The sequence below is a fragment of the Rubritalea marina DSM 17716 genome (assembly GCF_000378105.1).
GTDB lineage: Bacteria > Verrucomicrobiota > Verrucomicrobiia > Verrucomicrobiales > Akkermansiaceae > Rubritalea > Rubritalea marina.
Genome location: NZ_KB899265.1, coordinates 1 through 57616, shown reverse-complemented (window position 1 = coordinate 57616; position 57616 = coordinate 1). Strand labels below are relative to the sequence as shown.

The following is a 57616-nucleotide window of genomic DNA, read 5'->3' as shown; positions in this document are numbered from 1 at the left end:
ACAAACTCGCGCCAAACAGCACGAGTCACACAATGGTAAATACCACCCTGAGTGTCTTGGTGGCACGATAACAAATACTTACGGGGAATTCGCATGGGAGGAGGAGGGGCTGGGAGTTAGATATCAGCAATCGCTGACATCAACTCACAGACTACTCCCACTCAATCAGTAACGCGATCTAATTCTCTGTATTGAGCCTGGCACTATGTGTGGCACCATGCATGATGTATGCGTGTATGCGAGGAAAGATCAAAATAAGTTATTTCTCAGTCTGACTTTGAGTCTGAGCTTTTAGGTTTTTCAACTTTATCCATGGGGATGCTAAATCTTATTGTGTTGCTGTTCCCTAGTGTATTCTTGTTGATTACCAATTCAATTGAAGAGGTTGCATCTAGTGGGACATTAACTGTTTTTATACTAAATCCTTGAGTTTCATTTGGCCGAAGCGGCTTTTCAGATCTGTGACCAATATAACTGGGATGAATGTTTTTGATCTTGAAAGAGTTTCCAAAGTTATCAGAAACACGAAAGCCATACGGTTTTCTACCTCCTCGATCAGAACCATCCGTGTAACCCCATACTCTATGTGTTCTAAAACTTATAAACTTAGTCTCTGTATTAGGTTTCACTTCTAAAAAAATTGAAAACGATTCAGAATATTTTGATTTGAAGATCCTGGCTGAAGAGAAAGATACTCGTACTTGTTCATCAGAGTAGGATAATGAAGAATTAGGTGTTGTCTCAGGTGTTTCTATAGTCCAGGTTCCATCGCTGAAAAGTTTTACCTTTTTACCACTTTTGGTAAAAGCATACTCTTTGAATGAAGCTGAAAGTTGAGTCGCTTCACTATCATCAACAATGATAGCCTTAGCTTCTTCAGGTGTAGCTTTAAGCTCATTATCAATCGCCCAGAAAACGAAGGTTGCTGTCAGTAAATGAATTTTCATGTGTAACTTAGAATGGAATATGCTCACTATCATCGTAGTTTGAAATACAAAAATAAACTAGAAAGACTAAAATTAGAACAATCGAGGATTTATCAGGAGTACAGCGTCTTTGATTGAGCTATAGAGCATTCGATTTCTTGATTATCTAGTACCCTGTATCTCGTTCAAGATTCTATGGAGACCCACACCGAATGACTCAGCCCCCTCTCGTTGACGCGTTCTGAAGAAACTTGCGATGACGACAAAAAAGGCCAGCTCACGGATGAGCTGGCCTTTCATGTATGTTGAGCCTGGCACCATGTATGATGTATGCATGTATGTCATAACAACTAGAATGCAGAATGAGGCACATAATCAGACTCATACTTAGAACCGCATTTATTACAAACAAACATTAAACTTCCATCAGAAGTTTTACGTTCCTCCATAACATCTAATGTACCACAACAATCAGGGCATGGAATTGCTTCTAGCTTCTTATTTATTAAATAAAAAAAGTAAACACTCACAATAAAAACCAAAATAAAAGCAATGAATACATATATATATGAATTAAAAAAATAACTAAAAAAACCACCGAAAGCCATCAATGTCACAACACACAAAGCATTCTTAACTCCCAACCTTGAAACATCTGAAGTATTTATTTTACCATTCATCACATCACAATATCTTATAACCAAATAAACTAGACAGACTAAAATTAGAACAATCGAGGATTTATGGGGAGTTCAGCGTCTTTGATTGAGCTATAGAGCATTCGATTTCTTGATTATCTAGTACCCTGTATCTCGTTCAAGGCTCTATGGAGACCCACACCGAATGACTCCGCCTCCTCTCGTTGACGCGTTCTGAAGAAACTTGCGATGACGACAAAAAAGGCCAGCTCACGGATGAGCTGGCCTTTTGTTTAAAGTGTCTTTCTTGGCTCGAGGTTAGCCCTTGGACTTTCGCTCCATGCGCTTGCGCTCGTTTGGATCGAGAACACGCTTACGAATGCGCAGGAAGTTTGGTGTCGCTTCTACGAGTTCATCTGCATTGATGTATTCGATTGAACGCTCAAGTCCCATCTTAATTGGTGGCGCGAGTGTGGTGGTGTTATCCTTACCAGCTGAGCGGTGGTTGGTGAGAGCTTTTTCCTTCACTGGATTCACAGCGAGATCCACCTTACGTGGGTTTTCACCAATAATCTGCCCCTCGTACACTTCATCACCTGGCTCGATGAAGAGCTTACCGCGATCTTCAAGAGGAAGAAGCGAGTACTGCATTGCTGTGCCTGTCGCCATAGAGATCAGAGTACCAGTTGAACGGGTGCTAATCTCGCCACAGTGTGGGGCGTATTCCTTGAAAAGGTGCGACATGATGCCGTGACCACTCGTGAGGTTGAGAAGTTCGAATTCGAAGCCAATGATACCGCGAGTAGAAACTGTTGCTTCAAGAGTCGCACCATGAGCATTTGTCCCCATGTTTTCCACGCGTGCCTTACGGTTTGCTAGAGTCTTCATCACGCCGCCAAGCGCATCATCTGGACACTCCACATAGAGGGTCTCAAATGGCTCCATGAGCTTGTCGTCGATCCGCTTGGTGATGACGCTTGGGCGTGAAACCAATAGTTCGAAACCTTCGCGGCGCATCGTCTCTACGAGAACGGCAATCTGCATCGCACCACGTGCGGACACATTGAAAACACCAGCTTGTTCGGCATCAGAAACTTCAATAGAAATGTTTGTCTTAATCTCGCGTTCGAGACGTTCGCGGATCGCACGGGATGTCACGTGCTTGCCATCACGGCCAGCAAAAGGTCCATTGTTGATGCTGAACTGCATGGTGATCGTTGGTGGATCAATATTCACGAATGGCAGTGTTTCTGCACCTTCTTCAAGTGAGAGAGTCTCACCAATATCGATGTCCTCGAAACCGGAAATCCCGACAATGTTACCTGCGGCAGCCAATGCTGATTCATCAGAGGCACTCGCACCGTATTCGAACACGCGAGTGATCTTACTACGCACCTTTGTGCCATCTTTGCGGTGCAGCCAGATGTTGTCACCCTTCTGCACTTGGCCAGAGAGAACTTTACCTAGGGCCACACGGCCCACGTAGTTGTCCCAATCAATGTTGGATACCAACATGCGGAAGGGTTCTTCAGCCTTCGCTTCAGGAGCTGGCACGCTATCGATGATTCCCTGGAGTAGTGGGAGCATGTCCTTTTGTTCGTCATTCTCGAGATCAGACACGAAGAAGCCATTCTTCGCAGAACCATAAAAGAATGGTGCTTCGAACTGCTCTTCAGAAGCATCCAAGTCGAGGAAAAGCTCCAATACCATGTCGCGCACTTCTGCCGGACGGGCAAAATCGCGGTCCACTTTATTGACCACCACAATTGGGTGCAAACCTTCAGCGAGCGCCTTCTTGAGAACAAAGCGGGTCTGAGCCTGTGGTCCTTCATAGGCATCTACTACCAAGAAAACACCATCCACCATTTTCATCACACGCTCTACCTCACCACCGAAGTCGGCGTGTCCAGGAGTGTCGATGATGTTGATCGTGTGATCATTCCAGTGAATCGAAGTGTTCTTGGACTTGATCGTGATTCCCTTTTCCTTTTCCAGGTCCATGGAATCCATCGCGCGTTCAGTCACCTCTTGGTGAGCACCGTATGCGCCACCGGCTTCCAATAGCTTATCAACTAGCGTGGTCTTCCCGTGGTCAACGTGCGCAATAATCGCAATGTTTCGAATCTTGTCAGTCATGGCTGTGTGTCTTTTCGTTGGTTGCTCAGAGCAAGAACGCACATTCTCCAGAATCTGACGAATTGCAACGCCAAACTCAGTTCAGCGCATAATTGGTCGAAATCACCCGAGCTTATTTGTAGAACTCGAGCGCCAAACCATTGTAGCTACAGAATTTACGGAAGTTTTCTTGTAGTTGAGCGTAGGTCCTCCCATTGAGCAATTTCTGGCGCGCCTCCTTCTTGCTACGACCCTGCTGAAGCGCCTTGATGTAGTCCTTGATCGCCAGCCCGTCGCGGCGGCCATCTTCATGGTAAAAGTAATACGCCAGCAACATGCCCATGGCGTAGTTCTTGTTGGCCTCGCGGCCGAAGCTCCCATACGACTGGGTCATAAATTGCTCCAACGGCTGCATTTTCACGCGCCCACCAAGCTTGCGCCCGGTGCCATCAGATAGGCCATCTTTGTCGCGCGCATAGTTGAACAATCGGTTCTTATTGCCAGCCACGTGGTAGGTGCCATTGGTGTACTTGGTTGCCGCCACATACTCGGCACTTCCCTCAATGTACCACGCATCAAAGTCAACGCCGGCGGTGAGCTGGTGCACAATCTCATGCGAAAGCGTGCGATTCGAAGCCGTCTTATCGAACACCCATTTCTTCCCTTGCTTGGTCACCCCTAGCGCAATCAATGGTACCATGATATTCCCCGTACGAGGGATAAAGACACCCGCCGAGCCATTCACCCCGCCAGCTCGCAAGTAATCAGAATAAGTGCCAAAAAGATAAATCGGGTACTTCTCATCACGCCCCATGTACTGGCAAGATGGATTCACCGGCATGCTCACTAGAAAATTACGTGTGCTCTCAAATAGCTTGGCAAACTTGTTCACCACCGTGACTTCTAACTTCGAGTCTGAGATAAAGCGGAAGTGCGTACTTTCATACACATAGTGACCCTTCTTAAACTTCTGGTAATCCGCACGCGCTCCGGAGCTCACTGGTGGATAGATTGTGCCTGGCCAAGATTTCCTGAAGGCCGAGTCAGGTGTCGCAATCCAACTAGCATAGTCGATGCTGCCGCCCTGGCGCTGTGCCCATTGCTGCACCTGCTGCTGGCTAGCACTACTCAGACTGCTGTAGCGTACTGGCCGCTTCCGTCCTGAGTTTTCAACGATCGTCACGACCTGCCCCTGAATCTTCGTCACCTTCCCTTCATAGCGCTGACCATTCTTATTTTCTAAGGTGAACGACGACGCCACGGCGCTAGCTCCCAGCCCAATAGCCAATACAATCGATGCTAAAATACGCATGCCCTTGTACTAACAATCACGGCCGAAATACTCAAAGGAAAAAATGTGGCACCAGTTCTCACTTCACATTTCCCCATTGCCCAGCTAAATAGCCGACATGGAATTTAACAATGTTACTGCACAAGCAAAAGCAAACGTCTACTTCGACGGTAAAGTCGTATCCCACGGCATCACACTCGCGGACGGCACCACCAAGACATTCGGCGTGATCTTCCCCGGATCCTACCACTTCGGCACCGAAAAGGCTGAACGCATGGAAATCATCGACGGCACCTGCAAAGTCACTCTCGACGGCACTGAAACTGTCGTAGAATACGCAGCGGGTTCACACTTTGACGTAGCTGCCAACTCAGGATTCACCATCGAAGTCCCCGAAGGCCTTGCTCAATACGTCTGCTCCTACATCGACTAGTCGAGATACCTGCAACAGAAAGCAAACTCACCAGAATGACGACCTAGGAGATCACTCTCCTAGGTTTTTTTGTGCCTCCACACCACCTATAAATACCAATATGTGAATAAAAATGAACCGACTTCAATTTGTTAGGTAGACGAATTACGCACAATTCAAACACTCCACTTTCCCACGCGCGCATTACACGCACACGGTAACATGCTCGCTCAAACACTCAAAAGTCGAGATATCTCCTAACACCAACAATTACATCATACGCATGTATGACAGTTTATGAAATATCATCTTCTTAAGTGACTAAATGCGGAGTACTTTACCTAGACCAGTACCCCGAATGTCTAATTCCCCTACCAACACAAGAATCAGACATCATGAGTATCAAAAATATACTACCGGCGCTGGCTATCTCCCCGGCCATCAGCCTAAGCGCCCAAACGCAAGAGCCTGCCATACCCATCGGCAAGCTACACATCCAGAATGAAATCGTCTACGTAGGCGATCATTCCACCCTCACATGGGATATCACCCATCCTCAAACAATCACCGACGTCATCGATATTGACGATGGTGGTGGCACCAGTTCTGAGGTGGTCGTTGTAAAGAAAGACCTTCTCGTCAAGGTCAGTATGATCGGAACAGGCATCACGGATTCCTCAGGCAAAGAGTATAGCTCCACGAGCGAAATTCGCTTCAATGGCGGCCCGTGGGAACACATCTTCACTGGCCCAGGAGCCGCCGTCGATGTGACCGAAGTCCTCATCGAACGCGTGGCCAAACCCGGCACCACGATCGAATTCCGATCACGCTACATTGGCTATGACCAATGGCGCTACCAGTACTCAGATGAGATCGAAATTTTTCTCGATGGAGACGAACCACCAAAGAATCCGAGCTCGGACACTCTAGCGACTTCAGCCGAAGAATACATGCTACCTTACACCAATGATGGCAAGCTCACCCTTGGCGCCTTAGACATGATTTACGCAGCTGAGCTAACCCACACCGATCAAAGTAGCCGCGGTTACGACATGCAGGACTCCATCGTTCTCGTCCGCTTCACCGACCTCGAAACCGGTGTCGGTTCTGCCAAAGGCGAAGTAGACGATCACATCAATGGTGGCTCTACCGAGCTCAATATTGATGCCCCAGAGTCAGACGAGGACAACAGCCAAAGCAACCGAGAATACAGTAAAGATGAGTCCATCGTGGATCACGACTACTCGGAATACGACACCAACTATGGCTGTGGTAATGCCGGTGGCGGCAAGCCGAAGGACAAGTCCCGAAAAAGTAGAAATAACGATTAGAAAGGACCAAAAAGCATGAACACACTTACCCAAGTACAAGGAGTAGGATTGGCGACTTTGGCCAGCGCTTTCTGCTACATCTACGCATCCGATTTGCTTGCTGCAGAGCCCAACAACACGGCGCAAAGCACGCTCAAGCTACGCCCTAAAGTACCCATCCACCAACGCATGGACTTCATTCAGGATCGAGGGCAACTCTTAATGATTCCCAAAAAAGCGCTCATTTACGTGCCAGACTCACTCCAGAATAAGGTGATCACAAACGGCGAAACAGATGGCAAACTAGTACGTCTCGATCAATTCATGGCTCAAAATAGCAACTGGCTGATCACGCACCCCGTCAGTTTCGACCTCGCATTAGGGAAGACGCAATTCACACCGGAAATGCTAGAGCACCTCCAGTCACTCAACAAAATCGTGATTGCCACCCATGGCAACAAGCCCATTGGCGTATCCGCTAAAGCGTGGCTGAGCGAAGTAACCGAGAACAACGAGGAGCTATGATTCGCGCCAGATTCCTATGCCACACCTTGCTCTGCTCACTCGCCACCCCCACGCTGGCAGAATACACAGACATGATTTACGAGACGCATTACACCGATACCGGCGACCAAGATGGAATCTCACTCACCCATGATGTCGACGATCGATTCTCGGTCACCAGTGAGCGCCCGATACAGCACAAAGCAGTGTTCGAGTTAGTCTCTATTAATATAGAAGATCCATCAGATAGCTACATCCTCGATACCAAGACAGTCTATGCCTCTGCACCCCAGGCTGAGATCGCCATCGTCAGCGACAGCACCGCCACTGGTATCCCGAGGACACGGGCCGACAAACCATTCTATGTCACCTACTCAGTGAAAAACCTACAGGCGGTCGAAGACACACGCCTCAACTCCGCGATCCTCGTTTACCAAACGACAGGGGGAAAGGTCTTCGATGAAAACATCACACAAAACACCTCAGCTAAGGAAAAGAGCTACTCACCCATGAGCCTCTTCTCCGGCGAGACAGCCGAGTCACTGCACGGCACCGTCACATTTAGCTTAGTGGAGAATAATGGAACTGAGAGCTACAACGACGAATTTGCCAACCAAGAGGTTCTTATTCTACCCAAGCACTCTGGAAGCATCAGCGGCATCGAAGAGGGGGAAACATACAGCAGTCTACCTAGCGTGCAGTTCGACGTGGCCAATGTCTACCCACAAGCCACCATGCAAGTGCGCCTCTTCAAATCCGACAATCCAAGCAACTACAAAGCGATCGAATGTGGCGCTACATTCATCAACCCAAAAGACGAATTGATGACACCTGAGTCGCTAGGAGCCACCTCACTCAATAATGGCTACCTGGACTCAGGAGGTGAATGGACCCTACAATGGGTCCACACATCCACAGCCTGGGGCGAGGAAGTCGTCGACCAAGTCAGCTTCAACTATCAAACCAGCATCAACGTAAGATCCAGAATCAGCACATCGAACTAACCACACTATAGAATATCCTACACATACCTGCTGAGCGCCTGTCCCTTTTTCGCTAGGCTGGTATCAGAGAAGAAATGGAAGCGCGGCGCGTGTGGTTTTAAAACCGCGATCCTCCAGGACTTCTCTGACACCACACGGACAGGCCTCAGCACTTCACTTCTTTTTCCCAGCCTGAGCTTGCACCCTCAGCTGGACTTGGCATCCTTAGTACATGCCTACCGCCTACACACTCAAAGCCATGGTCGCCATGACCCCACAGCGCATCATTGGAAAAGGCAATGACCTTCCCTGGCACCTCCCCGAAGACCTACAAGTCTTTAAACGAACCACCAGCGGCCACCCAATCGTCATGGGTCGTAAAACCTTCGAATCCATCGGCAGACCACTTCCAAAACGCCAAAACATCGTCATCACCCGCGACTCCAACTGGAGCGCCGAAGGCGTCGACGTCATCCACAGCCCCGAAGAGCTAGGCGCGCTTGAACTGCAACACCCCGAACTTTTCATCATCGGCGGCTCAGAGATCTACCAACTCTTCCTCCCACAGATCCAAGAGCTCTACGTCTCCGCCGTCTTCAAAGAATACGAGGGCGACACCCAGTTCCCCGAGTTCGAACACCACTTCAAGGGCTACGAAGTACTAGAAAGCTTCACCGACTTCGAACTCAGGCTCTATACCAAGTAGTTTACTGCTACCCTAGTTTACCTTTCTCAAGCCACTCAGGTCATCGCGCCTGAGTGGCTTTTTCGTGCATGAATGGGAATCATACTTAACAACCTAACACCCCATGAACTGAGATCATCTTGAGAATGCATGGAGGTAATCAAAAACATAACTAACATGAATCAAATTATAATAAATAAATGAATTATCTTTATATATGTTTTTAACAAAATTGGCACATGCAATGCTTAGCTCAAAACCACAGATGAAAAGTTTACATCATCTAATAACACAACACACGCTAATCATGAATAACATTAATAAACTATCCACACTCGCAGTTTCTGCGCTACTCACAAGCGGCGCACTTGCTGGTGAAGTAGAAACTCCAGTCGTAGCACCAGCTCCTGAGAGCCGAGTATCAGGCACACTTGATCTCGCCTACAACACACACTTCATCTCCTACGGTCTTGATGTGTGGGGCGCTGGTACCGACTTTGGCAGCGACGGCACATTCAACCCATCCATCAACCTCGACTACGCGATCACTGACGCACTCACATTCAGCATCGGCACATGGATGGACATCAATAACAACGCAACTGACACCATCGGCGGCGATCTCCAGGAAGTCGACTTCTGGGCAGGTCTTGGCTACACAGCAGGTTCCCACAGCTTCAGCTTAACTGGCCAGTCATGGGTCTATGGTAGCGAAGTGGAGCAGATCATCGACTTAGGCTACGGCTACGATCACTGGCTCAACCCATCGCTCCTTGCTCACTTTCGAGTATCCGAAGGTGCGAGTGGTGGCAACAACGGCGTGTTCTTCGTACTCGGCGTAGCCCCAGGCACAGACTACGGCAAGCTTTCCTTAAGCTTCCCAGTAGCAGTAGCAGCCACACCAGATGATTTCCACGGCGGCGACAGCGGCTTTGGTTACGCAAGTGCTGGCGTGCAGGCTAGTTACCCACTTCCTGGCGACTTCTCCCTCAACGCAGGCCTCACTGGTTACCTCACCAACGATGAAGTAACACTCAACGCAGACGAGAACTTCATCACTGGCAACGTGGGTGTTTCCATCGACTTCTAAGAACCGAACTCAGAGCATTATGGGGCTCTATTGGCCTATCTGTCTGATAGAGCCCCAAGCTCAACCAAGCATTTCCCAAAAATCCAACATCATGAAAAAGTTATCTTCCATCCTCAAGTCCACCCTCACCATGGGCGCCTGTACCATGCTCGCGGCTCAGCCGGCAGTGGCTGAGAGCACTGTGAAAGTGGGCGTCCTCCACTCACTAAGTGGCACCATGGCCATCTCCGAGACATCACTCCGAGACGTCCTTCTCTTCACCTTCGACGAAATCAATGCAAAGGGTGGCGTTCTCGGCAAAAAAATCGAGCCCGTAGTAGTAGACGGCGCTTCAGATTGGCCGTTATTCGCCGAGAAAGCGGAGCAACTCCTCGTGAAAGACAACGTGTCTGTGACCTTCGGGTGCTGGACTTCAGTGTCCCGAAAGTCCGTCCTTCCAGTCTACGAAAAGCACAAGGGTCTGCTCTTCTACCCAGTACAGTATGAAGGTGAAGAGATGTCACCCAACATTTTTTACACCGCCGAAGCAGTGAACCAGCAGGCGATCCCTGCCGTGGACTTCCTCCTCAAGGAAGGCTACAAGAAATTCTACCTCATCGGCACCGACTACGTTTACCCACAGACCACCAACCTCGTTCTCTTTGAATACCTTCAATCCAAAGGTATCCCAGTGGAGAACATCGGCGGTGGCCTTCGCAAGGATGCTGAGGGTAAGGTCATCAGCGCAGGCAACTACACACCATTTGGTCACAGCGACTTCCAGCAGATCGTTGCAGACATCCGCAAATTTGCCGCATCGGGCGAAGCTTGTGTGATCAACACCATCAATGGTGACGCCAACGTCCCATTCTTCAAAGAATTCGCAGCCTCCGGCCTCAAGTCTGAAGATTGCCCTGTGGTTTCCTTCTCACTCTCGGAGGACGAATTCCGCTCACTTCCAGCCAAAGACCTCGTCGGTCACCTTGGTTGCTGGACGTATTTCATGTCCATCGACAGCCCGGCCAACAAGAAGTTTAAAGCTGATTTCCAAGCGTGGCTCAAGCAAAGCAGCGTCCCAGGTGTGGTCAAAGAAAACCGCGTGACCTGCTCACCAATGGTTCTCTCCTACAATGGCGTCTACCTCTGGAAAGCCGCTGTCGAGAAAGCAGGCACCTTCGAGCCTGAGAAAGTCATGGAGGCACTCAAGTCCGGCGTGAGCTTCGACGGCCCAGGCGGCACTGTCACCTCGCAGGAAAACCACCACCTCACCAAGAACGTCTACATCGGTGAGACACTTGAGAATGGTCAGTTCGAAATCATCGAAACCCAAGAAAACGTCGTGGGTGAACCATTCCTCAAAGGCACCTTTCAGTAAACAAGTATCGATGTAGTTAAGTTATTCATAATACCTTACACTTTTCTATTCATACCATTACTGCCCCCACTGCATACCTGTGTATGTAGTGGGGAACTCCCAACTCACGCCAGTGTATGACCGCTCTGTTTTCACTTCCGAAATTCCAGAGTCTGGCACCCGGATGGCGTGTCGAGTACTTCGACGAAACCGACTCAACCAACACCCGGGCCATGGAGGCATTGAGCCACTCGAGCCCAACAATTCCAAGCCTCTTCCTCGCCGAACACCAGCACAGTGGACGCGGCAGACGCAGCAAGCACTGGCTGAACACCAAGGGAAAAGACCTGTTGTTCACCGCGCTAATCAAAGACCAAGGCTCAATCGAACAATGCCACCAAATCGCCACACGCTGCGCCCTCGCTCTCGCTCGTTCACTTCAGCACTTTGAATTACAGCCAAAGATCAAGCTCCCCAACGACATCTACCTCAATCAGAGAAAAGCATCAGGCATCCTGATCGAAAGACACAAGGGGCATCTACTCATCGGTATTGGCGTCAACGTCAATTCCACACCGTATATCGAAAACAGCACCTCCTTGCTCGCCGAGCTCGGGCACCCAGTTTCACGAGAATCCCTCCTGGCCAGAATCCTTCTTGAACTCAAGCAAACGCTCCAAGACCGCGACTACAACCACATCATCAAAGCCTTCCAACCACTCGATCTCCTGTTCAACCAAGCGCTTCGCTACACGCGGGACAATCAAAGCCACTTCGGCATCGCCAAAGGCATCAGCAACAATGGTTACATGCTAATCGACCACGGAGACGGCCCCATCGAGGTCACCGGAGGGCATGACTTCAGGCCCCTTGTAACCACATCCCACTAGATCCAGCACCACACACTTTCCAATCAACACCAACAAAACCGAACCATGAAATTCATCACTAAATTCAAAAAATCATTCGCCCTTCTCGCACTGATCGCCTCCAGCAGCCTAGGACAAGCTGAGGCACTCAAGATCGCATACTCCGACTGGCCAGGCTGGGTCGCCTGGGAAATCGCCATTCAAAAAGATTGGTTTAAAAAGGCCGGTGTTGAGGTCGAATTCTTATGGTTCGATTACGTGGCATCCATGGACGCCTATGCTGCAGGCAAAGTAGATGCTGTCTGCATGACCAATGGCGATGCCCTAGTCACAGGAGCTACAGGAAAACCATCAGTAGGTATCATCATTAACGACTACTCCAACGGCAATGACATGATCGTCGCCGCTCCTGGCATCAAGTCCGTGAAAGAGCTCAAAGGAAAGAAGGTCGGTGTCGAAGAAGGCTTTGTCTGCCACCTCCTCCTACTCAAGGCTCTATCAGAAAATGGTCTCAGTGCCGACGACATCACCTTGGTAAACACTCCTACCGATAAGACTGCTGAAGTCCTAAGCTCAGGAGCTGTAGACGCCATTGGAGCATGGCAACCCAACTCAGGAAATGCTCTCAAAGCCGTGAGCGGTTCTACCGCCATCTACACCTCAAAGAACGCCCCGGGCATCATCTACGACCTACTCAGCGTCGATGCCGAGAGCCTCGCCACGCGCAAGGACGATTGGGCTAAGGTCGTTTCCGTGTGGTACCAAGTTGTCGACTACCTCAAAGACGAAGACAACATGGACGAAGCTCTAAAAATCCTCGCAGCTCGCGTCGACGTGAAACCAGAAGAATACGAGCCATTCTTCCAAGGCACCTACATCCTCAGCCTCGATGAAGCGCTAGAAAAATGGAACAATGGGGACGGCCTCGATTCAGTCTACGGCTCTACCAAATTCGTCGACAGCTTCAACGTAAAATTTGAGGTCTACGAAAAACCACTTGAGATCGAAAACTACCTCGATCCATCACTCACCAAAGCACTCAAGAAATAAGCTAAAAAAGGCCTCATAACCCATCAGGATTGAGGCCTTTTTTTGAGCCCTCTGAGTAATACGAAACCTCAAAAAAGTGTGAACCCATGAACTCCACCACTGAGAGCAAGAATCGCCGTGAAGCTTGGTTCAGCATCGCAAAGCCGCTCAACAAACAACGCGCCACCTTACTCAGCACCTTATCCTTCCTGCTCCCACTCATCGTTTGGTGCCTGATTAGCTACACTCCCTTTCTCTGGCATCCAGATGTTAAGTTAGATCTCGGTGGAGTCTTTGGGTCGACGGTCTACACCTCAGGTGATCACGTGCGCAAAGGCTACCTGCCGGACCTAGTAGCCAGCACCCAAGCGCAAAACCTAGAAATACTCAAACAAAAGGCCACTGGTGAAGCGCGTAGCTCAAAGCGTGGCAACCTAAAGATCATTCGCCGACTGTCTGACATCCTCGTGGTGAATGAGGTGATCGCAGCCGAAGAACAGGACTCGGATAGCGCCGTCTATGCTGGCTGGGGGCTAGTCGCCAATAATCCAAACATCTTACGCAAGCGACCACTCACACCCGAAAACATTGCCATCGTTCGCGAGAACTGGGCCGAGCTTGCAGCACAATCCACACACTTCGAAAAAACCAAGCTCCCCACACAACCGTTACTCAACCTCCTCCCCCAAGGACGCCCCGCCAACCCAGTATTCCTACCAGCGCCACACGAAGTCATTCTGACCGGAATACACGACTGGAGAGCAGAACCCACTGGAGACAAACCTAGCATGCTAGGGCGCTACCTGACATCACTCAGAACCGTTTTTCTAGGTTTCCTCATCGCGGCCGCTATCGCTGTTCCAATTGGAGTTGTGGCGGGCACCTATGACGTATTCGCCAAGCTCTTCGAGCCGTTCTGGGATTTCTTCCGTTACATGCCCGCCCCCGCATTCGGCACCTTGCTAGTAGCCATCCTCGGTGCCCACCAATCCCCAAAAGTCGCTCTCGTCTTCATCGGCACCTTCCCCCACCTCTTACTCATGCTCACCAAAACCGTGCGCATGGTAGACACACCGCTGCTAGAAGCTGCTCAAACCTTGGGTGCCAAGGGCAATGGGCTGCTCACACGCGTCGTCGTGCCAGCCAGCCTACCATCCATCTACAACGATCTCCGCATCGCCCTCGGGTGGGCATGGACCTGGCTCGTCATAGCCGAACTCATCGGCGTCAAAGCCGGCCTCACCGAAATCATCGACACCCAAGGCGTGCGGCGTAATTTCGACCGCGTCTACCCCGTCATCATCCTCATCGGAATCACTGGATTCATGACAGACCAAGCTCTCGCCTACCTCAAAACCAAACTCTTTCCATGGCAAAGTAACGAAGGATAACACCGCGAACTCCAACACATCCTAAGCATGACAGCACTACAACTCCCAGACTATCGAGAGCAATCCACACAAGTCAAAGAACGCTTCGACGCTCTCAAAAATCGCCCCGTCGAACTCTCTGTGAATGCCCTAGGTAAGATATTCCACGGCAAAAAAGATGTCGAATCCTTACGCGATATCAACCTCGCTGTTCACAACCGAGAATTCCTTATCGTGCTGGGCGCCTCTGGCTGTGGCAAGTCGACCCTCATGAGAATCCTAGCCGGACTAGAGACACCTAGTGAAGGCGTCGCTCTGCTACAAGACCAAGAGATCCAGGGCCCAGGCCCCGATCGCGGCATGGTCTTCCAAAGCTACACCCTGTTCCCTTGGCTCAGCGCCAAACAAAATGTCATGTTCGGTTTAGAACAAACCGTCGGCAAAGGAAAGGAGACCGAGTCCGAAGCTCTTCAGTGGTTAGACTTTGTTGGGCTCGCCAAGTTTGCAGACTCATACCCGCATCAACTATCGGGAGGAATGAAACAACGCGTGGCCATTGCCCGAGCGCTAGCAAATCGCCCTCGCATCCTTCTCATGGACGAACCATTCGGCGCTCTCGACGCTCAATCAAGAGCTCAAATGCAAAGCCTCCTTCTACAAATCTGGAGCAAGATCGACATCACCATCATCTTCATCACCCACGACCTCGACGAAGCCGTCTACCTATCCGATCGCATCCTAGTTCTCAAACCTCATCCAGGCCGTATCGCTGAGTTGATTGAGAACCCAGTCGAGCGCCCGCGTAGCTCCGACCAGTTTCTAGAACCCAAGTTCCTCGCAATAAAACAACGCCTCGAAGAACTCATTCACCCGAAACTCTCAGAACCAGAAGCTCCAGTATTCAGGATGACCCAAGTCGGCAATGAGGTCGAATAAGCCAACCCACCATCATGCAGCACAGCAAAAACAAGGTTAAACGCGTTTCAATATCCCTCACCACAGAAGCATACGAGCAGCTCGATCGCTACACCTCCAGCAAAGGGTTCCAGAGCAGATCTCAAGCAATTGCAGACATGATCCATCAGTCACTGATCGCCACCCTCAATCCCTTCGAAGATGAGGTAGCCGCCGGCACGATCACCCTCGTCTACCAAGAATCGAAAACCGACCTACTCCATAAAATTGCAGAAATCGAGAGGCGCTACATCAACGAAGTGATTAGCTCTCAGCACATATTGTTAGAAAACAACCACACCATGGAGGTTCTTCTAGTTCAGGGCCCCACTTCGACTCTCCACAGTATCTGCAACCAACTCACCTCCTGCAAAGGAGTGCGCACCGGAAAGCTAGCACTTACCACCATCCTCATGCCACCGATCCACCCACGTATCACCAAACACTAGATCATCATGAACAGCCAAGCAATCTACCAATGGGAACTCCAAGCATCCAGCATGTGGTCCCAGCGCATCAAACGAGGCAAATCTCTGCGGCTCACCGACCTTGAAGGCGGTGCCAATGTGAGCATGTTGCTCTACAATGCAGACCACCCGCTGGAGCGCTACAACATGCCAGACACCCTCAAGGGACAACACATCTTCTACCTCCAGCACCCCTATTGCCTCCACTCGGATATGGGCCGCATCTTTGCCAGCATCACCAAAGATAGCGTCGGATGGCACGACACCGTCAGTGGCTGCACCAATGCCGCACTCATCGAAAACAAATATGGTAGCAGGACCTTCCAAGACGCCCGCAACGACTTCTTCCGTAATGGCCAAGAAACCTTCCTCATCGAACTCAGCAAATGGGGGCTAGGACTCCGGGACATCGTCCCAAATCTCAACTTCTTCAGCAAAGTAGCACCCAACGAACTGGGTGACCTCCAGTATGTGGATGGCCATTCACAAGCCGGCGACCATGTCGAACTGCGCTTTGAAATGGACACCTTAGTCGTACTCAACAACTGCCCACACCCGCTAGACCCTTCCCCGGAGTACTGCTCAAAGAAGGTGCTTCTAGAAGTCTTCGACGCACCGACCGTGCAACAGCAAGACCCCTGCATCAACTCTCGTCCTGAAAACGTAAGAGCGTTCCTCCACACCGCAAACTACTACCTCCTCAATTCCTAACCAAGCGATCAACCATGACTGAATCCACCATGAACCCCGCACTCGCAGCCTATCGCAAGGTCATCCTGGCTGGCGACCACTGGATGCATGAAATCAAGAAAGGTCAGACCTTCCGCATCCTTGACCTCGAAGGAAACCAAGCAGCCGACACGCTCTTCTATTGCTCGCACGATAGCTCAGAGCGCTACAGCGCCAGTGACACGATCCAACACCAACAAAACCTCTACATCACCACTGGCACCACCCTCATGAGTAACTTGGGCCACCCGATGCTCATGGTGACGGCCGACACCTGTGGCCGCCATGACACCCTTGGAGGAGCCTGCTCCCGTGAGTCTAACATTATGCGCTATGCCTTCGAAAAAGAACCCATGCACGCCTGCAGAGACATCTTCATCTCCGGGCTCGCACAATGGGGCCAAGGCATGGGGAAGCGCGACATCACCTGCAACATCAACTTCTTCATGAATGTCCCAGTCACCTCGGATGGAGAGCTCACCTTCGCCGACGGCATTTCAGCACCCGGCAGGTATGTCGAAATGGTCGCAAAGCAGGACATCCTAGCACTCATCTCGAATTGCCCACAGTTGAACAACCCGTGCAATGCATACAACCCGACCCCAGTGGAGGTCTTCATCTGGGACTAAAACCATGAAGAAAAAAGTTCTTATCGCCAACCGTGGCGCCATCAGCAGCCGTATTCTCAACACCCTCAAAAAACTCCAAATACCCTCGGTCGTCCTGTACTCGGATCCGGACAAGGAAGCTCCCTACGTACTCGAAGCCGATGAAGCCATTCACCTACCTGGAGACACCCCACAACACACCTACCTCAATGCCGACCGCATCATCTCCGAGGCCAAGAAGCTCGGCGTCACTGCCATCCATCCTGGTTATGGCTTCTTGAGTGAGAATGCTAAGTTTGCCCAACAATGTGCCACAGAGGGAATCACCTTCCTCGGACCCACGCCGGCCCAGCTCGAGACCTGTGGGCTCAAGCACCTTTGCCGCGACATCGCAAAGCAACAAGGGGTTCCGCTGCTAGAGGGCAGCGAGCTTCTCAGCTCGGCTCATGAAGCAATAGAAACAGCCAAGGCCATCGGTTATCCAGTCATCATTAAATCCTCCGCCGGTGGTGGAGGGATCGGCATGCAGGTCGCCTACAGCCCCGATGAAGTGGCCGACAAATTTGAGCAAGTCGTACGACTTTCAGATTCTAACTTCTCAGACTCCAGTGTCTTTATTGAAAAATACATCGAGCGCGCTCGCCACATCGAAGTTCAGTTATTTGGTGATGGCAAAGGCGAGGTTCTGACACTTGGCGAGCGCGATTGCTCGACCCAACGACGCAACCAAAAAGTCATTGAAGAAACTCCAGCTCCCGGACTCACAGACAACGAGCGTGAGGCACTTCACAGCGCCGCATCGGCGATCGCCAAGTCCGTCAATTACCAATCCGCAGGCACCGTCGAATTCCTCTGGGATGATATTGCTCGTACATTCTATTTTCTTGAAGTTAATGCCAGGCTTCAAGTCGAACACGGCGTCACCGAAGAAGTTTGGGGTGTTGACCTCGTTGGCTGGATGATCGCTCTCGGCCACGGCGAAATGCCAGCACTTTCCTCGATCATACTGCAGCCATCTGGGCACGCCATGCAAGTCCGCGTCTACGCCGAAGACCCCAAAAAAGACTTCCAGCCAAGCACCGGGTTTATCAGCCACTTCAGGCCACCTCATCGCAGCCGCTGCGACACATGGCTCCAGCCAGGTACCGAGGTCTCTCCATTCTATGACCCGATGTTGGCGAAAATCATCGTGCACCGAGCCAACCGCAAAGCTGCGCAACTCGCGCTCTCCGCCGCGGTGCTAGACACAGAGCTCTATGGGATCGAGTCAAACCTGCGCTTCCTCCACGCAGTACTGGAATCCGAAGCCTTCCAATCCGGCACCATCCACACGCGCTTCCTCAATGACTTCACTTACGCAGACAGGCGCATCGAGGTCCTCAAGCCAGGATTAGAAACCAGCATCCAAGACTACCCGGGCCGGGTCGGCATGTGGGACGTCGGCGTTCCCCCATCAGGCCCCTTTGACACCCTCCACTTCCGCATCGCAAACTCCATTCTTGGCAACTCAGCCGACGCTGCTGGCATGGAATGCTCAGTGCAAGGCCCTACCCTGCGCTTCGGCTGCGACACCTCGATCTGCATCACTGGAGCTGACATGTCACCAATGCTCAATGACCAGCACATCGCACGACACACAACCATCCAAGTTTCCGAAGGAGACACCCTCAAGCTAGGACTCGCTGAGGGTGCCGGTCAACGCTGCTATATCGCCTTCTCCGGTGGTCTAGATGCCGCCGACTACCTCGGTAGCAAGTCCACCTTCCGCCTCGGCAAGTTTGGCGGCCACGCCGGTAGAACCTTGCAGCATGGAGATATCCTACAAATCCAGAATCGTAAAAACACTCAAGCCGAAAACCCGCTTGAACCATGGGCTCTACCCACGCTCGATTCTCACTGGGAGATCCACGTCAACTACGGACCACACGCGGCCCCCGAGTTCTTCACTCCAGATGACATCGAAACCTTCTTCAAAAGCGATTGGGAAGTGCACTACAACTCAGACCGTACCGGCGTCCGCCTCATCGGACCGAAGCCCGATTGGGCACGAAGTGATGGTGGGGAGGCTGGACTCCACCCATCAAACATCCATGACAATGCCTACACTGTTGGCTCTATCGACTTCACTGGGGACATGCCAATCATCCTCGGACCAGACGGCCCAAGCCTCGGAGGTTTTGTCTGTCCCGCCGTGGTGATCAAGGCAGATTTATGGAAACTCGGGCAACTCAAGGCAGGCGACACCATACGATTCATCAACATCTCTAACGAAAACGCCGAGCAGCGCTTTGTCACCCAAGAAAAGCTCCTAGCAGGTCATAAGGAAATCTCCAAAGAAGATACAACAATACCATGGTCCACCACTCTCACAGCCGAGTCCCTGCACTCTCCCGTCCTGAGAGTCAACACACCCAATGAAGCCCCAGCATCCACCTACCGTCAGAGTGGTGATGGAGTACTCTTGGTCGAATTCGGCGACATGGAGCTCGACCTCGATCTGCGATTCAGAGTGCAGGCACTCTACCAAAACCTCAAGGACAGCCCATTCGATGGGCTTTTAGAGCTCGTTCCTGGCATCCGATCGCTACAAATCCAATACGATCCCCTGCACCTCAGCCTCGAGGCCGTATTGGAATATGTCTCGGCGATAGAACTCGCATTACCCCCCGTCGAGGCGATGGAATTCCCCAGCAGAATCATCCATCTCCCACTTTCTTGGGATGACCCCAGCACCCAACTGGCCATCGAAAAATACATGCAAATCGTGCGTGACGACGCACCGTGGTGCCCTTCGAATATCGAATTCATCCGACGCATCAATGGGCTAAAATCGATCGAAGATGTCAAAAAAATCGTCTTCGATGCCAGCTACTTTGTGATGGGCTTAGGCGATGTCTATCTAGGTGCCCCAGTCGCCACCCCACTCGACCCGCGCCACCGCCTCGTTACCACCAAATACAACCCAGCGCGCACCTGGACACCTGAGAATGCCGTGGGCATCGGCGGAGCCTACATGTGCATTTATGGCATGGAAGGCCCCGGCGGCTATCAATTTGTTGGTAGAACCCTACCGATTTGGAACCGCTACAATAAAACCGAGCAATTCCCTAAGCCATGGCTTTTGAGGTTCTTCGATCAGATCCGTTGGTACCCTGTAGGTGAAGAAGAACTCCTAGAAATGCGCGAAAAGTTCCTTACTGGAAGCTTCGAAGTCCGCATCGAAGAGAGCAGCTTTAAAGTCGCAGACTACCACCAATTCCTCGCAGAAAATGCGGAGCCAATTCAGCAATTCAAAGCCAAACAACAGGACGCCTTCGATAAAGAAAGGGAAGACTGGGAACGCACCGGTGCGATGAACTTTTCCTCCACAGAATCACACCTTCACACGGAGACCGATCCTCTCAACCTCGATGAAGCAGATGAACAAGTCCACGCCCCCATCGTCGGCAGCCTCTGGAAAATCCTCACCAAGCCCGGCAAACAAGTCGCTCAAGACGAAACTATCATGATCATCGAAAGCATGAAAACCGAGTTCCACGTCATTGCTCCCTGCTCCGGCACCATCACCAGCATCCATAAAGAGGAGGGCGCCGCAGTGACGGCTGGAGAAATCATCGCCTCCATCCGCCCCCAATAAGTCTAAAAGCAAGCTGCCCACACCATGAACACTATCGACGACCTGAGCATCCCTAGCCTCAGAGCTGCCTACCTCAACGGCTCATTGACCCCTCGGGGCTTGACCAATCTCCTCTCAGCGAAGATTGCCGCCATCGAGCCCAGCGCGATCTGGATTCACTTGCTCTCACAGGAGCAACTACTCCAGTACGCTGAGGCACTCGAATCCCAGGACCCCAGAGAGCTCCCGCTCTACGGCATACCATTCGCCATCAAAGACAATATTGACCTCGCTGGCACCCCCACCACCGCTGCCTGCCCGAGCTATGCCTACACTCCTGAAAAGTCGGCCTTCGTCGTGGAACGATTGATCGCAGCAGGTGCCATTCCTATCGGCAAAACAAACTTAGATCAATTTGCGACCGGCTTGGTCGGGCTGCGATCACCCTACGGCATTCCGGACAATGCCTACCGCTCTGAGTACATCCCAGGGGGATCCAGCTCTGGCTCAGCGGTCGCCTGCGCCAAGCAACTGGTGAGTTTCGCATTGGGTACCGACACTGCTGGCTCAGGCAGAGTACCAGCATCGCTCAACAACCTCGTGGGACACAAACCAAGCAAAGGCACGCTGAGCTGTCGCGGTGTGGTACCCGCCTGTAAATCACTGGACTGTGTCTCGATCTTTGCCAACACAGCAGAAGATGCCCAATGCATCTATTCCGTAGCTGCCCAGTTCGACCCCAAAGATCCATACGCGGTCCCGTCCCAGCATGTGCCAGAAGCAGCCCCGCTTGGCTCAGTTCAAAAGAACTTCACCTTTGGGGTTCCTGAAACAGCACAACTCAAGTTCTTCGGAGACATCGAGGCTGAGCAGCTCTACGCCAAAGCAATCCAAGGTATGGAAGCACTCGGTGGATTGAAGGTCACCATCGACTTCACCCCCTTCCTAGAAGCCGCTCTCCTTCTTTACGAAGGCCCTTGGGTCGCGGAACGCTTCGTCGCTATCGAAGAATTTATCAGAACTTCGCCAGACGCACTCCATCCCGTAACTCATAAAATCATTGCCCCAGGAGAACATTTAAAAGCATCCGACGCATTCAAAGCCGAGTACAAACTCAAGTCACTCAAACGCCTGGCCGACCAGACACTCGAAACTGTTGACTTCGTCCTCACCCCCACCAACGGCACCGTATATACCAAGAGCGAAGTTGCTGCAAAACCCATAGAGCTCAACTCGAACCTTGGCTACTACACCAACTTCATGAACCTGCTGGACTACGCTGCTACCGCATTCCCCGCTGGCTTCTACAAACACGGCCTGCCTTTTGGTGTCACCGCCTTCGCGCCAAAGTTCCACGATGCCAAATTACTCGACATCGCTGGGAGGTTTGCCACGGGAACGCCCCCCGTGGATGAGGACACAAACAATATCCCAGAGGGATGGAATGCTATCGTGGTCTGCGGAGCTCACCTTTCTGGAATGGCCCTCAATGGGCAACTCACCTCGCGCCAAGCACGACTCTGGAGAACCACTCGCACAGCCAAAACATACAAATTCTACGCCCTACCCGCCATTGGCGATAGCATCCCACCTCGACCTGGCGTGATCAAAGTATGCCCGCAGAGCCCAGAGGCAGTCTCCATCTATGTCGAAGTTTGGCTCATCCCTACGGCGCACTTTGGATCCTTCGTGACCAATATCCCAGCCCCACTAGGAATCGGCAAAGTCACACTAGAAAATGGTGACGAATGCCCTGGCTTCATTTGCGAACCTATCGCGATCCACTCACCCCAACAACCAGCTCAAGATATCTCCCACCTCGCAGACTGGCGTAAATTCATCAATCAAAACACCTCTGAATAGATTTATTAGTATATTTCCACCAAATTATATAAATGAACAATAAACACATTCAAGTCATCCATTAAACTCATTGATAGATAATTACACAATCTAATGGCACATATAATGCTAATTAGATTTCAGTCTAAAGATATGAGACCATGATATTATGATATTTTCATCCTCGAAAAAATGTCTCAGCACCTTCTGCATTCTATTCGCCATATTCATCACCATACCGTCGGCTTGGTGTGATGAGGTCAAAGCGAGACAAGTGCTAGTCGAGCTTGTCCAAACCGATGATCGCTCCACCCATCAAGCATCGCTCGATAAACTCTCAAAACTAGGCGAACCGATCATCCAAGAGATCGTAGCAGCATGGCGAGTCGGCAACATCAGTCGATCCGCTAGCACTCAAATCGTCTACTGGAAAGTCGCCGACAATACCTACCAAAACCTTGCAACGGGAGAACTCGCCATCCCCGCAGATGATCACAAAAAATCTAGGGCCAGCCGTAAGCTCAGAAAACAATTGAGCAAAATCGTCGATTTCTTGGACTTGCGCTCACCAGACATGAGCACGCGCGCCGAGGCCGCACGCAAGCTAGGCGCCACCCAAAAGCTAGAGCACCTCGAAATTCTCAGAAACCTTTCCCAGGAGCAAACATCTCATGAGGTCAAGCTGGCCTTCGAAGAAGCCATTGCCCTTTGCCTGATTGCCCACGGATCAGAAGATGAAAAAGTCACCGCGATCAAATTGCTAGGAGATCGCCATGTCCTCGCGGCTAATGGGTTCATCGAGAAAGCCAGAAAAATTGCCGTAGGCGCAGACGCAACAAACATCATCAGCGCTGCCGACATCGCCATGCGCCAGATCAAAGAACACCAACAATTTATCGACGTGATCGGCACCATCGTTCGAGGACTCAGCACTGGTTCAGTACTATTGTTAGTCTCCTATGGTCTCGCCATCACTTTTGGCCAAATGGGGGTAATCAACATGGCGCACGGTGAGTTCATTGCCATCGGAGGCTACTCCGTCTATCTCGTCCAGAACTTCATCATCACGACCTATGGGGAAAGCTCAGCAATGTACGATTGGTACTTCATCATCGCCATTCCGATTGCCTTTCTCATCTCCGCGATAGCTGGCGCAATCTTAGAAAAAGGTTTGATCCAATTTCTCTATTCACGCCCACTCGAGTCGCTCTTAGCAACCTGGGCGGTCTCCATGGTGATGCAACAAGCATTCCGACTCTACTTCGGCGCCGCCAACGTTTCAGTATCTTCACCTGACTGGCTCTCTGGCAGTGCCAACTTTGGTGGCGTGCTCATCTCGTTCAACCGCCTCAGTCTCATCATTTTTGCCATCTTTGTAGTCGTCGTCACCAAATTGCTCCTCTCAAAAACCAATTGGGGTCTCCACGTTCGCGCCACCATGCAAAACCGCCAAATGGCTTCGAGCCTCGGAGTGCCATCCAGCAGAGTGAATATGCTAACATTTGCCTTTGGTTCAGGCCTCGCAGGGCTGGCTGGCGCCTTCATCTCCCAGATCGGCAATGTAGGCCCCTCGATGGGGCAAACCTACATCGTCGACAGCTTTATGGTCGTCGTCGTCGGTGGAGTCGGTAATTTGTTGGGCGCCGCGATTTCATCACTGGGTATCGGCATGATTGATCAAGGGCTACAACCGATTCTGGGTCCAGTGATGGGCAAGATCACCGTGCTCTTCATGATCATCGCATTCCTACAATTTAAACCCGGCGGCATCTTCCCAGCACGCAGCCGTAGCCTAGACGACTAAGCAACGACTTCTCATTCAAAATGAATAAACTATCTTACTTTGATTCGGGTGCTGAAAAGACGCTCTTCGCTATCTTAGCATGCTTTGTGGCGATCTTCCCCGTGATGAACATGATCTTCCCCGAGGGTTCGCTACTTCACGTTAGCAGCTTCCAACTCAATGTCTGGGGCAAGTACCTGTGCTATGCGATTCTCGCAGTGAGCCTCAACTTCCTCTGGGGTTACACTGGGCTGTTGTGCCTGGGCCAGTGCCTTTTCTTTGCTCTCGGTGGCTATGCATTTGGAATGTACCTCATGCTCATGATTGGGGAATTAGGAGCCTATAAAAGTGTCCTGCCCGACTTCATGGTTTTCTTAGGCTACAATGAACTCCCCACCCACTGGAAACCATTCTATAGTCCAACATTTGCAATCTTCGCAGCGATGTGGGTGCCCGGCTTGGTAGCCTTCCTATTTGGATTATTAGCCTTCCGCTCACGAATCAAAGGCGTCTACTTTTCCATCCTCACCCAGGCGCTCACCTACGCAGCAGCCTTACTCTTCTTCCGCAACGACTTCACCTTCGGAGGGAACAATGGGTTCACCGACTTCAAGTTCATACTCGGAACCAACATCAATGACCCAGCTGCAGCACGTGGCCTCTTCTGGGCCTCTGGCGCCTTCCTCATCGGTGTCTATCTACTCATCGCCTGGCTGCTAAAAAGTAAGTTCGGATTGGTACAACGTGCGATTCGTGACTCAGAAAACCGTGTCCGATTTTCTGGCTATTCTACGACACACTACAAGGTCTTCATCTTTGTTTTGAGTGCCATGATCGCCGGCCTCGCTGGCGCACTCTATGTCCCCCAAGCAGGTATCATCAACCCCAGTGAAATGTGGCCCACCAAAGGGTTAGACATCGTCGTCTGGGTCGCGGTAGGCGGGCGTGGATCCAAATTCGGGCCAATCATCGGAGCCGTCTTAATCAATCTGCTCAAGAGCTTCACCACCCGCGCCTACCCGGAAAGTTGGCTGATCATCCTTGGCTTTGTCTTCCTCTTCGTGGTGCTCTTCATGCCCAATGGCGTCATGGGGCTCTGGGAACAAATCAAAGCCTATCTCGCAAAGAAAAAGTCCAAGCAAGTAACTGCCAGCGCCTAAGTCACCATCGCCATGTCACATCACCCACTTTACAAAGACACTGACTTGGTTCTCTCGATCGAATCAGTCACCAAAAGCTTTGATGGATTCAAAGCAATCAATGACCTCAACTTCTACCTTGGTGAAGGAGAACTCAGAACGATCATCGGACCAAATGGCGCCGGTAAGAGCACCTTCATGGACCTCATCACAGGACGCACGCGCCCAGACGAAGGCACCCTGAAGTACCACCAGGATGATGGCCATGACCTCGACCTAACCAAACTACGTGAGTATGAAATCAACCGCCTAGGCATCGCCAGAAAATTCCAGACTCCGAGCATCTATCAACACCACAGTGTCTACGATAACATCGTACTCTCGCTGGGACACAATCGCTCCGTACTCCACGCACTTTTCTACAAAGAAAGTAAACCCGATCGAGAAGCCATCGAAGAAGTACTTGAAACTATCAGGCTGCAAGACATGCGCCACCACCAAGCAGGCTTGCTATCGCACGGCCAAAAGCAATGGCTAGAAATTGGCATGCTCCTAGCGCAAAAGCCTCGCATCTTGCTCGTGGATGAACCTGCTGCAGGAATGAGTGATGAGGAAACCGAGCGAACTGGTGAGCTGCTGCTCAGTCTCGAGGGAAAGCACAGCATCATGGTGGTGGAGCACGACATGGAATTCATCCGCCAGATCGCACGCAAAGTCACGGTGCTCCATCAAGGACATGTGCTCAAAGAAGGAAAGTTTCTCGAAGTCGCTAACGACGCAAAAGTGAAGGAAGTCTATCTAGGTAGACAAAAGCATGAATAATCCAATGGCCCAATCAAACAAAGTCACCTTGCAAGGCATCAACGTCGCCTACGATGGATCTCGTATCCTCAGAGACGTTGACTTCAACATCCCAGAAAACTCAGTGGTTTCATTGCTTGGCCGCAATGGCGTTGGCAAGACCACCACCCTCAAAACCATCATGGGCATTGCCCCCGCAAGCTCAGGCACCATCACTCTCGATGGCAATGAAATCCAAGGTCTTTCGACAGAAAAACGAGCGCGCTCAGGCATCGGCTATGTCCCTCAAGGAAGAGAGATTTTCTCGGGGCTCAGCGTGTGGGAGAACCTCAAAATCAGCATGAGCATCCACGGCAAAGATAACGGAGAAAAGCTCGATGAAGTCTTTAGCTTGTTCCCCGTGCTCAAAGAAATGCGTAATCGCAAAGGTGGTGTTCTGTCTGGTGGTCAGCAGCAACAACTCGCCATTGGCAGAGCGCTACTCACCAACCCTAAACTCTTACTGCTCGATGAACCGACCGAGGGCATCCAACCATCGATCATCGATCAAATCGAAGATGCCATCAACTACCTCAAAAAAAACTACGATATGAGCATTCTCCTCGTTGAACAGTACATCGATTTTGCCAAAGCATGCTCAGACCACTTTGCCATCATGGAACGAGGAACCATCGTCGAAGCTGGCAAGATTTCTGCTCTTACTGATGATGTGATCGCTCAGTACTTAACCGTTTAAATCTAGCTCCTCATGCACCTAACACCCAGAGAACAAGAAAAACTCATGGTGGTTGTCGCTGCCGATCTAGCTCGCCGCAGGCAAGCGCGTGGCTTGAAACTGAATTACCCAGAAGCTATTGCCATCATCACCTATGAAATCGTCGAAGGAGCTCGCGATGGTAAAAGTGTTGCACTTCTGATGGATGAAGGGACGCGCATTCTGTCAAGAGATGACGTGATGCCAGGCATTCCAGAAATGATCCACGAAGTGCAGGTCGAGGCAACTTTCCCTGATGGCACCAAACTCGTCACCGTCCACCACCCAATCCAATGATCCCAGGAGAAATCATCTGCGCCGATGCCGAAGAGCTCGTGGCAAATACCGAGCTCAACACCCAAGTGATCGAAGTCAGTAATACCGGTGACCGACCGATCCAGATTGGCAGCCACTACCACTTCTTTGAAGCCAACAACGCACTCACATTTGATCGACCAAGCACCCTAGGTTTTCGACTCAATATTCCTGCGGGAACGGCAGTGCGATTCGAGCCTGGCGACACGCGTGAGGTCGAGCTTGTCGCCCTAGCTGGCAAACTTGAAGCATGGGGGCACCAAGCACGAGTCAACGGACCAATCAACCAGTAACGCCATGTCACTCAAACTTACCAGAAAGCAATACGCAGAGCACTTTGGGCCGACCATTGGCGATAAATTGCGACTCGCTGACACGGAACTCTTCATCGAAATCGAAAAAGACTACGTCACCCAAGTCGCGGGCTACGGCAATGAAGTCAAATTCGGCGGCGGCAAGGTGATCCGCGATGGCATGGGCCAATCGTCACAAGCACTCGATAAAGAATGCCTCGACCTCGTGGTCACCAATGCGGTCATCATCGACGCCGAACTCGGCGTGATCAAAGCCGACCTTGGCATCAAAGCGGGACGCATTGTCGGAGTTGGCCATGCGGGCAACCCAGACATCCAGGACGGCATCGGCTCGCTCGTCCCACATCCAGAAACTGGAGAGCTCGACCCCATGGTCATCGGTGCTGGCACCGAAGTTCTAGCTGGAGAAGGAAACATCATCACTGCTGGTGGTGTGGACTCACACATCCACTTCATCTGCCCCCAGCAGATCGATACCGCCCTGGCCAGCGGAGTCACCACCATGCTAGGCGGAGGCACCGGCCCAGCCACTGGCACCAATGCCACCACATGCACCCCAGGTGAGTGGAACATCAGCCGCATGCTCGAAGCCGCAGACGAGTACCCAATGAACCTAGGGTTCCTAGGCAAAGGCAACTGCGCCACCAAAGAACCGCTGCGCGAGCAAATCATGGCTGGAGCGATCGGGCTCAAACTTCATGAAGACTGGGGCACCACCCCAGCAGCCATCGACACCTGCCTCAGCGTGGCCGACGAAATGGATGTGCAAGTAGCAATCCACACTGACACGCTCAACGAGTCGGGCTACCTCGAAGACACACTCAACGCATTCGCAGGTCGCACCATTCACACCTACCACTCCGAAGGTGCTGGTGGTGGCCACGCGCCCGACATCATGAAGGTGTGCTCGCACCCTAACGTGCTGCCATCATCGACCAACCCAACGCGCCCATTCACCGTCAACACCATCGATGAGCACCTCGACATGCTCATGGTCTGCCACCACCTTGACTCAAAGATCCCCGAAGATGTGGCCTTTGCTGAATCTCGTATCCGTCCGCAGACGATCGCCGCAGAAGACATCCTTCACGACATTGGTGCGATTTCCATGATCTCATCCGATAGCCAAGCAATGGGCCGTGTCGGCGAAGTCGTCATGCGCACCTGGCAGACTGCCCACAAGATGAAGCTGCAATTTGGTAAGTTAGAATCTGAGACGCATCCTCAATCAGACAACTTCCGCGCCCTGCGCTACGTGGCAAAATACACCATCAACCCTGCGATTGCCCACGGCATAGGTGATCAAGTCGGTTCACTCATGGTTGGCAAGATTGCCGATATCGCCATGTGGAAGCCAATGTTCTTTGGCGTAAAACCAGAAATGGTTCTCAAGGGAGGGATGATTGCCCTCGCCAATATGGGCGACCCCAATGCCTCGATCCCGACGCCGCAGCCAAACTACTACCGCCCGATGTTCGCTTCACACGGCGCGGCGAAGTTCAGCACCTCATTCACCTTTGTGAGCAAGCAAGCACTCGATCAAGGGATCAAGGAAAAGCTCAAGCTCAACAAAGAACTCATCGCGGTTAGAAACACCAGAGAGATCACCAAGAACGATTTGCTATTCAACTCGGCCATGCCAGATATTGAGATCGATCCCGAAACCTACACAGTCACCGTGGATGGCGAGGTCATCACTTGCGAGCCACTCGACGAGTTGCCCTTGGCCCAACGCTACTTCCTATTCTAAATGCCCACTGAGGTCCCCACAGTATTGATTCTAGCATCTTGGTCGGACGACATTCCAGCCGAAGTCATCGATATTGAAATCGACCGTCACAGCATCGTCAAAAGGCGCTGGAGAAAGCTGGCTAGCAATGGCAAAGAAATTGCATTCCAGCTCAATCAAGCAGCTAAACACCACGACCTCTTGGCGGGAGCCGACGGCCATTGCTACAAGCTAGTACAAAGCCCAGAATCGGTCATCGAGATCCCCATGCCAAACGACCACGCGATGGCCACTAAGCTAGGGTGGTACTTGGGGAACCAACACCTCGGCATCGAAGTGAGAGAGAAGTCCATCCTCCTCGAAGACATCCATACCTTACGCAGATCGCTCGACAAAATTGGCATCCCCTACCAGCAAAAAAACGACATTTTCCTCTGCAGCCTGCACTCTAGCCACAGCCACTAACAATGGACTCTAACTCACCACAATCCCTTTGGTTAGCCACACTGATACACTACAGTGATGGCGTGCTCCCTGTCGGAGCTTATGCTCATTCCTTTGGCTTGGAAGGCATGATCCAGTTAGGAGTGGTGACAGATGCCGGTTCACTAGAGAAATTCCTGCTCCAAGACGTCACTGAGGTATTAAAATCAGTCGATTTACCCCTGGTAGCACACGCGTGGCGTGCGTCCCAATGCCGGGATCTCGCGCATCTGATCGAGCTAGACTCACTCTCCAAAGCACTCCGCCCAGTGCGCCAACTCCAAGAAGCAACGAGCAAAATTGGAAAACAACAGTGGAAGATTTTCAAAGAAACCTGGGGTGCTTCGAATGAAGAATTAACCCAGTTCCAATGGAAACATCACCAAAGCCCGGTCGTGTTAGGAATGATCCTTGAAAGAGAAAATGCTCCTATAGAAGCAGCACTTTGGTCCTACGCCTACCAAACGTACTCAGCGCAACTGCAGGCGGCACTCAAATTGCTACCCATTGGACCAAGGATGAATCAGCAGCTCCTCCATCGCGCGCTGCAGCACTGCCAGCCAGCAATCGAAGCTGCACTCAATACAGCAGTCGACGACATTGGATCCGCCAACCCAACTTGGGATCTAGCGGCTTCCTCACACGCCCACGCTCAAGCCAGAATGTTTATCTCCTAATGAACTCACACAACAAAAATGCCATTCGTGTTGGAATCGGCGGCCCAGTAGGCTCCGGAAAATCCACCCTCTGCCTCACCATCTGCGAACGCTATGGCAAGTCGCGCAAGATGGCGGTGATCACCAATGACATCTACACCCAGGAAGATGCCAAGCTCCTCATCCGTCACTCAGCCCTGCCCGAAGACCGCATCATTGGTGTCGAAACCGGCGGCTGCCCGCACACCGCGATTCGCGATGATATATCGATGAACCTAGATGCGGTGGATGAGTTAGAAAGCCGCCACGAGGGGCTCGATTTCGTGCTGATTGAAAGCGGTGGTGACAACCTCACAGCCACCTTCTCCCCCGAGCTTGCGGATGTCTTCATCTACGTCATCGATGTCACAGAAGGCGATGACATTCCACGCAAAGGCGGACCAGCAATTGCCCACTCAGACTTCCTCGTCGTCAACAAAGTCACCCTAGCACCCTACGTTGGCGCTAATGTCGAACAGATGCGTGAAGATTGCTCCAGCAAACGCGACGGAAAACCATTCCAGATGATCGACCTCAAACAAGGGATCGGACTCGATGACTTCTTCGCTTGGTTTGAGCGCGATGTTCTCTTCTCAGACATCCCCGACTAACAATAAAGAACCCATGCCATCCGCCTGTCTCCAGTCCCAAGCAACATTGCACTTTTCGTATTCCGAGGAGAGTAAACGCACGCGCTTGGCAAAGCGTCAGCTGGGCGGGCTCAGCCATATCAGCAAAGGCTATTGGGATGATGAACTCCTTTCCATCCAATTGGTGAACCCCACTGCGGGACTATTCGGCGGTGACAAGCTGGAGATCGAAATCGATTTGGCTGAGCAATCAAATGTCGCAATCACCTCACCAAGTGCCACCCGCTTCCACACCATGGCTGACGATGCACAGGCAGAAGTCAACCAACACATCACCCTAGCAGCTGATAGTCATCTAGACTACTGGCCCGAGATGCTGATCCCACAGCGTGGTGCACATGCTGTCCAACGCAGCAGCATCCACCTCTCCCCCTCCTCAAGCCTGCTGCTCCTAGATTCACTGGCACCGGGACGCGTGGCTCATGGCGAGATCAATGCCTACCGGACCTACCAAAACCATTTTGACCTTTTCATTGATGGTGAACTTCGAGTCAGAGAACGACTCAATCTGACTCCTGAAAATCAAGTATTGCCCATGAGCACCCCAGATTGGGAGGCCTGTTACATGGCCAACCTTTGGTGCTACGACAGCAAGATTGAAGTCTCAGAAAAAGTCCTAGCACAAGAACTCAAGCAAGAGCTCGGCCCCTACGCAGCAGTCTCCGATCTCGGTGAAGGCCTCTACATCTTCCGCCTGCTAGCACCCAAATCAGTCACCTTCCACAAACAGGTCAAAACCCTACGCAGCATACTCAAAAACCTAGGGTTCTGCAAAAATGTCGACTTTAGAAAACTCTAACCACAATAGTATAAACCATGAAAAAAGCATCCATCGCCCTAGCTTCTCTGACAGCTCTCACCAGCACAGTTATCGCTCACCCTGGTCCAGTAGGACACAGCCATGACGGCACCGAAGAATGGCCATTCCCTGACTTCAACTGGCCAATGCTCCTCATCGCCACAGCGGTTCTTTGCATCGTAGCCGGCATCTACAGCCTGCGCAAAAAGCAAGAAGACAAGAAATAAACACTCTCTCATAAAAACAAAAAAGCACCCTGGGTTTTGAACCTAGGGTGCCTTTTGATTTTTAAGCAATGGGCTGATTATTCAGCGGAGTCGCTGGACTCTTCGGGAGCAGCCTGGGTTTCTTCACCCTCGGTCGCTTCGTCGTCGAGTTCTTCCTCTTCATCATCTGGGACGACTCGGGCGATGTCTTTAAGAGCCACGTCATCTTTCATGGTGACCAGCTTCACCCCTGAGGTGTTACGTCCAGCTTCGCGGATGTCAGCGCAGCGGATGCGGATCGATTGGCCGTCAGAAGTCATGAGCATCAGCTCATCCTCAGGAAGCACCATGACAGAGCCGACAACTTCGCCGGTCTTCTCATTGCACTTCATCGTGATGATTCCCTTACCACCACGTGTCTGAGAGCGGTAGTCAGCAAATGGAGATCGCTTACCTATGCCATTCTCAGATGCCACAAGGAGCGTTCCCTCGTCATTGACAATCGCCATACCGACAACGTAGTCACCATCTACCGGACGAATACCTGCGACACCGGCTGTGTTACGGCCTTGAGCACGTGCTTGATCTTCGGTGAAGCGTAGTGAGAGACCCTTGCGAGTCACCAGAATCACTTCGTCGTCGCCAGTGGTCACACGCACATCAATGAGCGAATTCCCCTCGTCCAGCTTGATCGCGATGATGCCGTCTTTACGATAGTTTTTGAAGTCAGCGAGTGCGGTTTTCTTCACCTTACCTGAGCGCGTGGCGAACAGCACAAACTTATCTTCCACAGCAAGGGTGATGTCATTACCATCTTCATCGAGCTGACGCTCCAAACGCAAGGTGGCGGCCACTGTTTCCTCTGCTTGTAGGTTGAGTACATTCTTAATGGAACGGCCCTTAGAAGCGCGGGATCCTTCAGGGAGTCCGTAGACTCGTTCCACAAACACACGCCCTGTATTGGTGAAAAACATGAGGTAATCGTGCGCTTGAGCAGAGAAGAGGTGCTCGACGAAGTCTTGTTCGTCGTCATTCTTATTCTTGGTCTCCATGCCTTTGACTCCCTTGCCACCACGTGCTTGAACACGGTACTCGGCACTCGGGGTGCGCTTGATGTAGCCTTTATTGGAAAGTGTCACGATCATGCCATCATTGGCAATCAGGTCTTCGATAGCGATTTCTCCTTCATCCGGTAGGATTGGGCAACGACGTGGGGTCGCATGCTTTTCTTTGATCTCAAGGAGCTCTTCCTTGATGATGGTAAGCACGCGGGCTTCAGAACCGAGGATATCGAGGAAGTCTTTGATCTCTTCGAGAAGCTTGTCGTACTCCACCTTCACCTTGTCCTGCTCCATACCAGTGAGCTGGTAGAGGCGGAGTTCGAGGATCGCATTGACCTGGCGGTCGGTGAAGACGTAGCGGTCGTTGACGATGCTGGCTTGGTTACGAATGAGAATTCCTAACTGCTCAGCGGTCTGGGTAGAGAAGTCGTAGCCTTTGAGGCGCGTTCTGGCTTCATCGCGGTTCTTCGAATCACGGATGATCTTGATGAAGTCATCCAAGTGGCCGAGAGCCAAGAGGAAGGCCTCCAAGTTCTCAGCGCGTGCTTCCGCTTTCTTGAGCAAGTAGCGTGTGCGACGCATCACCACATCACGACGGTGCTCGATAAAGGCATCGAGCGCATCAATCACGGAGAGCTGCTTAGGGCGGCGCTCGTGGATCGCCAACATGTTGACACCGAAGGATGTCTCCATCGAAGTAAGCTTGAAAATTTGGTTCATCACCACCTGTGGACGAGCTTCACGCTTGAGCGTGATCTCGATGCGAGTCTCTTCATCTGAGAGATCGCGCATACCGGAAATGTCGGTGAGAATCTTCTCACGCACAAGCTCAGCAATCCGTTGCTGCAGCACGGCACGGTTCACTCCGTGTGGTACTTGGGTGATGGTGATGATGGAGACCCCTGAGGCCTTCTCATCCACCTCCATCGTGCCGCGCATTTTGACGCTGCCTCGGCCGGTGCGGAAATAGGAATCAATTCCCTTGAACCCGCGAATCTCACAAGCTCCCGCGAAGTCAGGACCTTTGATGTATTGTTTCATCTCTTCCACAGTGATCTGTGGATTGTCGATACGAGCACAAACACCATCAATCACCTCACCCATGTTGTGGGCTGGGATGTTGGTGGCCATACCCACCGCAATACCCGTACCACCATTGATGAGGAGGTTCGGAATTGCAGCTGGAAGCACGACAGGCTCGTCGCGGGTTTCATCGTATGTTGCCGTGAGATCGACAGTTTCCTTTTCAAGGTCTGTCATCATCGCCGTACCCATGTGGGTGAGGCGGGCCTCCGTGTATCGCATCGCCGCAGCGGCGTCGCCTTCCACAGAACCAAAGTTTCCTTGGCCGTCGACTAGCGTCTCACGCATCGTCCAAGGCTGCGCCATATTCACCAGAGTGGTGTAAATCGAGCTATCACCATGCGGGTGGTACTTACCCATCGTATCACCCACAATACGCGCACACTTCAAGTGTGCCTTGTTCGGTGACAGTGATAGATCGTTGAGCATCGCATAAAGAATGCGTCGCTGGGATGGCTTGAGACCGTCTCGCGCATCTGGTAGAGCACGAGAAATAATCACGGACATGGAATACTCCAAGAAGGAGTTAGACATCTCTTCCGCGACGTTAATCGGCTTAATTGAATCGTTCATCGTTTTAAAATTAAGTTATTAGTAGCGGTGATTAAACGTCTAGGTTTCTAACGTTAAGAGCATTGTCTTCGATGAAGCGTTTGCGAGGCTCCACGATATCGCCCATGAGAACATCGAACATCTTGTCCGCTTCGATCGCATTTTCTTCATCGAGTCTGACGCGAAGGAACTGACGTTTCTCTGGATCCATGGTGGTGTTGTAGAGCTCCTTGGCATTCATCTCACCGAGTCCCTTGAAGCGTTGAATACGCATTCCACGGCGACCGATTTCGAGCACGGAATCGAGCAACTCGAAGAGGTTGAATACAGGTACTGCTTCGGCATCATCGCCACTACCTTCCACAAGTTGGAAGAGTGGTTTGTCCTCCGCGAAGAACGGATTCGCCTGCACCCCTAGCTCTTCAATACGTGCCAGAATCTTCTGGATGGCAGTCGCTTCGTGAAGCTCATGCTTCATCGCCCGTCGCTGCAATCCATCAAACTTCTCTTTGTATGCGGCCTCTTCTTCCTCAGTGAGTTCTTCGTCAAAGAGCCTGAGGTCGCGGTTCTCTGCAGCAAATCCGAGAAGTTCTTTCTCGGTATCGAAGTAATGAATGAATTCTTCATTCCCCTGACGAACACGTACGAGGAATTCCGGAAGGTGTCCCTCATTCTCAGCGGCGAGAAGCTCACGGAAGCTACCACCATGGCCTTCCAAGGTGTTGGTGAATCGCTTGAGTTGCGCGAGTGAGTCAAGTACCGAGCGAAGCACCTCAGCATCATTGACTGCATCGACTCCATCTTTGACCAAGCGCACATCTTCTGAACCCAGCTCGATAAGAATCTTATTCAATGCCGCATCATCCGCGATGTATTCCTCACGTTTTTTACGCGTGATCTTATACAAGGGTGGTTGCGCAATGTACAAATAGCCAGCCTTCACAAGTTCCGGCATGTGGCGGCAGAAGAAGGTGAGCAAGAGCGTGCGAATGTGAGATCCATCGACATCAGCATCGGTCATGATCACAATTTTTTGGTAGCGCACTTTTTCAAGGTTGAAGGCCCCTTCCTGGTCGCCCTCACCAATCCCGGCTCCGATCGCAGTGATCATCGCCTGAATTTCCTTATTCTGAAGCGCCTTGTGCAAGCGTGCCTTCTCAACATTGATCACCTTGCCTCGAAGTGGCAGGATCGCTTGGTTGATTCGATTTCGGCCAGATTTGGCCGAACCACCAGCGGAGTCACCCTCCACAATGTAGATTTCTGATTTTGCCGGGTCGCGCTCGGAACAATCCGCTAACTTTCCGGGAAGGCCACCACCAGACATGACTGACTTGCGTACCGTCTCACGTGCTTTACGTGCGGCTTCACGCGCACGGGCAGCATTGACAGCCTTGTCGATGATCTGCTTAGCAAGGTTCGGATTCTCGTCAAAGTACTCTTGAAGCCCTTCATAGACGATGGATGAAACCACCCCTTCGATCTCAGCATTCACCAATTTGTCTTTGGTCTGGGAACTGAAACGTGGGTTCGGCATCTTCACACTGATCACGCAAACGATCCCTTCACGCACATCATCACCTGAGAGTGACGGGTCCTTGTCCTTAAGGATCTTGTTCACCTTGGCGTATTGATTGATAGAACGCGTAAGAGCACCTCGGAAACCGGTGAGGTGAGCACCACCATCGGCATTCGGAATCGAGTTCGCGTAACACAGAATATTGTCTTGGTAGCTGTCGTTGTATTGGAACACCACGTCAGCAAAGACGTCGTCTTCCATGACCTTGCCGTCGTAATCGATTTCAACCTGACGTTTGCCATTTAAGACAACAGGTTCTTCGTGCACGGTGGTTTTGCTCTCACTGAGCTGAGCCACAAATTCTTCAATTCCTTTCGCGTAGTAGAAAGTTTCTTTCTTTTCGCTCTCAGGACGTTCGTCTTCAAGGACGATAGTGAGCCCTGGGTTGAGGAACGTGAGTTCGCGAAGGCGAGTCGCCAAGCGATCAAATTCAAAGGTGATTGTATCTACAAAAATAGTAGCGTCTGGGAAGAACGTCACTTTGGTGCCGGTCTTATCAGATGGAGCGTCCCCGACAACCTCAAGCTGTTGCGTCGTCTTGCCTCGCTCGAAGGTGATCTGGTGCACCTTACTATCACGCGTGACTTCTGCCTTAAACCAATCAGAAAGCGCGTTCACACACTTCGCTCCAACCCCGTGAAGACCGCCAGAGTACTTGTAGGCGCCCTGGCCAAACTTACCACCAGCATGGAGGCTCGTGAGCACTAGCTCAACGGCCGGAATGCCAAACTTTGGATGAATGTCCACGGGAATACCACGACCGTCATCCGAAATCGAAATCGAACCGTCGACGTGCAGTGCCACTTGGATTGTGGAACAATAACCTGCTAGATGCTCATCAATCGAGTTATCTAGCACTTCAAAAACACAGTGATGTAAGCCTCTAACATCGGGGTCACCGATGTACATACCGGGGCGTTTTCGGACCGCTTCGAGGCCCTCTAACTTATCGATTTGTGAGGCGCCATATTCCTGATCTCCGGAAACATTTGTATCAGCCTCTTCGGGCTCAATTGGCGTGTCTGACATGAGTAGATAGAGCGTATAAGTTGAACCTAATATGACAAGAAAGAAGAGCGCTATTTGTGGAGTTTTTTTGTGATTCTTGGGCAAACAAAAGGGCCTCGATTTGAGGCCCTTTCAGAAAAGCTAAAAGATCTTACAACTACTAGAGTTCCAATAGCTCAATTTGCCACTTCATGAGTGCCTCAGCAGGCTCAATTTCATGGGCTGCGAGAGCTTCAATCACGGCCTTAGAGATGATAATTGATGGGTCGATTTTAAGCTCGGCAGCAACAGCATCGCGCTTTGCGCAGAGCTCTTCACAGACCTGATCAAATCGCGCATCTTTGATACGGCGCTTCGGGCGTGGCGGCAGAGTTGGCCAGAGCTCTGCAGGCACCTTCTTGGCCTCCTCGATCGCCTCAAAGAACTTCTTCCTCCTGGAACTGCGGAAATGCTTAGGAAGCTCGATTCTTTCTCCATTTAAAATCTGCTTTACCCAGCTCATCAACTGCTTGTTCCCACAGACCATGAAGGTGGGTTTATCCCACTCACTAGCCTCTGCATCACGCCAGTACCAGAGAGCTCTCAGGTACAGCAAGCCCTTGCGCTTGAGCATCCCAGCCCCCTGGATTCTCCATGGATCCTCTTTCGCAGTCGGTCTTGCCAAGACCTTCGCACGCGCGTGCTCACAACTCTCAACAAACCACTCGTAGCGACCGAGTTCCTTGAGCCCATGCACAATCTTGTCTGCAAGTGGCTTGAGGTAGAACACATCATTGATGGCGTACTCAGACATCTTCTCCGTGAGAGGGCGCTTCGACCAATCCGCTTTTTGTGATGCTTTCGACAACTCCACCCCGAGGAAGTGCTCGACCAAATTGCCATAACCAAAACTCGTCACCCCGATAAGCCTAGCACCGATCTGAGTATCCCAGATCACAGGAGGAACCACTCCAAGGTCGCGACGCAGCAGAGTGATATCGTAGTCAGCTCCGTGCATCCACAGCTCATTGTTTGCGAGCAGATCCTTCAGCGGCTGCATATCTTCCACGGCGAGCGGGTCAATCAGAACATGCCGCTCACCATCACTGTATTGCAACAGGCACATTTTCTCATGATACCGGTGCAAGCTATCTGCTTCAGTGTCCAAGCTATGGAAGCCGGTCGACTTTACCTTAAAAAACTCCGCTAGTTGCTCACTCGTTTCTATCATATCAGAAGTCATCTTTATTAGAGCCCCTTGAGAAGCAACTCGGTATTATTTTGTGTTTTTGAAAGTGCCTTCAATGCGGTTTCAACAGCATCGCCGACAGGAAGCGCGGCAAGCACCTTACGGAAATCTTGGACCATACGCAGCTCATCTGGGTGGTAGAGTCGGTCATCATTGCGCGTGCCACTCTGAGGGATGTGAATCGCCGGGAAGATACGGCGCTCGGCTAAATCTTGATCCAATCGGATCTCCATGTTGCCCGTGCCTTTGAATTCCTCAAAGATCACCTCATCCATACGACTCTCAGTTTCAATCAAGGCGGTGGCGAGGATTGTCAGACTCCCGCCCTCCATCAGGTTCCGAGCCGAGCCAAAGAACTTGCGTGACTTCTGCAGAGCCTGTGGATTCACCCCACCAGAACCGATGGGCCCATTGCTTTGCGCATTGTTGTGACCTCGAGCGAGACGCGTGAGTGAGTCCAACAAAAGAACCACATCTTTCCCCATTTCCACCAAACGCTTGGCGCGTTCGATCACGAGATCAGCCACCTGCGCGTGACGGCGAGCCGTCTCATCGAAGGTGGAACTAAAGATCTGGGCGTCGACATTTTCTTCGAAATCCGTCACCTCTTCCGGACGCTCATCCAGGAGTAAGACCAACAACTCCACATCGTCGTGATTGGCGCGGATCGACTTTGCAATCTGCTTCAATAAGATCGTCTTACCGCCGCGAGGCGGAGCCACAATCAGCCCGCGCTGACCCTTGCCAAGAGGTGCCACCAAGTCGACTAAGCGCACGCCAAGGCCACCTTCTGCCCCATTTTCGAGCATGAGCCGTTCATCTGGAAACTTCGGGGTGAGCTTCTCAAAATCGATCGGCTTCACATATTCGTCCACCGCCACGCCTTCTATCGAGATGACTTCACCAGCAGAAAGGTATTTATCGCGTCCACGTGGGGCGCGGATTTTCACCTTCACATTCTGCCCGACCAAGAGGCCGTGGTTGCGAATCAGCTCGCCGCCGACATAGAGATCATCTGGAGAGGTTTTGAATGAACGCTCTGGATCGCGCAGCATGGCGTAATTATCTTTAGCCTGCTCCATGCAACCTTCACCAACAAGCTCGGTGCCATTCTTTGCAAAGAAACTCAGAATATCAAAAATCAACTGGGCCTTAGTCGCAGTAGCCTGCGAACGGATCTTGTACTTTTCAATAATATCGTGGAGTTCAGCGAGTGGCAGAGTCCGGAATGCATTGACTGAGAGCGCCTGCGGCACCTCGGGGAGCTCGGGCTCTGCCGGGCTTGCCACTACTGATTCCTCCACCTGTTCAGCTGGAGCCTGTTCCACTTCCTCAGCATCGAGCTCAGGATCTAATGGTGCATCATTCATTGGTAATTGTTTTCTATAAATCGTTTAATCTGTGACTGCAACAAACTCTCAGAGCCTTCATTCCAAAATACAAAATCGGCACGATCTTGCTTTGTTTCAATGGGAAGTTGCGCCTCAAGGATGGCTTGAACAGTCGCCTCATCGAATCCGTTCCTCATTATCAGCCGCTGCACCTGCGTCTCGCGCGACACAGCGACCACCAGATTTGCTTCCTGACCGAAGTCAAAGCCACCTTCAAAGAGTAGTGGCACATCAGCAATGAACGATGTGGTAGTCCCTACAGTAAGCGCCTTCTCTTTTCTGGCAAGACATTCTTTTCTCACCAATGGGTGGATCAAGCCCTGAACTTTCAACTTCACCCGCTCATCACCAAAGAGCAATGCGCGTAATCTCTCTCGATTCAAAGAGCCATCAGACAGGCATAATTCAACACCCAACAGCCCTGACAATCTATCCAATACCTCACGATTTGCATACAATTCAGCCACACAGCGATCCGCATCAAACACCACGCAATCTGAATCTAGTTCCTGAAAGAGGCGACTTGCCGTCGACTTCCCTGTAGCAATCCCTCCTGTTAGACCTAAGACGTTCATCATAAAAAAAGCGAGGTAAGCATTGTCGCTTACCTCGCTTGAAAATCAATCAAGTTATCCTACACCAGAGGATTAGATCGGCGGGAGAAGATCTCCGCCTGCTTCTTCCTCAGTGTCGAGCTCACCCATTGGGTTACGCACGGACTTACCAGTAGCATCAATGATGTTCACTGATACGAAGACGATGAGGTTACTCTTCACGTGGTTTTCAGCCTTGGATTGGAAGAGACGGCCAACAAGTGGAAGGTCACCAAGTATGGGCACTTTATCTTCCACGTTCTGCACGTCTTCACGCATGAGACCACCAACTGCCACAGTGTGGCCGTCATAGATGGTAAGACCAGTGGTCACACGGCGTGTGGAGAATACTGGCATCTCAATACGGTTTTCAGTGATGGTAATGATCACTGGGTTACCAAGTGCATCAGAGGATGTGGTCTGGATTGGCGAACCGTAGTTCACAAAGCCTTCGAAATCCACAATCTCAGGAGCAAAGCTCAAGTCAATCGTGTAACCATCTTCACCGAGTGTTGGTTCCACTTCGAGAGTCACACCAGTGTTACGAGTTTCGAATGCAGTCGGTGTGGCAGGTGTTACTGGGAACACGTTACTCACAGCACCAGAGTCGTCTGAACCACTGCTGCCAACCTGAGTTGGAAGTTCTGGTGGTTCATACTCAGTTGGGTAAATAAACTCACGAATGATCTCGATGGTCGCCTTCTCACCGGAACGCGCCACGATGCTCGGTGCAGTCATAACGTCAGCACCTTTCTTCTGTGAAAGACCGCGCATGATCATCTGCACTTGGCCATCAGTGAAGAGACCTGTGAAGGACATGATACCCGGGGCTACAGACGCTGTATTCGCGGTGCGGTTCGGGTTGTTCAAGAATGCATCGATGCTGTCGCGTGTGACCGCATAACCACCTGAACGGTTACCTGCAGTCGAGATGTTGGAAACATTCGCTGTGGTACTGTCCGTCGGGATTCCAGGAATGTTGAAGCCATTCACTGGGTTGATGAAGTCCGTGCTATTACGTGGAGCACCGTTACCCACAGTACCACCACCAAGGAACACGCTACCCGCGCCGTTCAACGGTGTTGGAGTGAGCAACCAGTCGAAACTGAGTTCATCGGTGTTCTCCTGAGTCACTTCCACAAACTTGGTGGACATGCGAATCTGCTGCGGTGTCTGAGACTTGATTTCATCCACGAGAGCCTCAACGAGGTCGAGAGCATTGGATGTGTTACGCACGGTAAGTACGGAACGCGCCTTTGAGAAACTTGCAGTAGCACCATCTGGGAAGCTAATGCCTGAATCTGCAAGAAGATCCTTCACTGGTTTAGCATCCAACTGCGCACGATAAGTACTCACTAGCTTACTGAACGCATCGGGAGCGAAGTCCTTCACCACATCAGCACTAGGCTTGTACGCGTCAAATTGCTTACGCAGTTCGATCGATTGCTTTTCGTATGCATCAACAATATCGGTCTTTTCAGCGAGATTCTCTTCATTCGGGTATGGTTGAATACTGCGAAGATCAGCCTCTTTTCTGAGGGTTTTCTTGAGTTTGGCATTGGCAGACTTGTAGTCGTCCGACTGCCCCATAGCCAGCACACCGAGTGCTATTGAGCCAGCGAGGGCGCCCCCCGCGACTACGGCCGTAAATTTATTTTCCTGGATCCAGCTCATGGTAGTTATCTGAGAGGTAGTGGTTGCTTAAGTGGAATAGTGATAGTGAATGCGGCAGCGTATTGGCCCTCTTGGAGCATGCTGTCGATTTCGGAGTACTGAGCAGGTGTGAGCACCTGAACTTCTTGGCGGCCTGGCCCCGTAGATTTCACCTCAAGGGTGAAGTACTTGGAGTCATCAGCAGTGAGAGACTTTACCAGCTCATTCACCTGAGAGGCACCACCCGCACCGCGCCACATTCCTTTGATGCGGACAGCATTGATGAGTGGTGGCACGTAGCGTGGATTCTCACGGCCAGCAGCAAGGAATTTTGGCTGATCCAACTTTGGATCGGCCATCCCAGACTTACCGTATGGCAAGGTAGCAAAGTCACTGCGAACAGCTGTCTGCGGTTTGCTCTCAGCACCCACAGAGTAGTTGATCAACGGGCTGAAGTCTGTCACCCAGACATGCGTGCTACCAAAACGTTGCTTGAGATCATCAATCAGATTAAGCCAATATCGCTGACCGTCATGCGCATCCAAAAATGGGATCGTATGAGCAAAAATATCATCTTCACGCTCGATCTGCTCCTCGATAGGGTAGGCAAATTCCTCCAGCGCAGAGACGCGCTCTTTTACCTCAGCCAGCTTCACAGAAGCATCTGCTGCTTTCTGCATGTTGCCAACGTAGAGGAGAGCAAAGGCCCCGACAGTGAGTGCCGCCGCCGCCGCAATGAATGGACGACGCTTGCGCTCGAGACGTTCGCGCTGCACCACGCGTGGCACAAGATCAATATTCACTGGCGTGTTGCTGGTAGAGCGCAATGCCAAACCAACAATCTCACCCAACTGATGCGCCTGAGAGGCGACAAGCTCAGTATTCACGCCACTGCCTACTGCGACTTTCGCCAGTGGGTTGAAGAATTCCACTGGAATGCGCAGCTTCTCTTGGAAGAAATCAGCAATGTGCGGAAGGTTCACACCACCACCGGCTAAGAAAACACGTGTTGGCGCGCTGCCCCCTTGCTGGCTGCGGTAGAAATTTGTTGTGCGGGCGATCTCCGCCGGCATGCGATTGAGCGCCGTACGAATGCATGTGGCAAGCGCTCCCGTGAGCTCGTCCAACTGAGACGTGTGGCGCGTGTCGAGCGCAACCAAGCCATTCGCGATCTTCTGCGATTCCGCCTCCATGTAGGTCACGCCATATTCTTTAGATATCGCACTCGTGAGAGCCGCGCCACCAATAGCAATACTGCGGGTGAAAATCTTCTGACCCTCGATATAAATGAGATTCGATGTGCGAGCACCCACGTCGATCAACAAGCAAGTCTCGTCGACGTCACCATAGTTGTGCTTGAAGGCATTGGCCAGAGCCATGGGTGAGGCGTCTACTGTGCCGGTCCCTAGCGATGAATCACGCACGCAGTCGTTGAGCTCATCAAGCGCTTCTTCCTTGATCGCTACTAGGACGACCTCACGCTCGGTGCCCGTCGACTCCAAGAGCTGCCAGTCCCATGTCACTTCATTGATAGGAAATGGCACGTGCTGCTGCGCTTCGAAGGCCACCAATTGCTCGAGATCATCTTCACCTAGCATTGGCAACTTCACAAAACGCGTGAAGACCGACTGACCAGAGATCGCGTAATCAACCTTACCCTTGGAAACACCAAGCTTACCAGCCAGCTCGGCGATCGCCATCCTCAGCTGCCCCAAACGCGCTGCATCCGCAGCGGGATCAGCAAGAATATTGGTGGTTTCGTAGGCTTTCATGATCAGCCCGCCACCTTTAGCCGGACTGAACACCCCCATGCTCAACGTCTGTGAGCCAATGTTCAATGTGATAAGAGACTGTGAATCAGCCATAATTGTATTCGTGCTTAAAGTTAATGCCAACCGATCCGATCAGTTGGCATAAGAAATCATTTGCAGCTTTAGCGGCGCTCGTTGCGGATCTCGGCGTAGCGATCCCACCATAGGAAGGCGAATGGTGTCTCATTTTTGTTGAGCAATGGAATTGCATCATAGCGAGAGAGTTTTCCACTGGTCCACCAGCCTATCTTTCCTTTGGAAGTAAAATACCTACCTTTGTCGCCATCTACGGATGTGCCATTGACTGAGATTTCACCACCGATATGACTAATCGCTCCTTTGCTGGCGCGATCCTTGCCGGTGATGCGCTTGATCGCGCTTGGAGAGAGGTACACTGATGAATACACTTCTTCACCCACTGGCACGTTCACATGAGTCACTTCCTTTTCTAGCAAGACATAGCCCTTGCCTTTCGGATTATCTACCGCCACGAACCAACGCACGGTAACTTCATCGACGAAGTGCTGTTTGTAACTCTTAGGCATTTCCACCTTAAACTTCACCTCAGCTTCCAACCACTCCTTAGGCTTCCAGTTCTTGCGCCCGGTATTGCCGCCGACCATTGGCGATTCGATCGTGTCAAATTTTGGATCAGAAGCTGCTACTTTGCCAGCCTGAGCTAGCGCAGGAGAGATCGTCGCCATGGCTGTGACTGCCATCAGCGACAACAAAGATTTCATTGTGGTTTTTTTCATAGGTAAAGGTAGTTCCAAAAGTACTAACGTCCCTACTAACGCTTTGGCGAGTACAAATGTTCAAAATCATTAAGCTTTGGCACCATTTACATAGTGATCATCCGCACCTGGCTCATTGAATCGAGGTCATACGCAGCCTATCCAATCGTAACAGTCTTGCTAATTCCCTGAGCGACGATCAATTTGAACGAATCCCACTTGCCGAATCTTCAATCAGGCGTTACATCCATGCCATGGCAAAGCAAGTAAAGACCGCGATCGAACCAACACGCAGTGAAGACTTCCCAGAGTGGTACCAACAAGTCATCAAGGGTGCTGATCTCGCCGAGAACTCTGAAACACGCGGATGCATGGTCATCAAGCCATGGGGCTACGCCATTTGGGAAAACATCCAACAGCAACTCGACAAATACTTCAAGCAAACGGGCCACCAGAACGCCTACTTCCCCCTCCTCATCCCGCTTTCCTACTTCGAAAAAGAAGCTGAATGCGCTGAGGGCTTCGCCACAGAATGCGCCGTGGTCACCCACCATCGCCTCGAGGCCACCAAACAAGATGACGGCACCACCAAAATGGAGCCAGCTGGCAAACTCAATGAGCCATACGTCATCCGACCAACTTCTGAAACCATCATCGGAGCCGCCTTCTCACGCTGGACTGAGTCCTACCGCGACCTTCCACTGCTTATCAACCAATGGGCCAATGTCATGCGCTGGGAAATGCGCACCCGCATGTTCCTGCGCACCGCAGAATTCCTTTGGCAAGAAGGCCACACCGCTCACGAAACCAAAGAAGAAGCACTCGCTGAAACACGCCAGATGCACAGCATCTATGAGAAATTCCTCCGCGAGCACCTCGCGATCCCAACGATCCCAGGTGAAAAATCCGAAGCCGAACGCTTCCCTGGTGCCGACATGACACTCACGGTCGAAGCCATGGTTCAGGACAAAAAAGCCATCCAAGCCGGCACCTCGCACTTCCTTGGCCAAAACTTCGCCAAGGCCCAAGACATCTCATTCACCGGACGTGACGGCAGCACCCAGCATGCTTGGACTACCTCATGGGGAGTCTCTACTCGCATGATCGGCACCCTCATCATGGCCCACTCGGACGACGACGGTCTCGTACTACCGCCACGCATCGCAAGCCAGCAAATCATCATCATCCCAGTCACTCCGAAAGAGGACACACGCGACGCCATCATCGACGCCTGTGAAGCCCTCGCCAGCACCCTGCGATTGAAAGACTTCCACGGTGAACCACTCCGGGTCCAAGTCGACAAGCGCGACCTCCGCGGCGGTGAAAAGAAATGGGAATGGGTCAGAAAAGGCGCACCTATCCGGATTGAGATCGGCCCACGCGACCTCGAATCCCGCAAAGTCTGCCTTCAGCGCCGCGACCAAGCATCCAACGAAAAATCATTCCTCGATAAAGAAGAGTTCCTCAGAGAGGTGACCAACACATTGCAGGAAATCCAAGACACCCTACTCGAACGCGCCACCGCGTTCCGCGATGCCAACATCCAAGAATGCACCCAACTAGAAGCCTTCGAGCAACACTGGGACGCTGAACAACCCGGCTGGCTCCTCACGCCATGGGCCGGATCCACAGAGGAAGAGGAAACACTCTCCAAAAAACACAAGATCACCATACGTTGCCTACCGCTCGACCAACAAGATGGCGAAGAAGCTCCTTGCGTCCTTACCGGTAAGCCTAGCAAAGCACGCGCAATCTGGGGACGCAGCTACTAGGCCCCATCCTACCCCAGCGCTCGATCTACCCGAGGCAATCTGCTACCCTATCAACCCTGAGCCAGCGCTCAGGGTTTTGACCTTCAATCACCGTATTCCGCCCAGGAACTGGTGGTTTCCCAGACACGGATATGTTTGACGCGAACTTCTGCGCGCACCGGGTACTCAGGGTCTGGCTCGTTGATGAAGCGCTGAAGCTGATTGCTGGTATGGTCGTAGATTGTTTTGGCCATCACTTCTGTGGTGGGGTCGAGCCCCTCGAAGCCGATGATGCGATCGCCGTAGGCTTCTTTGAAGAAATCAAACTTCGGGTCCTCGGTATTCATGCAGAGCGCGTGATCGTAGGTTTCTAGGAAGTCATCTACCATGCGCTTGACGAGTTTGAAGTCGAAGACCATTTCGTGTGAGTCTAACGTGTCTGCTTCGAAGACGAGCTCCACCTTGCGGGTGTGCCCGTGAGGGAAGCGACACTTATCTGGGTGCTTAGAGAGAAGGTGGCCGTTTTCCACCTCGATCATTTTACAAATTCTGTATGGCATAGACTATGGGGCACTTGAGGCAGATGCTTTCGGTGCTGGTTTAATGTTTCTAATTGGAGCAGGCAGGCTTCGCCTGCGTCTTGGCTTGCTGAGGCGATTCTTAGCTTTCGGAGGCATAATGCTGTTCTACGGTGGCTCGAAGTTTCGGGTGCACCCCTGGCAATGCTGCAACCATGATACGGTCGCTGAAAAGATCGTAGCGAGCTCCCATCTCATTGGTGACCACGCATCCATTTTCCTGCATGAAGAGCATCGAGGCAGCCACATCATATGGCTGGAGGTCACTCTCCCAGAACCCTTGGTACCAACCGCTGGCAACATGGGCGGTATCGAGCGCGGCACTCCCGGTTCTGCGGATACCGCGACCAAGTAAGAGGACCTCGTCAGCACAGGCAAAGAAAGCCTTGGCTAGGTCTTGAGAGCGGTATGGAAAGCCAGTCACAAACAAGGCATCTGCCTCGGTCAATGAATCTGAAACGGGGGCGATTTTTTCGCCATTGTAGTGCAACCCGCCGCCTTTGACACAGCTCCAGGTTTCGTTGCTCACAGGTTTGTGCACCACACCAAGGAGAGGCTCGCCGTCCTTGACGAGTGCGACAGCCACAGAGAAGTGGTCAATACCGCTGAGGTAGTTGGTCGTACCATCCAGGGGATCAACGATCCAAACGAGATCCTGAGAGCCTGTTTTTCCGGATTCTTCACCGTAAAAACCGGCACCATCGACCAATGGCATGAGCTCGCTCTGGAGGATTTTCTCAGATTCCACATCTACAAATGAGACCATCTCGCGCGCGGCTTTTTGGTCGTCTGCACCAGTGGGCATGGAGCGAAAGTGCTTTTTTTGGAAGGCGCTCGCTTTTTCTACTGCAGCGATCACTGCTGGCATCTGAGCTAGTAATTCCTCATTCATGCCGCTCACAGTGGTCTGGTGCAGCTGATCTGTGAAGTGCAAAATCAAGCGCCCAGCCGGATGACTCAGCAAAGCTCTCTTGCTGTAGCTATTTTTTCTTCCAAACGAGCCCGATATGTGCCTAACTCTGGCTCTAACTCTTTCTCCTTAAACCATGAAAATCAGCTCCTACCTCGCGTCCACATTCCTTGGCTTGGGAATCCTCAATGCCCAAGACTACACTGAGGACATCGCGGGTAAGCACCACGGGCCAGAGGAGTTACCTAAAAAGAAATTTAGCCTCTTCGATGAAGACGATGGCTATCTGGATATTGGGGCGTTTTTAGACAAGCCATTCGGCTTCTACCCTGTGATTGCACCAATCACGGAGCCCGCCGTGGGCTATGGTGCTGCAGTGGTTCCAGTATTCATCCATCGGCCGGAGGGGCAAGCGAGACCAAACTTTTACGCACTGGGTGGCCTGATGACGGAAAATGGCAGTGAGGGCCTATTTGCCGCATATTCTGCCTACCACTTTGACGAACGGGTGCAAGTGGAGGCGGCTGTCTTTGACGCATCCTTCAATCTGGATTTTTACGGATCTGGCACTTCAGTCATCCCAAGCGATCTGGCGCTCCAATACAACCTAGACGTCACTGGATTCACGCTGGGTGGCGAGTGGAAAATACGAGATCAATCCCCCTGGACTCTGGGACTAAAGTACTTCTACGGCGACGTCAATGCGTCGCTCAAGAGGTTTCCCGGCAGCGAATTTTTACCCCCAGAAGTCGACCTTTCAGCATTGGGCTTCAAAACCACATTCAGCACCATCACCACCGGCATTGCGTATGACACGCGAGACAATGTCTTCACACCGACCAATGGTCAACTTACTGAGCTAGAAGTTGGCTGGAGCGACCCCAGCTGGGGCGCCTCAGACCACTTCCAATTGCTCACGCTCCAGACATTACAATTTATCCCCTTGATCGATGAAAAGCTGTACTTCTCTGCACGAGGAGCAGTGACTCAGAGCTTTGGAGACGTACCATTTTACCGACTGCCATTCGTCGAGCTTCGTGGTGTGCCGATGGTGCGCTACCAAGGTGATGGCGCAGCAAACTTAGAAGCCGAGCTACGCTGGCAGATTCATGAGCGCTGGAGCTTACTCGGATTCTCTGGTGTTGGCATGGCGTGGAATGACAGCAAGTTTTTCGGTGGGAGCACAGAGATCATCGCGGGTGGTGCGGGTTTCCGCTACCTCATTTCAAAACGTCACGGAATGCACGTCGGCATCGATGCTGGCTTCTCCGAGGACACCTCGGCGGTTTACATCCAATTTGGCAGCGCCTGGCCGCGCAGTTAGCGTGACGGGTGGATCGATTGCTTAACGATGAAATGAAGCGGGATTTTCAAGCGCGTGTCGGCACCCGCGTGCTCGACGTGACTGTGCAAATACCCATCCATCTCGGTGTGGTAATCTAGCATATTGGTCAGATTGACATAGACCTTCCCCTTAAAAAAAGCGCTGGCATCCGCCTCGGCACTCGCCCCCTTTGAGAGAATCGTAAAATCCAAGCGCGCCACGGGCACCTTACCAAGATATTCAATCGCCGCCAATGTCATCCGAGCCTCGACTGCAGCCCCTTTGAGGTCGCGCTCCATCATGTGCCGGATAAAGCTGGGTTGGAATTCCCAAGAATCGCCCACGCGCATCGCGCCACCTACGAACCATTGACGCGCTTCATAAGTTTCTAGCTCTTCCAGCATTTTAGCCTGCTCAGTGCCAGAAAGGTGATCTAAGAAAAACTTCCACTGGCCGAGACTGTCTTGCATCCCTTCGACTGTCTCGCCCACCAATGGGCTTTCTTTCTCCTGTGTTTTTTCCTGACCATCCAGCACCACTGTGGTCACCACACGGTCCTTGAGCACCCTGTAGTTTAGCTTGCGCACTCCCTCTTCGACAAACTCCCTGCGGTCGATCATCTGATCCCAATTCACCCGCATTTGCCCGCGATGCAGTCCCTCATGGTCCTCTACTTTCAGCGAACCTTTCCCTGAATGGGACTGGATTTCAATCCGGGTAAGCTCCCCTGGGTTTGCTTTGAAATGCTTGAAGCGGACAAACTTCGGTAGCTCCGGCAGGGGCTCCGCCATGAGGACGGCGGGTAGCATGCTCATCAATGATAGAAATCTGACAACTCGTTGCATTGCCCATCACTACCACGATGCACCTGAGCGCACAAGAATCTAGCCCGCCCACTGATTTCTCTCTTCCACAATCGACATCGATCCGATAGCACTATCAGAAATAGGGTCAACCAGACCAAGCCATAGCGCCATGAGCAAAGTAAATACCCAGGAAGAAAATCCACTCGTCAACATCCTCATTAACGTGCTGCTGCCCACGATTGTACTCAGCAAGCTTAGCAAAGAAGGATCAGAAGTGTACCACCTGGGTCCCACATGGGCCATGGTAGTCGCGCTCGCACTACCACTCGCTTACGGTGTCTGGCACTGGCTCAAGCACCGCAACCTCAACATCTTCTCCGCGGTCGGCATGGGCGCTATTTTGCTCACCGGCTTGATCACCATCTATCTCTGGTACAACGAGTCTGCGAAGGCGCATGTGAGCTGGATTTTTGGCATCAAAGAAGCAATCCAACCACTGATTCTGGGCTCATTATTCCTCATCACCCGCCGCAGCAAAAACCCGCTATTCCGCACCTTCATCTACAATGACGGTATTTTCGACATCAAGCGCATCGAGAATGCGGTGGCGGATAAGCACCTCATTTCAGAATACGAAGCTCTGATCTGGAAGTGCACGGTCTATTTCTTTGGTTCCTTCTGCCTCAGCGCCGTGCTCAACCTCGGACTGGCCCACTACTTTCTCAGCGACCTCGCACCCAACATCCCTCAGTGGAAAGAAGAATACGCAGCCATCGTCGGCAAGATCACAGTCTGGGGATTCGCCGTCATCGCAGTGCCCATGGTCGTCGTTGCCATGTACATCTTATTCATGATGATCAACGGCCTAGAAAAGCTCACTGGCCTCAGTAGAGAGCAACTTCTCCTACCTCGATAAAGCAACAACCTACCCTAGGAACCATGCAAAAGCACAGCACCATCGCCATCACCCTAGGGCTGTTTCTCTCCCCGGCAGCCATCGCGCAAACTCCAAAAACCGACGCAGACCAGCAAATCCCTGTCGCCGAGCTCGTCCCACTGCGCCCAGCCAATGAAGCCCAATTCGCCTTCCTTTGCCTAGAAAACAACCAGTTGGCGTCAGAGGAAACAATCAAAGAAGAACTCACCCGTTGGTTCAAGTTAAACACGGACCAACAGATCCACGAATTTTCCATCGATGCAGTGGCGAAGGTGGTGCAATGGCGTATCGGACGTTCCCGCTTTGTCGCCGTACTAGAAGACGCCCCCATACCAAGTGGTGACACCCACTACGCTGCAGAAAATTCGCTCCACTGGCCAGATGCCAAGACCGAGGTAGACAAACACAAGGCCAACATCACCATCACCTGCACCAGCATCCGCCGCCCAGCCTGGCACGCAGCGGCTGATCTCACCCATGCCCTTGCGGCATTCACTGATGCGCACCCTACGATTGCCGTCTACTGGGGTGATGCTTCCATCCTCCACGAGCCTAGCAGCTTTTTGAAGCAGGCTGAGTGGCGCATCGGCTCACCAGCCCCAGCGCCATCGAACCTCTGGGTCGGGCTCCTGTTTGAGGCACACGCCAAGGGTGGGTGGAATATCTTTACCGATGGCATGCACCCACTTGGCTTGCGCGACATCGAGATTGAAAATTCGCAGCTCGACCGGCCGCGCCTCTTCGACATGCTGACGATGCTGCGCAAGCAAGCCATCGCTGGCACACTCAAGATTGAAGATGGCACGGAGGTGCAAGACTCACATGGAGCCACTTGGCAGTTCCAATCTGCCAAGTCTCTCATCGAAAAAGCTGAGCCTGTTTGGAGGCTCAGCTTGATAGAAAAAAAATAGCAGCTTAGCCGAGGTGCTGCTCGAGCCACGCGTCAATCTCGTCAACCACCTGAGGGTAATACCCCTCAAAGCAATGGTCGGCACCTTCAATGACAAGGTGCTTTTTCTTCCCCCGGAGGGTGAGGTACAGATCCTCACTATCTTGTGGCAGCACCACATCATCCGCGTCGCCATGAATGAGCAACCACGGGGCACGCACGTCCTTGGCTGCCGTTAGAGTATTATCCAGATCTGCCATGCTCTGTGCGTATGCTTCAGATAGAGGGCAATCCTCTTCATCCCACATACAGCCTTGTCCGGGCACCACATCACCAAACTCAGTATCGAAAAACTTCTTGGCTCGCACCATCCCAGCTAGCGAAACAAGCACGCTGATACGTTCATCTCTAGCAGCAGCTAGAGCTCCAACAGCCCCTCCCATGGAGTGGCCAACGTAGGCGATTCTCTTCACCCCCTTCACCTGATCGAGTACCGCGTGCAGATCATCCACTTCCTTGGGGATTGTGGCATCTTCAAAGTTTCCCTCAGAATCACCATTACCAGCAAATGAGAGGCTAAGTACTGGCCAGCCTTTAGCCACCAGGCCCTCGTACACACCACGCTGAAGCGGCCGGTCTTTGTTGCCAGTCACTCCGTGCCCCAAAACCACAAGAACATCCTCGCGTGAGGAGCTAAGGTCCTGAATATAGTCTAACTTTTCGCCGTGTTGGTTGTGTAATTTCATGCGCCTCTTCCTTTGAACGTGAGTTCCGCCACACCTGACTTATCGAGTTCGCCGAGACCAAGTTGCTCCATCTTGCGGAATTGCGCTTCTGTGGCGTCAGAGATTGGAGTCTTGATGCCAGCTTGCTGGGCGAGAGCATTGGCGATACCGCTATCTTTGGCTGCGTGACTTGCCGAAAAATAGCATTCGTGATCACGCGTGAGCATGTCTTCTGCATCAGTCTCAAGCACACGTGAGTTCGCACCAGTCTGAGAGAAAACTTCGCAGAGCATCTCTAGGTCGAGGCCCAGAGCGTCACCCAAGCCCAACCCTTCAGCGAGGGCCGCAGTGTTCATATTCATCACCATATTAACCAGAGCCTTCACCTTTGCTGCGGCACCTACAGGGCCAACATGGCGCAGCGCGACAGACATGCATTCAAGCAATTCATTTTGTGCACTCACCACCGCAGCGTCCCCCCCCACCATGAGGTAGAGCGAGCCATTGCGCGCTTGAGGGATACTAGAAGCCATTGCAGCCTCCAAAGCATGAGCCCCCACCGCCTGAGCAGCCTCGGCCGCAGCAAGGTGCGCCTCGGGACTCAAAGTAGCACAATTGATGAAAGTCACCCCTTCAGCACCGATGAGCAAAGTGTCCCCTTGTGATTTGAAAATATCCAGCATCGCTGCATCGTCACTCACCACGGTGATCACCACCTGTGAAGCTGCTGTGACTTGTGGCAGGCTGGATGCCGCTTGCGCACCTAACTCAACGGCCAGCTCACCAGCCACATCTTGATTTAGATCGTACACCGCAGCCACGTCGTAACCCTCATCGTTGAGGTGACGTGCGATATTCGCCCCCATACGACCCAATCCAACAATACCAATTTTAGGTTTCATAGCTGGATCTAAATCACAGAAGCCTCCAATGTAAAGCACACGAGAGCTTGATCATTCGATTTGAGGAGGCACTATCGTCAGCATGAAAAAGCGCTGCGATTGGTGCACTCAAGACCCACTCTACATCGCCTACCACGATCACGAATGGGGCCAGCCAGTGCACGACGACCAAACTCTCTTTGAGATGCTCATCCTCGAAGGCGCTCAAGCCGGGCTGTCCTGGATCACAGTGCTAAAAAAGCGCGAAAACTACCGCGCGCTCTTTCACCACTTCAACATCGAAAAAGTCGCAGCAATGAACGATGCCGAGCTCGAAGCCGCCCTCCTCAACCCAGGCATCATCCGCAACCGACTCAAAGTCTTCGCCGCGCGCAAAAATGCCATCGCCGCAATCCAGCTGATCCAAGAACAGGGAAGTCTCGGCCACTACTTTTGGGGCTGGGTCGATCACCAACCGATCATCAATACCTGGAAGAGCTTGGAACAGGTACCCGCGAGTACAGAGCTCTCAAAAGCCATTAGCAAAGACCTCAAAAAACGAGGCTTCTCCTTCGTCGGCGAGACCATCATCTACGCCTTCATGCAAGCTGTCGGCATCGTCGACGACCACCTTGTCGATTGTTTCCTCAGGACAAAAACCCATGACGAAGCCAAAGATTTGCAATAATTTCCGACTGGCCACCTCCTACCATACAACTATCCTGATCTTATGCGTATCATTCTAGCCCTTACCCTAGCAGTGCTCAGCGCCTGCAGCAGCCCAGCCAAAGAACCTATGGAAACCTCACCCAAGGCCCCAAAACAACCCACCGCCAAAGTCGAAAAAACCGATGCCGAGTGGAAAGCCCAACTCACCCCAGAGCAATACCGCATCGCGCGCCAAGATGGCACCGAACGCCCCAATGGCGACGTCTACAAGCAATTTAAAAAACAAGGAGCTGGCACCTATTACTGCGCTGGATGCGGAGCCAAGCTCTTTAGCTCAAAAGAAAAATTTGATTCACGCTGCGGCTGGCCATCCTTCTACGACCCCGCCAATGCCGAAAACGTGAAGACCAAGGTAGACATGACTGCTGGCATGGTACGCACCGAGGTGCTCTGCGCCGTCTGCGATGCCCACCTAGGCCACGTATTCACCGGCGAAGGGTTCTCCACCCCCACCGACAAACGCTACTGCATCAATGGCACAGTTCTCACCTTCGTGCCCGACGCACAAGCCGAAGAGAAAAGCGCGGAGTGAGTAGATACTGGTTTTGCGACGGCTGAGCGAGGTGAGGGCGCCAGCCATTAACCCAAGCGGCTGGCTCACCTTGACATTCAATCAATCCAAAGCTCTATAGACCAATCCATCACGCCCTAGCCCCCATGAATGCAAGGATCTCTCTATTTTAGTCTGACTAAAATTATTTCGACGAACTTATTGTTCGACTTTGGTTACTATCAGTCGGGCGATGAAGAATCGTCGCTCACTCGAAAGAATGATCTCAGGGGGCTTGGAGCTGCAAACGGACCAAATGGTGTTCTGAAATTATCCGTAGAAGCAGGGATCCCTTCTTGCACAATGCTCCAACTTCCCTCTGAAAGATCTGGAGAAGACCAGAGCGTGTAGGACGCTCCCGGTAGGCTTCTCCAGTCAATCGTCAGTTGATCACTCTCCCTCTGATAGTCGATCGCATTGATCGCGAGCTCATTGGATAAGGTCAAATTTCCGGCCTCGTCGAATGGATCAGACCATTTTTCGTCCGTGTAAACATTACTGCCAGTTAGAGTGGACAGAAAGGCACTGATTTGACGCCGCTCTCTCGCAGTTGAATTAAGAAGCTGTGCCATGTTCTCACCAGTCGTTGGACTGACACGCATCAATCTTGGATCTAGGTTGGTGTTGTCATCTTCATCGAGTCGGCGGAACTCATAATGCCCGAAGATGTCCTTCAGGAAAAGAGCCTGCCCAGAATGAAACATTCCTCCATTCAAGGCCTCGCCGTTGTCGCCCTCAGCTTCCCAGTCAGCTTTGATCAAATCCCGCAGAGTTGGCGAGCGCGTTCCGACAAGCCAAGATGGATCACCCGGAAAATTTGATGGCGGCCGGACAAAAGCGTTATTCAACGAGCCGGGATCAATGCTAAATTCGGGGGGCTGATGGCAAGTTGCGCAATTAAAACCTCCGCTCACGCGCATTGCCACATTGAACGTTCCTCCCGGGTCACCCGGGACATCGGCAACGGTATGAGTAGCCTCTTCCCATTGAAAATCCTCTATAAAGAGCCGCTTTCCCGCATTTTCATCATTCGTGAAATTTGGGAAATCTGTGAGATCATCACTTACCTGGGCACGGCCAGCATCGTATTTCGAGTCAAAGGACTGGATGCTGCGCACGAACTGAGCTAACGCCAGCCCCATTCGCTCCTCCGTAACCGTAGGATCACCGAAAGCTAAATTAAAGAGAGGCGGATAAAAGCTGGTGGCGGCAAGCTCGGCAATCAGATCACTCATGCCGGGATTGCCATTCTCACCGCTGTAGCCCATCTCTTTTTCAGCCTTGATCGGAATGATCATCTGCTCTTCCAAACTCTCAGCAGTCTCATCCCAACGGAATTTCACCTCATCGCCGAAGCGAGCATTGACCAAGCGCATCGAATGGCGAGGAGTGAGGTTCCCGTTAATCCCCTCGCTGAGGACAGCCAAATCGGAAAAAGCATGTTCCTGCTGGTGGCATGAGGCACAAGAAATCGTGTTATCAGCCGATAGACGCTTGTCGTAAAAAAGAACTCTCCCAAGAGTCGAACCTTCGTTGGTGATAGAGTTATGTTCGGGGCTGTTGTCTTTTGTGATATAGGTGGGAATGACCTGATTAGAGTAATTCTTGAGATTTGCCACATCAAGAAAGTCATCGCCATGCAGTAGAGTAATCAATGCAAGTGGCAACGAATAGCCAAGAGCTAGAATGAAGTTACTAGTGGACATGGAAGATCAAACCGGAACGATCTTCAAAAGTTGCAGCATTTTTCAGTCGAACGTAGAGGACAGGCAACCCGCCTGACGAGTTAGAAGCCCTAGTGATTTTTAGAGTTTTACGGGCGGGTTATCGGGTTGTCCTGCTCCGGCTGGTTCAGGTCTTTAGTTCAGGTGATGACTAGGTAGGCTATAAATAGTATCACCACTGGTGCTAAGCACGCACCCATATAGATTCCTATTTTTTTGTAGTCTTCTTTTTCTTTGGTTTCTTTTCGAAAATTCGGCGAGAGCCACCAATAGAATCCAAGCAGGACGTGGAAAAGGAAGTCGAAGAATATTATCGCATCTCCCAACCCTAGGATGGCTCTACCTATTGCAAAGAGTAATTCCATTTTTTCCTGAACGTAAAGCACACCAATCGCTGAACTCTCAGCGCGCTTTGTTTTTGGGTTAATGTTTGGAGATTGGGAATGGCTCGCTTCTCGACGGTGAGGGGATTGGGTGCAGCGTCTTCCATGAGAAGGTGTGGCAAGTGGTTTTCCTGCGATTGTTGAGTTTCTTTTGTTTTAGCGAGTGCTGGGGTGGCGAGTGGCGTCGAGAATGGGCCCGTGCTTGCTCGTCGGAGGCGCCTAGGTCGGCACCCAACAGCACGGTCGGGTGGCCCGAACGCCTAGTTGATTTAATAGCTTTCTATCAGTTAGGTGGTG

General features: G+C 51.7%; 52 protein-coding genes. 34 read left to right on the top strand and 18 right to left on the bottom strand.

What is annotated here, in order from left to right; translation table 11 throughout:
• Positions 1–266: 266 nt before the first annotated feature.
• The 4 genes from F454_RS0112565 to F454_RS0112550 form a co-directional block, all read right to left on the bottom strand.
• Positions 267–947 (bottom strand): hypothetical protein, encoded by a 681-nt coding sequence (locus F454_RS0112565; RefSeq protein ID WP_156817280.1) that lies wholly within the window; start codon positions 945–947, stop codon positions 267–269.
• 329 nt (positions 948–1276) lie between these two features.
• Positions 1277–1606, bottom strand: a complete 330-nt coding sequence (locus F454_RS16425) for a hypothetical protein (protein WP_156817279.1) — start codon at positions 1604–1606, stop codon at positions 1277–1279.
• Positions 1607–1882: 276 nt separating this feature from the next.
• Entirely contained in the window at positions 1883–3700 is a 1818-nt protein-coding gene (gene typA, locus F454_RS0112555) for a translational GTPase TypA (RefSeq protein WP_018971011.1), read from the bottom strand.
• A gap of 112 nt (positions 3701–3812) precedes the next feature.
• Entirely contained in the window at positions 3813–4991 is a 1179-nt protein-coding gene (locus tag F454_RS0112550) for a hypothetical protein (protein ID WP_018971010.1), read from the bottom strand.
• A 97-nt stretch (positions 4992–5088) separates the two neighbouring features.
• Between F454_RS0112550 and ppnP the strand changes: the two genes are divergently transcribed.
• From ppnP to F454_RS0112410, 28 genes are all read left to right on the top strand, one after another.
• Positions 5089–5403, top strand: a complete 315-nt coding sequence (gene ppnP, locus F454_RS0112545; RefSeq protein WP_018971009.1) for a pyrimidine/purine nucleoside phosphorylase — start codon at positions 5089–5091, stop codon at positions 5401–5403.
• Between the two features lie 374 nt (positions 5404–5777).
• Positions 5778–6713, top strand: a complete 936-nt coding sequence (locus F454_RS0112540; protein WP_018971008.1) for a hypothetical protein — start codon at positions 5778–5780, stop codon at positions 6711–6713.
• A 15-nt stretch (positions 6714–6728) separates the two neighbouring features.
• Positions 6729–7217, top strand: a complete 489-nt coding sequence (locus F454_RS0112535) for a hypothetical protein (RefSeq protein WP_018971007.1) — start codon at positions 6729–6731, stop codon at positions 7215–7217.
• On the top strand, positions 7214–8200 hold the full coding sequence (locus F454_RS0112530; protein WP_018971006.1) for a hypothetical protein: 987 nt from the start codon (positions 7214–7216) through the stop codon (positions 8198–8200). The genes F454_RS0112535 and F454_RS0112530 overlap by 4 nt, the downstream gene beginning before the upstream one ends.
• Before the next feature lie 211 nt (positions 8201–8411).
• Positions 8412–8885: a dihydrofolate reductase gene (locus F454_RS0112525; protein WP_018971005.1), complete on the top strand. Its 474-nt coding sequence runs from the start codon at positions 8412–8414 to the stop codon at positions 8883–8885.
• Between the two features lie 286 nt (positions 8886–9171).
• Positions 9172–9954, top strand: coding sequence for a hypothetical protein (locus tag F454_RS0112520; RefSeq protein WP_018971004.1), 783 nt, complete (start codon positions 9172–9174; stop codon positions 9952–9954).
• Between the two features lie 91 nt (positions 9955–10045).
• Complete coding sequence (gene urtA, locus F454_RS0112515; RefSeq protein WP_026292891.1) at positions 10046–11308, top strand: urea ABC transporter substrate-binding protein; 1263 nt, start codon at positions 10046–10048, stop codon at positions 11306–11308.
• 116 nt (positions 11309–11424) lie between these two features.
• Complete coding sequence (locus F454_RS0112510) at positions 11425–12177, top strand: biotin--[acetyl-CoA-carboxylase] ligase (protein ID WP_018971002.1); 753 nt, start codon at positions 11425–11427, stop codon at positions 12175–12177.
• A 45-nt stretch (positions 12178–12222) separates the two neighbouring features.
• Positions 12223–13206, top strand: a complete 984-nt coding sequence (locus tag F454_RS0112505) for an ABC transporter substrate-binding protein (RefSeq protein WP_018971001.1) — start codon at positions 12223–12225, stop codon at positions 13204–13206.
• Between the two features lie 86 nt (positions 13207–13292).
• Positions 13293–14576 carry an ABC transporter permease gene (locus F454_RS0112500; protein WP_018971000.1) on the top strand — a complete coding sequence of 428 codons (1284 nt, stop codon included), beginning with the start codon at positions 13293–13295 and terminating at the stop codon, positions 14574–14576.
• A gap of 27 nt (positions 14577–14603) precedes the next feature.
• Positions 14604–15491 carry an ABC transporter ATP-binding protein gene (locus F454_RS0112495; protein ID WP_018970999.1) on the top strand — a complete coding sequence of 296 codons (888 nt, stop codon included), beginning with the start codon at positions 14604–14606 and terminating at the stop codon, positions 15489–15491.
• Between the two features lie 14 nt (positions 15492–15505).
• A complete protein-coding gene (locus F454_RS0112490; protein ID WP_018970998.1) occupies positions 15506–15958 on the top strand; it encodes a CopG family ribbon-helix-helix protein in 453 nt (150 codons plus the stop codon).
• A 6-nt stretch (positions 15959–15964) separates the two neighbouring features.
• The gene (locus F454_RS0112485; RefSeq protein WP_018970997.1) at positions 15965–16687 is read left to right on the top strand and encodes an urea amidolyase associated protein UAAP1; all 723 of its coding nucleotides are present in this window, start codon (positions 15965–15967) and stop codon (positions 16685–16687) included.
• 14 nt (positions 16688–16701) lie between these two features.
• Complete coding sequence (locus F454_RS0112480; protein ID WP_018970996.1) at positions 16702–17334, top strand: urea amidolyase associated protein UAAP2; 633 nt, start codon at positions 16702–16704, stop codon at positions 17332–17334.
• A 4-nt stretch (positions 17335–17338) separates the two neighbouring features.
• Entirely contained in the window at positions 17339–20950 is a 3612-nt protein-coding gene (gene uca, locus F454_RS0112475; protein ID WP_018970995.1) for an urea carboxylase, read from the top strand.
• Between the two features lie 24 nt (positions 20951–20974).
• Entirely contained in the window at positions 20975–22792 is a 1818-nt protein-coding gene (gene atzF, locus F454_RS0112470) for an allophanate hydrolase (protein WP_018970994.1), read from the top strand.
• A 148-nt stretch (positions 22793–22940) separates the two neighbouring features.
• Positions 22941–24575 carry an urea ABC transporter permease subunit UrtB gene (gene urtB, locus F454_RS0112465; RefSeq protein ID WP_018970993.1) on the top strand — a complete coding sequence of 545 codons (1635 nt, stop codon included), beginning with the start codon at positions 22941–22943 and terminating at the stop codon, positions 24573–24575.
• 20 nt (positions 24576–24595) lie between these two features.
• Positions 24596–25714, top strand: coding sequence for an urea ABC transporter permease subunit UrtC (gene urtC / locus F454_RS0112460; RefSeq protein ID WP_018970992.1), 1119 nt, complete (start codon positions 24596–24598; stop codon positions 25712–25714).
• A gap of 12 nt (positions 25715–25726) precedes the next feature.
• A complete protein-coding gene (gene urtD / locus F454_RS0112455; RefSeq protein WP_018970991.1) occupies positions 25727–26515 on the top strand; it encodes an urea ABC transporter ATP-binding protein UrtD in 789 nt (262 codons plus the stop codon).
• Complete coding sequence (gene urtE, locus F454_RS0112450) at positions 26508–27230, top strand: urea ABC transporter ATP-binding subunit UrtE (protein ID WP_156817278.1); 723 nt, start codon at positions 26508–26510, stop codon at positions 27228–27230. Before urtD ends, urtE begins: the two co-directional genes overlap by 8 nt.
• 12 nt (positions 27231–27242) lie before the next feature.
• A complete protein-coding gene (locus tag F454_RS0112445; protein ID WP_018970989.1) occupies positions 27243–27545 on the top strand; it encodes an urease subunit gamma in 303 nt (100 codons plus the stop codon).
• Entirely contained in the window at positions 27542–27856 is a 315-nt protein-coding gene (locus F454_RS0112440) for an urease subunit beta (protein WP_018970988.1), read from the top strand. The genes F454_RS0112445 and F454_RS0112440 overlap by 4 nt, the downstream gene beginning before the upstream one ends.
• Before the next feature lie 4 nt (positions 27857–27860).
• Complete coding sequence (gene ureC, locus F454_RS0112435; RefSeq protein WP_018970987.1) at positions 27861–29627, top strand: urease subunit alpha; 1767 nt, start codon at positions 27861–27863, stop codon at positions 29625–29627.
• The gene (locus F454_RS0112430; RefSeq protein ID WP_018970986.1) at positions 29628–30071 is read left to right on the top strand and encodes an urease accessory protein UreE; all 444 of its coding nucleotides are present in this window, start codon (positions 29628–29630) and stop codon (positions 30069–30071) included.
• A 2-nt stretch (positions 30072–30073) separates the two neighbouring features.
• Complete coding sequence (locus tag F454_RS0112425; RefSeq protein WP_018970985.1) at positions 30074–30766, top strand: urease accessory protein UreF; 693 nt, start codon at positions 30074–30076, stop codon at positions 30764–30766.
• The gene (gene ureG / locus F454_RS0112420) at positions 30766–31395 is read left to right on the top strand and encodes an urease accessory protein UreG (RefSeq protein ID WP_018970984.1); all 630 of its coding nucleotides are present in this window, start codon (positions 30766–30768) and stop codon (positions 31393–31395) included. Before F454_RS0112425 ends, ureG begins: the two co-directional genes overlap by 1 nt.
• A gap of 13 nt (positions 31396–31408) precedes the next feature.
• Positions 31409–32233 (top strand): urease accessory protein UreD, encoded by an 825-nt coding sequence (locus tag F454_RS0112415; protein ID WP_018970983.1) that lies wholly within the window; start codon positions 31409–31411, stop codon positions 32231–32233.
• A 17-nt stretch (positions 32234–32250) separates the two neighbouring features.
• The gene (locus tag F454_RS0112410) at positions 32251–32460 is read left to right on the top strand and encodes a hypothetical protein (RefSeq protein WP_018970982.1); all 210 of its coding nucleotides are present in this window, start codon (positions 32251–32253) and stop codon (positions 32458–32460) included.
• A gap of 77 nt (positions 32461–32537) precedes the next feature.
• Here F454_RS0112410 and gyrA read toward each other — a convergent pair whose 3' ends face one another.
• From gyrA to F454_RS0112370, 8 genes are all read right to left on the bottom strand, one after another.
• Positions 32538–35156, bottom strand: a complete 2619-nt coding sequence (gene gyrA, locus F454_RS15190; protein WP_051083306.1) for a DNA gyrase subunit A — start codon at positions 35154–35156, stop codon at positions 32538–32540.
• A gap of 31 nt (positions 35157–35187) precedes the next feature.
• Entirely contained in the window at positions 35188–37743 is a 2556-nt protein-coding gene (gyrB, locus tag F454_RS0112400; RefSeq protein WP_018970980.1) for a DNA topoisomerase (ATP-hydrolyzing) subunit B, read from the bottom strand.
• 139 nt (positions 37744–37882) lie between these two features.
• Positions 37883–38932, bottom strand: coding sequence for a ribonuclease D (locus tag F454_RS15185; protein ID WP_051083305.1), 1050 nt, complete (start codon positions 38930–38932; stop codon positions 37883–37885).
• Positions 38933–38949: 17 nt separating this feature from the next.
• The gene (rho, locus tag F454_RS0112390) at positions 38950–40320 is read right to left on the bottom strand and encodes a transcription termination factor Rho (protein ID WP_018970978.1); all 1371 of its coding nucleotides are present in this window, start codon (positions 40318–40320) and stop codon (positions 38950–38952) included.
• A complete protein-coding gene (gene coaE, locus F454_RS0112385) occupies positions 40317–40919 on the bottom strand; it encodes a dephospho-CoA kinase (RefSeq protein ID WP_018970977.1) in 603 nt (200 codons plus the stop codon). Before coaE ends, rho begins: the two co-directional genes overlap by 4 nt.
• 69 nt (positions 40920–40988) lie before the next feature.
• Positions 40989–42608, bottom strand: a complete 1620-nt coding sequence (locus F454_RS0112380; protein WP_018970976.1) for an Amuc_1100 family pilus-like protein — start codon at positions 42606–42608, stop codon at positions 40989–40991.
• Between the two features lie 5 nt (positions 42609–42613).
• A complete protein-coding gene (gene mul2B, locus F454_RS0112375; RefSeq protein WP_018970975.1) occupies positions 42614–44452 on the bottom strand; it encodes an Amuc_1101 family PilM-like pilus complex protein in 1839 nt (612 codons plus the stop codon).
• A 68-nt stretch (positions 44453–44520) separates the two neighbouring features.
• The gene (locus F454_RS0112370) at positions 44521–45153 is read right to left on the bottom strand and encodes an Amuc_1102 family pilus-like protein (protein ID WP_156817277.1); all 633 of its coding nucleotides are present in this window, start codon (positions 45151–45153) and stop codon (positions 44521–44523) included.
• Between the two features lie 233 nt (positions 45154–45386).
• On the opposite strand from F454_RS0112370, the gene proS reads away from it, so the two are divergent.
• The gene (gene proS, locus F454_RS0112365; RefSeq protein ID WP_018970973.1) at positions 45387–46904 is read left to right on the top strand and encodes a proline--tRNA ligase; all 1518 of its coding nucleotides are present in this window, start codon (positions 45387–45389) and stop codon (positions 46902–46904) included.
• A gap of 83 nt (positions 46905–46987) precedes the next feature.
• Here proS and F454_RS0112360 read toward each other — a convergent pair whose 3' ends face one another.
• Complete coding sequence (locus F454_RS0112360; RefSeq protein WP_026292889.1) at positions 46988–47443, bottom strand: 6-pyruvoyl trahydropterin synthase family protein; 456 nt, start codon at positions 47441–47443, stop codon at positions 46988–46990.
• A 100-nt stretch (positions 47444–47543) separates the two neighbouring features.
• Complete coding sequence (locus F454_RS0112355) at positions 47544–48353, bottom strand: inositol monophosphatase family protein (protein ID WP_156817276.1); 810 nt, start codon at positions 48351–48353, stop codon at positions 47544–47546.
• Between the two features lie 154 nt (positions 48354–48507).
• Between F454_RS0112355 and F454_RS0112350 the strand changes: the two genes are divergently transcribed.
• The gene (locus F454_RS0112350) at positions 48508–49695 is read left to right on the top strand and encodes a BamA/TamA family outer membrane protein (RefSeq protein WP_018970970.1); all 1188 of its coding nucleotides are present in this window, start codon (positions 48508–48510) and stop codon (positions 49693–49695) included.
• On the opposite strand, the gene F454_RS0112345 is transcribed toward F454_RS0112350, so the two are convergent.
• Positions 49692–50510 (bottom strand): hypothetical protein, encoded by an 819-nt coding sequence (locus tag F454_RS0112345; RefSeq protein WP_156817275.1) that lies wholly within the window; start codon positions 50508–50510, stop codon positions 49692–49694. The two genes, F454_RS0112350 and F454_RS0112345, sit on opposite strands and share 4 nt — an antisense overlap.
• A gap of 160 nt (positions 50511–50670) precedes the next feature.
• On the opposite strand from F454_RS0112345, the gene F454_RS0112340 reads away from it, so the two are divergent.
• Entirely contained in the window at positions 50671–51417 is a 747-nt protein-coding gene (locus tag F454_RS0112340) for a VC0807 family protein (protein ID WP_018970968.1), read from the top strand.
• 23 nt (positions 51418–51440) lie between these two features.
• Positions 51441–52349, top strand: a complete 909-nt coding sequence (locus F454_RS0112335; protein WP_018970967.1) for a DUF4261 domain-containing protein — start codon at positions 51441–51443, stop codon at positions 52347–52349.
• A 4-nt stretch (positions 52350–52353) separates the two neighbouring features.
• Here F454_RS0112335 and F454_RS15180 read toward each other — a convergent pair whose 3' ends face one another.
• Positions 52354–53073, bottom strand: coding sequence for an alpha/beta hydrolase family protein (locus F454_RS15180; RefSeq protein ID WP_018970966.1), 720 nt, complete (start codon positions 53071–53073; stop codon positions 52354–52356).
• On the bottom strand, positions 53070–53954 hold the full coding sequence (locus F454_RS0112325; protein ID WP_026292888.1) for an NAD(P)-dependent oxidoreductase: 885 nt from the start codon (positions 53952–53954) through the stop codon (positions 53070–53072). Before F454_RS0112325 ends, F454_RS15180 begins: the two co-directional genes overlap by 4 nt.
• Positions 53955–54036: 82 nt before the next feature.
• On the opposite strand from F454_RS0112325, the gene F454_RS0112320 reads away from it, so the two are divergent.
• Complete coding sequence (locus tag F454_RS0112320; protein ID WP_018970964.1) at positions 54037–54621, top strand: DNA-3-methyladenine glycosylase I; 585 nt, start codon at positions 54037–54039, stop codon at positions 54619–54621.
• A gap of 108 nt (positions 54622–54729) precedes the next feature.
• Entirely contained in the window at positions 54730–55194 is a 465-nt protein-coding gene (gene msrB, locus F454_RS0112315; RefSeq protein WP_033367997.1) for a peptide-methionine (R)-S-oxide reductase MsrB, read from the top strand.
• A 200-nt stretch (positions 55195–55394) separates the two neighbouring features.
• Here msrB and F454_RS15175 read toward each other — a convergent pair whose 3' ends face one another.
• Positions 55395–56918 (bottom strand): cytochrome-c peroxidase, encoded by a 1524-nt coding sequence (locus F454_RS15175; RefSeq protein ID WP_018970962.1) that lies wholly within the window; start codon positions 56916–56918, stop codon positions 55395–55397.
• Positions 56919–57616 lie beyond the last annotated feature (698 nt).

Excerpts from the sequence above, each read along its gene's own strand:
- proS (WP_018970973.1), top strand. The coding sequence starts at position 45,387 with ATGGCAAAGCAAGTAAAGACCGCGATCGAACCAACACGCAGTGAAGAC.
- F454_RS0112550 (WP_018971010.1), bottom strand. The coding sequence starts at position 4,991 with ATGCGTATTTTAGCATCGATTGTATTGGCTATTGGGCTGGGAGCTAGC.
- F454_RS0112415 (WP_018970983.1), top strand. The coding sequence starts at position 31,409 with ATGCCATCCGCCTGTCTCCAGTCCCAAGCAACATTGCACTTTTCGTAT.
- F454_RS15185 (WP_051083305.1), bottom strand. The coding sequence starts at position 38,932 with ATGATAGAAACGAGTGAGCAACTAGCGGAGTTTTTTAAGGTAAAGTCG.
- F454_RS0112380 (WP_018970976.1), bottom strand. The coding sequence starts at position 42,608 with ATGAGCTGGATCCAGGAAAATAAATTTACGGCCGTAGTCGCGGGGGGC.
- mul2B (WP_018970975.1), bottom strand. The coding sequence starts at position 44,452 with ATGGCTGATTCACAGTCTCTTATCACATTGAACATTGGCTCACAGACG.
- F454_RS0112520 (WP_018971004.1), top strand. The coding sequence starts at position 9,172 with ATGAATAACATTAATAAACTATCCACACTCGCAGTTTCTGCGCTACTC.
- F454_RS0112410 (WP_018970982.1), top strand. The coding sequence starts at position 32,251 with ATGAAAAAAGCATCCATCGCCCTAGCTTCTCTGACAGCTCTCACCAGC.
- urtB (WP_018970993.1), top strand. The coding sequence starts at position 22,941 with ATGATATTTTCATCCTCGAAAAAATGTCTCAGCACCTTCTGCATTCTA.
- rho (WP_018970978.1), bottom strand. The coding sequence starts at position 40,320 with ATGAATGATGCACCATTAGATCCTGAGCTCGATGCTGAGGAAGTGGAA.
- F454_RS0112335 (WP_018970967.1), top strand. The coding sequence starts at position 51,441 with ATGCAAAAGCACAGCACCATCGCCATCACCCTAGGGCTGTTTCTCTCC.
- F454_RS0112495 (WP_018970999.1), top strand. The coding sequence starts at position 14,604 with ATGACAGCACTACAACTCCCAGACTATCGAGAGCAATCCACACAAGTC.
- urtD (WP_018970991.1), top strand. The coding sequence starts at position 25,727 with ATGTCACATCACCCACTTTACAAAGACACTGACTTGGTTCTCTCGATC.
- F454_RS0112440 (WP_018970988.1), top strand. The coding sequence starts at position 27,542 with ATGATCCCAGGAGAAATCATCTGCGCCGATGCCGAAGAGCTCGTGGCA.
- F454_RS0112425 (WP_018970985.1), top strand. The coding sequence starts at position 30,074 with ATGGACTCTAACTCACCACAATCCCTTTGGTTAGCCACACTGATACAC.
- gyrA (WP_051083306.1), bottom strand. The coding sequence starts at position 35,156 with ATGAACGATTCAATTAAGCCGATTAACGTCGCGGAAGAGATGTCTAAC.
- F454_RS0112510 (WP_018971002.1), top strand. The coding sequence starts at position 11,425 with ATGACCGCTCTGTTTTCACTTCCGAAATTCCAGAGTCTGGCACCCGGA.
- F454_RS0112360 (WP_026292889.1), bottom strand. The coding sequence starts at position 47,443 with ATGCCATACAGAATTTGTAAAATGATCGAGGTGGAAAACGGCCACCTT.
- atzF (WP_018970994.1), top strand. The coding sequence starts at position 20,975 with ATGAACACTATCGACGACCTGAGCATCCCTAGCCTCAGAGCTGCCTAC.
- urtE (WP_156817278.1), top strand. The coding sequence starts at position 26,508 with ATGAATAATCCAATGGCCCAATCAAACAAAGTCACCTTGCAAGGCATC.
- F454_RS16425 (WP_156817279.1), bottom strand. The coding sequence starts at position 1,606 with ATGAATGGTAAAATAAATACTTCAGATGTTTCAAGGTTGGGAGTTAAG.
- F454_RS0112370 (WP_156817277.1), bottom strand. The coding sequence starts at position 45,153 with ATGAAAAAAACCACAATGAAATCTTTGTTGTCGCTGATGGCAGTCACA.
- gyrB (WP_018970980.1), bottom strand. The coding sequence starts at position 37,743 with ATGTCAGACACGCCAATTGAGCCCGAAGAGGCTGATACAAATGTTTCC.
- F454_RS0112445 (WP_018970989.1), top strand. The coding sequence starts at position 27,243 with ATGCACCTAACACCCAGAGAACAAGAAAAACTCATGGTGGTTGTCGCT.
- F454_RS0112325 (WP_026292888.1), bottom strand. The coding sequence starts at position 53,954 with ATGAAACCTAAAATTGGTATTGTTGGATTGGGTCGTATGGGGGCGAAT.
- urtC (WP_018970992.1), top strand. The coding sequence starts at position 24,596 with ATGAATAAACTATCTTACTTTGATTCGGGTGCTGAAAAGACGCTCTTC.
- F454_RS0112355 (WP_156817276.1), bottom strand. The coding sequence starts at position 48,353 with ATGAATGAGGAATTACTAGCTCAGATGCCAGCAGTGATCGCTGCAGTA.
- F454_RS0112340 (WP_018970968.1), top strand. The coding sequence starts at position 50,671 with ATGAGCAAAGTAAATACCCAGGAAGAAAATCCACTCGTCAACATCCTC.
- coaE (WP_018970977.1), bottom strand. The coding sequence starts at position 40,919 with ATGATGAACGTCTTAGGTCTAACAGGAGGGATTGCTACAGGGAAGTCG.
- F454_RS0112505 (WP_018971001.1), top strand. The coding sequence starts at position 12,223 with ATGAAATTCATCACTAAATTCAAAAAATCATTCGCCCTTCTCGCACTG.
- F454_RS0112500 (WP_018971000.1), top strand. The coding sequence starts at position 13,293 with ATGAACTCCACCACTGAGAGCAAGAATCGCCGTGAAGCTTGGTTCAGC.
- ureC (WP_018970987.1), top strand. The coding sequence starts at position 27,861 with ATGTCACTCAAACTTACCAGAAAGCAATACGCAGAGCACTTTGGGCCG.
- F454_RS0112490 (WP_018970998.1), top strand. The coding sequence starts at position 15,506 with ATGCAGCACAGCAAAAACAAGGTTAAACGCGTTTCAATATCCCTCACC.
- typA (WP_018971011.1), bottom strand. The coding sequence starts at position 3,700 with ATGACTGACAAGATTCGAAACATTGCGATTATTGCGCACGTTGACCAC.
- uca (WP_018970995.1), top strand. The coding sequence starts at position 17,339 with ATGAAGAAAAAAGTTCTTATCGCCAACCGTGGCGCCATCAGCAGCCGT.
- F454_RS0112430 (WP_018970986.1), top strand. The coding sequence starts at position 29,628 with ATGCCCACTGAGGTCCCCACAGTATTGATTCTAGCATCTTGGTCGGAC.
- F454_RS0112535 (WP_018971007.1), top strand. The coding sequence starts at position 6,729 with ATGAACACACTTACCCAAGTACAAGGAGTAGGATTGGCGACTTTGGCC.
- msrB (WP_033367997.1), top strand. The coding sequence starts at position 54,730 with ATGGAAACCTCACCCAAGGCCCCAAAACAACCCACCGCCAAAGTCGAA.
- F454_RS0112345 (WP_156817275.1), bottom strand. The coding sequence starts at position 50,510 with ATGAGCATGCTACCCGCCGTCCTCATGGCGGAGCCCCTGCCGGAGCTA.
- ppnP (WP_018971009.1), top strand. The coding sequence starts at position 5,089 with ATGGAATTTAACAATGTTACTGCACAAGCAAAAGCAAACGTCTACTTC.
- F454_RS0112540 (WP_018971008.1), top strand. The coding sequence starts at position 5,778 with ATGAGTATCAAAAATATACTACCGGCGCTGGCTATCTCCCCGGCCATC.
- F454_RS0112530 (WP_018971006.1), top strand. The coding sequence starts at position 7,214 with ATGATTCGCGCCAGATTCCTATGCCACACCTTGCTCTGCTCACTCGCC.
- F454_RS0112480 (WP_018970996.1), top strand. The coding sequence starts at position 16,702 with ATGACTGAATCCACCATGAACCCCGCACTCGCAGCCTATCGCAAGGTC.
- urtA (WP_026292891.1), top strand. The coding sequence starts at position 10,046 with ATGAAAAAGTTATCTTCCATCCTCAAGTCCACCCTCACCATGGGCGCC.
- F454_RS15175 (WP_018970962.1), bottom strand. The coding sequence starts at position 56,918 with ATGTCCACTAGTAACTTCATTCTAGCTCTTGGCTATTCGTTGCCACTT.
- F454_RS15180 (WP_018970966.1), bottom strand. The coding sequence starts at position 53,073 with ATGAAATTACACAACCAACACGGCGAAAAGTTAGACTATATTCAGGAC.
- F454_RS0112320 (WP_018970964.1), top strand. The coding sequence starts at position 54,037 with ATGAAAAAGCGCTGCGATTGGTGCACTCAAGACCCACTCTACATCGCC.
- ureG (WP_018970984.1), top strand. The coding sequence starts at position 30,766 with ATGAACTCACACAACAAAAATGCCATTCGTGTTGGAATCGGCGGCCCA.
- F454_RS0112485 (WP_018970997.1), top strand. The coding sequence starts at position 15,965 with ATGAACAGCCAAGCAATCTACCAATGGGAACTCCAAGCATCCAGCATG.
- F454_RS0112565 (WP_156817280.1), bottom strand. The coding sequence starts at position 947 with ATGAAAATTCATTTACTGACAGCAACCTTCGTTTTCTGGGCGATTGAT.
- F454_RS0112350 (WP_018970970.1), top strand. The coding sequence starts at position 48,508 with ATGAAAATCAGCTCCTACCTCGCGTCCACATTCCTTGGCTTGGGAATC.
- F454_RS0112525 (WP_018971005.1), top strand. The coding sequence starts at position 8,412 with ATGCCTACCGCCTACACACTCAAAGCCATGGTCGCCATGACCCCACAG.